Origin of the sequence: Streptomyces echinatus (assembly GCF_014203595.1) — a bacterium.
GTDB classification, from domain to species: domain Bacteria; phylum Actinomycetota; class Actinomycetes; order Streptomycetales; family Streptomycetaceae; genus Streptomyces; species Streptomyces echinatus.
Window position 1 is genome coordinate 621,947 of record NZ_JACHJK010000002.1, and the last position, 56,276, is coordinate 678,222.

General features: G+C 72.4%; 50 protein-coding genes and 5 pseudogenes (1 of these 55 cut by a window edge). 27 read left to right on the top strand and 28 right to left on the bottom strand.

Annotation, left to right across the window (positions count from 1 at the left end; genetic code table 11):
- Positions 1-148 precede the first annotated feature (148 nt).
- Positions 149-322, bottom strand: a complete 174-nt coding sequence (locus FHS34_RS07320) for a hypothetical protein (protein WP_184962968.1) — start codon at positions 320-322, stop codon at positions 149-151.
- On the opposite strand from FHS34_RS07320, the pseudogene FHS34_RS44085 reads away from it, so the two are divergent.
- Together FHS34_RS44085 and FHS34_RS07325 are read left to right on the top strand one after the other, a co-directional pair.
- Positions 308-397 (top strand): annotated as a pseudogene (locus FHS34_RS44085) (hypothetical protein); the annotation flags it as partial. The gene FHS34_RS07320 and the pseudogene FHS34_RS44085 overlap by 15 nt on opposite strands.
- Before the next feature lie 149 nt (positions 398-546).
- Positions 547-3,627 carry an ATP-binding protein gene (locus FHS34_RS07325; protein WP_184962340.1) on the top strand — a complete coding sequence of 1,027 codons (3,081 nt, stop codon included), beginning with the start codon at positions 547-549 and terminating at the stop codon, positions 3,625-3,627.
- Positions 3,628-3,670: 43 nt separating this feature from the next.
- On the opposite strand, the gene FHS34_RS07330 is transcribed toward FHS34_RS07325, so the two are convergent.
- From FHS34_RS07330 to FHS34_RS07345, 4 genes are all read right to left on the bottom strand, one after another.
- A complete protein-coding gene (locus FHS34_RS07330; RefSeq protein WP_184962342.1) occupies positions 3,671-3,868 on the bottom strand; it encodes a hypothetical protein in 198 nt (65 codons plus the stop codon).
- Entirely contained in the window at positions 3,865-4,311 is a 447-nt protein-coding gene (locus FHS34_RS07335) for an LLM class flavin-dependent oxidoreductase (RefSeq protein ID WP_184962344.1), read from the bottom strand. The genes FHS34_RS07330 and FHS34_RS07335 overlap by 4 nt, the downstream gene beginning before the upstream one ends.
- A complete protein-coding gene (locus tag FHS34_RS07340; RefSeq protein WP_184962346.1) occupies positions 4,278-4,577 on the bottom strand; it encodes an LLM class flavin-dependent oxidoreductase in 300 nt (99 codons plus the stop codon). Before FHS34_RS07340 ends, FHS34_RS07335 begins: the two co-directional genes overlap by 34 nt.
- An 82-nt stretch (positions 4,578-4,659) precedes the next feature.
- Positions 4,660-5,343, bottom strand: a complete 684-nt coding sequence (locus tag FHS34_RS07345) for a hemerythrin domain-containing protein (RefSeq protein WP_184962348.1) — start codon at positions 5,341-5,343, stop codon at positions 4,660-4,662.
- Positions 5,344-5,674: 331 nt separating this feature from the next.
- Between FHS34_RS07345 and FHS34_RS07350 the strand changes: the two are divergent.
- Positions 5,675-5,833: pseudogene (locus FHS34_RS07350) on the top strand (IS1380 family transposase); the annotation flags it as partial.
- A gap of 437 nt (positions 5,834-6,270) precedes the next feature.
- Entirely contained in the window at positions 6,271-7,113 is an 843-nt protein-coding gene (locus FHS34_RS07355) for an alpha/beta fold hydrolase (protein WP_184962350.1), read from the top strand.
- 126 nt (positions 7,114-7,239) lie between these two features.
- Here FHS34_RS07355 and FHS34_RS07360 read toward each other — a convergent pair whose 3' ends face one another.
- From FHS34_RS07360 to FHS34_RS07370, 3 genes and pseudogenes are all read right to left on the bottom strand, one after another.
- Positions 7,240-8,019, bottom strand: a complete 780-nt coding sequence (locus tag FHS34_RS07360) for an SDR family oxidoreductase (RefSeq protein WP_184962352.1) — start codon at positions 8,017-8,019, stop codon at positions 7,240-7,242.
- A gap of 114 nt (positions 8,020-8,133) precedes the next feature.
- Positions 8,134-8,683: pseudogene (locus tag FHS34_RS07365) on the bottom strand (type 1 glutamine amidotransferase domain-containing protein).
- 418 nt (positions 8,684-9,101) lie between these two features.
- Positions 9,102-9,779 (bottom strand): uracil-DNA glycosylase, encoded by a 678-nt coding sequence (locus FHS34_RS07370; protein ID WP_184962354.1) that lies wholly within the window; start codon positions 9,777-9,779, stop codon positions 9,102-9,104.
- A 232-nt stretch (positions 9,780-10,011) separates the two neighbouring features.
- On the opposite strand from FHS34_RS07370, the pseudogene FHS34_RS07375 reads away from it, so the two are divergent.
- From FHS34_RS07375 to FHS34_RS07385, 3 genes and pseudogenes are all read left to right on the top strand, one after another.
- Positions 10,012-10,356: pseudogene (locus FHS34_RS07375) on the top strand (uracil-DNA glycosylase); the annotation flags it as partial.
- Positions 10,353-11,327, top strand: coding sequence for an N-acetylglucosamine kinase (locus FHS34_RS07380; protein WP_184962356.1), 975 nt, complete (start codon positions 10,353-10,355; stop codon positions 11,325-11,327). The pseudogene FHS34_RS07375 and the gene FHS34_RS07380, both read left to right, overlap by 4 nt.
- Positions 11,328-11,492: 165 nt before the next feature.
- Entirely contained in the window at positions 11,493-12,419 is a 927-nt protein-coding gene (locus FHS34_RS07385; RefSeq protein WP_184962357.1) for a sirohydrochlorin chelatase, read from the top strand.
- Positions 12,420-12,510: 91 nt separating this feature from the next.
- On the opposite strand, the gene FHS34_RS07390 is transcribed toward FHS34_RS07385, so the two are convergent.
- Complete coding sequence (locus tag FHS34_RS07390; protein ID WP_184962359.1) at positions 12,511-13,548, bottom strand: lactonase family protein; 1,038 nt, start codon at positions 13,546-13,548, stop codon at positions 12,511-12,513.
- A 150-nt stretch (positions 13,549-13,698) separates the two neighbouring features.
- Positions 13,699-15,189 carry an FUSC family protein gene (locus FHS34_RS07395; protein ID WP_184962361.1) on the bottom strand — a complete coding sequence of 497 codons (1,491 nt, stop codon included), beginning with the start codon at positions 15,187-15,189 and terminating at the stop codon, positions 13,699-13,701.
- Between the two features lie 233 nt (positions 15,190-15,422).
- On the opposite strand from FHS34_RS07395, the gene FHS34_RS07400 reads away from it, so the two are divergent.
- The 3 genes from FHS34_RS07400 to FHS34_RS07410 all read left to right on the top strand — a co-directional run bounded on the left by FHS34_RS07400 (position 15,423) and on the right by FHS34_RS07410 (position 18,304).
- Positions 15,423-15,899, top strand: coding sequence for an Lrp/AsnC family transcriptional regulator (locus FHS34_RS07400; RefSeq protein ID WP_184962363.1), 477 nt, complete (start codon positions 15,423-15,425; stop codon positions 15,897-15,899).
- Between the two features lie 20 nt (positions 15,900-15,919).
- Positions 15,920-16,609 (top strand): HAD family hydrolase, encoded by a 690-nt coding sequence (locus FHS34_RS07405; protein ID WP_184962365.1) that lies wholly within the window; start codon positions 15,920-15,922, stop codon positions 16,607-16,609.
- 195 nt (positions 16,610-16,804) lie between these two features.
- Entirely contained in the window at positions 16,805-18,304 is a 1,500-nt protein-coding gene (locus FHS34_RS07410; protein ID WP_184962367.1) for an MFS transporter, read from the top strand.
- A 101-nt stretch (positions 18,305-18,405) separates the two neighbouring features.
- Here FHS34_RS07410 and FHS34_RS07415 read toward each other — a convergent pair whose 3' ends face one another.
- Positions 18,406-19,206: a LysR family substrate-binding domain-containing protein gene (locus tag FHS34_RS07415; protein WP_184962369.1), complete on the bottom strand. Its 801-nt coding sequence runs from the start codon at positions 19,204-19,206 to the stop codon at positions 18,406-18,408.
- A gap of 82 nt (positions 19,207-19,288) precedes the next feature.
- Here FHS34_RS07415 and FHS34_RS07420 point away from each other — a divergent pair, with 82 nt between their 5' ends.
- Positions 19,289-19,690 (top strand): DUF5997 family protein, encoded by a 402-nt coding sequence (locus FHS34_RS07420; RefSeq protein WP_184962371.1) that lies wholly within the window; start codon positions 19,289-19,291, stop codon positions 19,688-19,690.
- A gap of 206 nt (positions 19,691-19,896) precedes the next feature.
- Here the strand turns inward: FHS34_RS07420 and FHS34_RS07425 are convergent, their stop codons facing one another.
- Positions 19,897-20,319 (bottom strand): secondary thiamine-phosphate synthase enzyme YjbQ, encoded by a 423-nt coding sequence (locus FHS34_RS07425; protein WP_184962373.1) that lies wholly within the window; start codon positions 20,317-20,319, stop codon positions 19,897-19,899.
- A 274-nt stretch (positions 20,320-20,593) separates the two neighbouring features.
- On the opposite strand from FHS34_RS07425, the gene FHS34_RS07430 reads away from it, so the two are divergent.
- A complete protein-coding gene (locus FHS34_RS07430) occupies positions 20,594-21,670 on the top strand; it encodes an NAD(P)-binding domain-containing protein (RefSeq protein ID WP_184962375.1) in 1,077 nt (358 codons plus the stop codon).
- A gap of 13 nt (positions 21,671-21,683) precedes the next feature.
- Here the strand turns inward: FHS34_RS07430 and mltG are convergent, their stop codons facing one another.
- Both mltG and FHS34_RS07440 read right to left on the bottom strand, forming a co-directional pair.
- Positions 21,684-22,577, bottom strand: coding sequence for an endolytic transglycosylase MltG (mltG, locus tag FHS34_RS07435; RefSeq protein WP_184962377.1), 894 nt, complete (start codon positions 22,575-22,577; stop codon positions 21,684-21,686).
- A 43-nt stretch (positions 22,578-22,620) separates the two neighbouring features.
- On the bottom strand, positions 22,621-24,423 hold the full coding sequence (locus FHS34_RS07440; protein WP_184962379.1) for an ABC transporter ATP-binding protein: 1,803 nt from the start codon (positions 24,421-24,423) through the stop codon (positions 22,621-22,623).
- Between the two features lie 113 nt (positions 24,424-24,536).
- On the opposite strand from FHS34_RS07440, the gene FHS34_RS07445 reads away from it, so the two are divergent.
- Positions 24,537-24,986, top strand: coding sequence for a MarR family winged helix-turn-helix transcriptional regulator (locus tag FHS34_RS07445; RefSeq protein ID WP_184962381.1), 450 nt, complete (start codon positions 24,537-24,539; stop codon positions 24,984-24,986).
- A 151-nt stretch (positions 24,987-25,137) separates the two neighbouring features.
- On the opposite strand, the gene FHS34_RS07450 is transcribed toward FHS34_RS07445, so the two are convergent.
- The gene (locus FHS34_RS07450; protein WP_225817706.1) at positions 25,138-26,754 is read right to left on the bottom strand and encodes a peptide-N4-asparagine amidase; all 1,617 of its coding nucleotides are present in this window, start codon (positions 26,752-26,754) and stop codon (positions 25,138-25,140) included.
- Positions 26,755-27,048: 294 nt separating this feature from the next.
- Between FHS34_RS07450 and FHS34_RS07455 the strand changes: the two genes are divergently transcribed.
- A complete protein-coding gene (locus tag FHS34_RS07455) occupies positions 27,049-28,587 on the top strand; it encodes a M1 family metallopeptidase (RefSeq protein ID WP_225817705.1) in 1,539 nt (512 codons plus the stop codon).
- Between the two features lie 197 nt (positions 28,588-28,784).
- The gene (locus FHS34_RS07460; RefSeq protein WP_184962383.1) at positions 28,785-30,848 is read left to right on the top strand and encodes an N-acetylmuramoyl-L-alanine amidase; all 2,064 of its coding nucleotides are present in this window, start codon (positions 28,785-28,787) and stop codon (positions 30,846-30,848) included.
- Positions 30,849-30,997: 149 nt separating this feature from the next.
- Here the strand turns inward: FHS34_RS07460 and FHS34_RS07465 are convergent, their stop codons facing one another.
- A complete protein-coding gene (locus FHS34_RS07465) occupies positions 30,998-31,759 on the bottom strand; it encodes a L,D-transpeptidase family protein (protein ID WP_184962385.1) in 762 nt (253 codons plus the stop codon).
- 251 nt (positions 31,760-32,010) lie between these two features.
- On the opposite strand from FHS34_RS07465, the gene FHS34_RS07470 reads away from it, so the two are divergent.
- The 4 genes from FHS34_RS07470 (at position 32,011) to FHS34_RS07485 (ending at position 36,925) form a co-directional block, all read left to right on the top strand.
- On the top strand, positions 32,011-33,816 hold the full coding sequence (locus FHS34_RS07470) for an ABC transporter transmembrane domain-containing protein (protein WP_184962387.1): 1,806 nt from the start codon (positions 32,011-32,013) through the stop codon (positions 33,814-33,816).
- Entirely contained in the window at positions 33,813-35,624 is a 1,812-nt protein-coding gene (locus FHS34_RS07475) for an ABC transporter ATP-binding protein (protein ID WP_184962389.1), read from the top strand. The genes FHS34_RS07470 and FHS34_RS07475 overlap by 4 nt, the downstream gene beginning before the upstream one ends.
- Before the next feature lie 479 nt (positions 35,625-36,103).
- Positions 36,104-36,574, top strand: a complete 471-nt coding sequence (locus FHS34_RS07480) for a DUF5709 domain-containing protein (RefSeq protein WP_184962391.1) — start codon at positions 36,104-36,106, stop codon at positions 36,572-36,574.
- Between the two features lie 87 nt (positions 36,575-36,661).
- Positions 36,662-36,925 (top strand): type B 50S ribosomal protein L31, encoded by a 264-nt coding sequence (locus FHS34_RS07485; protein WP_184962393.1) that lies wholly within the window; start codon positions 36,662-36,664, stop codon positions 36,923-36,925.
- Positions 36,926-36,939: 14 nt separating this feature from the next.
- Here the strand turns inward: FHS34_RS07485 and FHS34_RS07490 are convergent, their stop codons facing one another.
- The gene (locus FHS34_RS07490; RefSeq protein WP_184962395.1) at positions 36,940-37,734 is read right to left on the bottom strand and encodes a metal-dependent hydrolase; all 795 of its coding nucleotides are present in this window, start codon (positions 37,732-37,734) and stop codon (positions 36,940-36,942) included.
- Positions 37,735-37,879: 145 nt separating this feature from the next.
- Between FHS34_RS07490 and FHS34_RS07495 the strand changes: the two genes are divergently transcribed.
- Both FHS34_RS07495 and FHS34_RS07500 read left to right on the top strand, forming a co-directional pair.
- Positions 37,880-40,393: a DEAD/DEAH box helicase gene (locus tag FHS34_RS07495; RefSeq protein ID WP_184962397.1), complete on the top strand. Its 2,514-nt coding sequence runs from the start codon at positions 37,880-37,882 to the stop codon at positions 40,391-40,393.
- A gap of 40 nt (positions 40,394-40,433) precedes the next feature.
- Positions 40,434-41,300 (top strand): acyl-CoA thioesterase, encoded by an 867-nt coding sequence (locus FHS34_RS07500; RefSeq protein WP_184962399.1) that lies wholly within the window; start codon positions 40,434-40,436, stop codon positions 41,298-41,300.
- Positions 41,301-41,366: 66 nt separating this feature from the next.
- Here the strand turns inward: FHS34_RS07500 and FHS34_RS07505 are convergent, their stop codons facing one another.
- Together FHS34_RS07505 and FHS34_RS07510 are read right to left on the bottom strand one after the other, a co-directional pair.
- On the bottom strand, positions 41,367-42,446 hold the full coding sequence (locus FHS34_RS07505; RefSeq protein ID WP_221508612.1) for a DUF6397 family protein: 1,080 nt from the start codon (positions 42,444-42,446) through the stop codon (positions 41,367-41,369).
- Positions 42,447-42,569: 123 nt separating this feature from the next.
- Positions 42,570-42,983, bottom strand: coding sequence for a roadblock/LC7 domain-containing protein (locus tag FHS34_RS07510; protein WP_184962401.1), 414 nt, complete (start codon positions 42,981-42,983; stop codon positions 42,570-42,572).
- 91 nt (positions 42,984-43,074) lie between these two features.
- Between FHS34_RS07510 and FHS34_RS07515 the strand changes: the two genes are divergently transcribed.
- Positions 43,075-43,503 carry a PPOX class F420-dependent oxidoreductase gene (locus tag FHS34_RS07515; protein WP_184962403.1) on the top strand — a complete coding sequence of 143 codons (429 nt, stop codon included), beginning with the start codon at positions 43,075-43,077 and terminating at the stop codon, positions 43,501-43,503.
- 9 nt (positions 43,504-43,512) lie between these two features.
- Here the strand turns inward: FHS34_RS07515 and FHS34_RS07520 are convergent, their stop codons facing one another.
- The 5 genes from FHS34_RS07520 to FHS34_RS07540 all read right to left on the bottom strand — a co-directional run bounded on the left by FHS34_RS07520 (position 43,513) and on the right by FHS34_RS07540 (position 48,757).
- Positions 43,513-44,115 (bottom strand): GTP-binding protein, encoded by a 603-nt coding sequence (locus FHS34_RS07520; protein WP_184962405.1) that lies wholly within the window; start codon positions 44,113-44,115, stop codon positions 43,513-43,515.
- Positions 44,116-44,417: 302 nt separating this feature from the next.
- Positions 44,418-44,831, bottom strand: a complete 414-nt coding sequence (locus FHS34_RS07525) for a DUF742 domain-containing protein (protein ID WP_184962407.1) — start codon at positions 44,829-44,831, stop codon at positions 44,418-44,420.
- 19 nt (positions 44,832-44,850) lie between these two features.
- A complete protein-coding gene (locus tag FHS34_RS07530) occupies positions 44,851-45,288 on the bottom strand; it encodes a roadblock/LC7 domain-containing protein (RefSeq protein ID WP_184962409.1) in 438 nt (145 codons plus the stop codon).
- A complete protein-coding gene (locus FHS34_RS07535; protein ID WP_184962411.1) occupies positions 45,285-47,936 on the bottom strand; it encodes a sensor histidine kinase in 2,652 nt (883 codons plus the stop codon). The genes FHS34_RS07530 and FHS34_RS07535 overlap by 4 nt, the downstream gene beginning before the upstream one ends.
- A gap of 47 nt (positions 47,937-47,983) precedes the next feature.
- Entirely contained in the window at positions 47,984-48,757 is a 774-nt protein-coding gene (locus FHS34_RS07540) for an MHYT domain-containing protein (RefSeq protein ID WP_184962413.1), read from the bottom strand.
- A gap of 151 nt (positions 48,758-48,908) precedes the next feature.
- Between FHS34_RS07540 and FHS34_RS07545 the strand changes: the two genes are divergently transcribed.
- Complete coding sequence (locus FHS34_RS07545) at positions 48,909-49,508, top strand: class I SAM-dependent methyltransferase (protein WP_184962415.1); 600 nt, start codon at positions 48,909-48,911, stop codon at positions 49,506-49,508.
- Between the two features lie 12 nt (positions 49,509-49,520).
- Here the strand turns inward: FHS34_RS07545 and FHS34_RS07550 are convergent, their stop codons facing one another.
- Positions 49,521-50,276, bottom strand: a complete 756-nt coding sequence (locus FHS34_RS07550) for an alpha/beta fold hydrolase (RefSeq protein WP_184962417.1) — start codon at positions 50,274-50,276, stop codon at positions 49,521-49,523.
- A 104-nt stretch (positions 50,277-50,380) separates the two neighbouring features.
- On the opposite strand from FHS34_RS07550, the gene FHS34_RS07555 reads away from it, so the two are divergent.
- A complete protein-coding gene (locus tag FHS34_RS07555; protein ID WP_184962419.1) occupies positions 50,381-50,914 on the top strand; it encodes a PadR family transcriptional regulator in 534 nt (177 codons plus the stop codon).
- Here the strand turns inward: FHS34_RS07555 and FHS34_RS07560 are convergent.
- A complete protein-coding gene (locus tag FHS34_RS07560; protein ID WP_184962934.1) occupies positions 50,891-51,796 on the bottom strand; it encodes an oxygenase MpaB family protein in 906 nt (301 codons plus the stop codon). The genes FHS34_RS07555 and FHS34_RS07560 overlap by 24 nt on opposite strands.
- 98 nt (positions 51,797-51,894) lie before the next feature.
- Here FHS34_RS07560 and FHS34_RS07565 point away from each other — a divergent pair, with 98 nt between their 5' ends.
- Positions 51,895-52,194, top strand: a complete 300-nt coding sequence (locus FHS34_RS07565; RefSeq protein WP_184962421.1) for a hypothetical protein — start codon at positions 51,895-51,897, stop codon at positions 52,192-52,194.
- 143 nt (positions 52,195-52,337) lie between these two features.
- Positions 52,338-53,180: a hypothetical protein gene (locus tag FHS34_RS07570; protein ID WP_184962423.1), complete on the top strand. Its 843-nt coding sequence runs from the start codon at positions 52,338-52,340 to the stop codon at positions 53,178-53,180.
- A gap of 169 nt (positions 53,181-53,349) precedes the next feature.
- On the opposite strand, the gene FHS34_RS07575 is transcribed toward FHS34_RS07570, so the two are convergent.
- Positions 53,350-53,532 carry a tail-anchor membrane protein gene (locus FHS34_RS07575; protein WP_184962425.1) on the bottom strand — a complete coding sequence of 61 codons (183 nt, stop codon included), beginning with the start codon at positions 53,530-53,532 and terminating at the stop codon, positions 53,350-53,352.
- A 573-nt stretch (positions 53,533-54,105) separates the two neighbouring features.
- On the opposite strand from FHS34_RS07575, the pseudogene FHS34_RS07580 reads away from it, so the two are divergent.
- Positions 54,106-55,447 (top strand): annotated as a pseudogene (locus FHS34_RS07580) (esterase-like activity of phytase family protein).
- A 166-nt stretch (positions 55,448-55,613) separates the two neighbouring features.
- On the opposite strand, the gene xylA reads toward FHS34_RS07580, so the two are convergent.
- A protein-coding gene (gene xylA / locus FHS34_RS07585; protein WP_184962427.1) for a xylose isomerase crosses the window boundary here: on the bottom strand, positions 55,614-56,276 show its 3' portion. It continues 504 nt past the right edge of the window; the window shows 663 of its 1,167 coding nt (coding positions 505-1,167); its start codon lies off the right edge, out of view; its stop codon occupies positions 55,614-55,616.

Genomic DNA, 56,276 nt, shown 5'->3' on the forward strand with positions numbered 1-56,276 from the left:
CCCGTCTCGGGCGTCGCTCTGCCCGCCCAGCGTTCCCCGCACCGCCGGACGGGGACCGCCTGGCGGCCGTCATGAAGTCCCCGCACCATTGATCACCACTCCGGCTCGTTCGGGGCACGCGGACTGACGGCGCGGCGGGGGGAAGGGATCAGGTGAGGTTCTCTGGGTTCTCGGCACGGTCGCCGGAGATCGTCCACGGTGCCGCGCCGTTTACGATGTGGCTGTCATGGTCGCAGTGAAGGTGCTCGGCGCGTTCCAGGTCGAGGTCGACGGCCGCCCGGTCGCCACACCGGGTCGGCTCGCGCGGATGGTTCTGGTCCAACTCCTGCTCGCTCGTGGAGAGGTCGTCTCCACGGAGCGGATCATCGAGAGGTTGTGGCCCACGCGTGTCCCGTCGAGTGCGCAGGCGTCGCTGCACGCCTACATCGCGCGTCTGCGGCGCCTTCTCGAACCGGAACGCGAGCACCGAGGACCGCCGCTCGGCTCCTGCTCAGTGCGCCGTACGGCTACGCCCTCGCCCTGGAACGGGACGCGCTGGACGCCTGGGTGTTCGAGGACCGGGTCGCGGCCTGCTCGGTCGCGGGTCTGCCCGCCCACACCGCGGCCGAGGGCTTGGCCGAAGCGCTCGCCTCGTGGGGCGGGCAGCCGTACGCAGAGTTCGCGGACGAGCCCTGGACGGCCGGTGAACGCACCCGCCTGGAGGAACTGCACCGCGCTGCCCGCGAACGGCTCGCCGCCACGCGGCTGAGCCACGGGCAGGCTGCGCAGGCCCTCACCGACGCGGGCGCGCTGACCCGGGAGCAGCCGTTGCACGAGGAGGGATGGCGGCTGCTGGCGCTGGCGCTGTGGGCCCGCGACCGACAGGGGGACGCCCTGGCGGCACTGAGGCAGGCCCGGCACGTCCTCGGAGAAGAACTCGGCGTCGAACCCGGTCCGGCCCTGCTGGAGCTGGAGCAGGCCCTGCTGCACCAGCGTCTGGACGTCCTTCACCGAGAGACCGGGGCGCCCACCGCGACCTCCGCGCGAACCGGGATGGCCGCCGCCGTGACGCTCCGCAGCTCCGTCACGGCTGCCGGACCGGGGACGCCGACTGCGCCGACGGTCCTCATGGCAGGCCGGCTCCTGGGCCGTGACGAAGAGCTGGCGGCAATCGCCGACGCGGCGGAGCGGGCACGTGGCGGCCGCGCGCAGGTGGTACTGGTCTCCGGCGAGGCCGGAATCGGCAAGTCGAGCCTTCTGCAGGCCGCACTGCGCCAACTGCCGCCACAGGGCTGGCTGGTCGGATCCGGGCAGTGCCCGGAGACCGACGGCGCCCCGCCCGGCCGGGCCTGGTTCGATCTCCTCCCCGGTCTCGCCGAAGGCGCGCCACCAGGAGCGTACGCCGACGAGCTGGCCCCCTTGCTGGCCCCGGGCACCTCGAGCGGCTCCGAGCAGCCGGACGGCAGCCCGGCCCGGCGCTTTCGGCTGCACCGGGCGCTGCTCGGCTGGCTCCGCGACGCAGCCGCGCGGCAGCCGCTGGCGATCGTGCTGGACGACCTGCACCGGGGCGACCAGGAGAGCATCGAGCTGTTCCTGCTCTGCGCCGAGCAGTTGCGCGACGCACCACTGGTCCTGGTCGGCTCGTCTCGCACCGGCGAGGGCGACCTGACCGGCGCACTGGCACGCCTGGCTGCCTGCTCGCCCGTACGAATCAAGCTCTCGGGCCTGTCGGACACCCAGGCGAAGGAACTGCTGCGGCGGTCGACGGCCGACATCAGCGAGCAGGCCGCGGCGGCCCTGGCCGAACGGGCCGGGGGCAACCCCTTCTACCTCCGTGAGAGTTCCCTCCTGGTGGCCGGCGAGGGCGAGCAGCAAGCCCTGGCCCGGATCCCGCAAGGGGTCCAGGACGTACTGCGGCGCAGGCTCGCCCTGCTCGCACCGACCGTCACGGCCGGACTGCGGCTCGCAGCCGTCGCCGGACGCGAGGCCCCGATCGCCCTCCTGGTGCAGGCCGCGGACGGCGATCCCGAGCAACTCCTCGACGCCCTGGACGCCGGCGTGACCGCCGGGCTTCTCACCGAGCCGCGGGCGGGTACGGTCCGCTTCAGCCACGCCCTCGTGCGAGACGCCCTGGAGGCGGACCTCACGCGCCTGCGGCTGGCCCGGATGCATTCCCGACTGGGCAGGAGCCTGATCGCCCTCGGCTCGGACGACGTCGCCGCCACCGCCCACCACCTCCTGCGGGCGGCCGCGGTCGTGACCGCCGACGCCGGCCCCGCGGTCCACCATGCCCGGCTGGCGTGCGAGCAGGCCGTGCGCCGCTATGCCCCGCAGAACGCCGAAGCCCTGCTGAACACGGCCCTCGGCCTTCTGGCCGACCATCCGGCAGCCTTCGCAGACCAGGACGCCGCCCTGCTGCGTGTGATGCTGCTGGGCCAGCTCGTCGACTGCAGGATCCGGATGGGGGCCGTCGTACCGGCCCGCGACGCACAGCAGCAGGCCGTCCGGGTGGCCCGTGCCGAGGGCCGGGCAGACCTGCTGACCGCCGCCTACACGACATGGACCGAACCGACGCCCTGGCGCGTCCGCCCGTACGCGGCCTGTGATCCCGAGGGCGTCGAGGAGCTCACGAACCTGCTGGAGAATCACCACCCGGACGACCGGCAGCGGTGCCTGCTCCTCGACCAGCTCGCCGACGCACTGGACGACACCAACCCCCGCGCCGTGACCGTGGCACGCCAGGCCGTGGAGCTCGCCAGGACCGTGGGCGATCCCCGGCTCCGGGGCATGACCCTCACCTCCTTGCTGCGCCGCATCGACTGCGAACTGGAACCCGCCGCCTATCTCGAACTCCACGAAGAACTTGCCGAGGTCGCCGCCTCCCAGGACAGCCCCGAGTACGCCTGGATGAGTTCCTACATCGCCGCCCGGATCGCCGCCGCCGGCAACGACCCGGCGCAGATGGAGCGGTGCCTCGTACGCGCCGACGAGATCGCCCGCACCTACGAGCTGGGCGGTGCCTTCGCCATCGCCAGGCTGCGCCGCCCCATGGTCGCCATGGCCCAGGGCCGATTCGGCGAGGCGGAGCAGGACCTGGCGTCTGCGGTGGCGGACCTGCGAGCGCGTGGGGCGGTGGACCTCAGCGGACTGGCGGGCCTGGCGGCCGGATGCATCCGCCTGCAGCAGGACCGGCTCGCCGAGGTCCTGCCGGTGCTGCTCGCGGTGTGGGAGCAGTACCAGCCGCACAACGAAGCCCTCACCGCCCTCGCCCTGCTGGCCGCGGACCGCGGCGAAGAGGCCCGTGAGGTCTTCGCCCGCAGGGCGCCGATCCGCCGCGACTTCGCCTACTCCATCCTGGCCGGCCTGCGCGGCATCGCCGCCATCGCCTTCGGCGACCGGCAAGCGGCCGCCGAGGTCTACCGCGATCTCCTTCCCCTTCGGCGGCTGGCAGGCGGAGCGAGCAGCCTCAGCCTCGTCTTCCGGCCCGTCGCGCAGACCCTGGGCGAACTTGCCGAATTCCTGGGCCATGCGCAGGAGGCGCGGCGCCACTACCGGGAGGCCGAGCGGGTGGCAGCCGCATGGGACTCCCCGCACTGGTCGCATGCCGCCCAAGCGGCCCTGGCCCGGCTTCCGCAGTCGGGCGAGTAGAACAGGATGCGGTCACGGGGGAGCCGGTCCGGATCGCGCGACGCTAGGCCGGCTCGGCCATGAACTCCGCCGCCAGCTCGAGGAACCGACCGGGCGAGTCCGTCGTCAACTGGAGGTCCACGAGCACCTCGTCGGTCTCCGCCGCGCACATCGTGCGCAGGTGGTCACAGATCTGGCGCACGGTCCCACGGTGGTGGCCCTCCGCCAGGCCGGCCGCGAACTTGGTGACGTCAGGGTTCACACGCAGCACCCGCCGCAGTCCTGCCGGGTCCCGCCCCGCCCCCGTTCGGCCGCCTCGGAGGCCACGGCCCACAGACCGCGGAAGTGCTCAAGCGGCATCGAGGCCGCGAGCCAGCCGTCGGCACGCCGGCCCACCCGCTCCAGGGCAACGGGGGTGAATCCGCCCAGCAGCACCGGTGGCCTCGGCTTCTGGAGGGGCTTGGGCAGGATGGTCGACTCGCGGATCGTCCACAGCGAGCCGGTGTGGACCACCGAACCGGGCCGCCATACGGCGTCGAGGACGTCAAGAGTCTCCTCAAGCCGGGCGCCCCGGCCTTCCCAGGACACTCCCACGGCCTCGTACTCCTCCCGCATCCAGCCCAGCCCGATGCCCACATCCAGGCGCCCGCGGCTGAGCAGGTCGAGTGTCGTCAGCGCCCGGGCGAGCACGAGGGGCGGCTGCACAGGGCGTTGAGCGTACTGCTGCCCAGACGTACCCGTTCGGTCGCCATGGCTGCCACGCCCAGCGCGAGGAGGGGGTCGAGGTGGGTGCCGTACCGGACGGGCATCTTCCCGCCCAGGTATCCGTCGGGCGGGCTGATCGGGGCCAAGAGGCGGTCGGCCACCCAGAGGCTGTGGCAGCCCAGCGCTTCCAACGCCGTGCACATGCCGGCGGAGAGGCGGGGGTCGGCGAACGTACCGAACTGGGGTACGGAGAATCCGATGCGCATCGGTGAGGTTCCTCGATCGTTGGGGGGGAGAACGGGTCCGGACGCACTGGCGCGCATCCAGCCCAGCCGGCGGGGACGACGGTCACCCGGTTGTACGCCGCCCCCGGATCCGGTCGGTCTCGCGGCGGTACTGCCGCTGCCCGAGCAGCTTCCACAGCACTCGCGCCGGAACGGGCAGCCGGGCGAGGAACTCCCTGCGCTCCCCGGGAGAGGCGTCTTCCAGGATGGCGCCGAGCGCGATCATCAGCCGGTTGCGGGGCGTCTCGGCGAGGCCCCGCTCCCCGACCGCATGCCATTCCTTCTCGTTCACATGGAGGGCGACAAGAGGCATGACCTGCCGTTCCTCCTCGTCAAGATGGGCGCACAGCTGCCGGTGATGCCGACGCAGCGCCTCGGCCAGCTCGTCACGGTCCTCGGACAGGGCCTTCGCCTGCCACCGGTCCATGAGCACCTGGACCTCGCTGATCCCTTCGGAGAGCTCCCGGTGCTGGGCCTCCATGGCCAGCACCTGCTCGGCATCGAGGTCCAGATGGGGCAGCAGGACCGGCCAGAGCATCTCGTCCTCCCCGGTGTGGTGGGCGTGCAGGCCGATCGAGTAGAGCCGCCAGTGCTCGGCCAGGATCCGGGCGCGGGCGGTGTCTGCGGGCCGAACGTCCTGGACGAGGTCGGCCAGCAGGCGCGACTCGCGACGGAGCACCTGGTGGATCATCGCCATCTCGCGGGTGTAGGCGTGAACGGCGGAGTCTGAAGTATTGCTCGTGGTCATGATCCCCAGTCTTCGGAGCCCGATTGCCGGGCACTTGCACTCGACTTGCCGTACCTGGCTCACGTGAACGCCGGCTCGAGGTTCGGCTGCCTCATAAGCCGGTCTCGTCCGCCGGCGCCGCTCGTGTTCGCGCCGATGGATACGGGCTGTAAGCCTCTCTCCGGGCGGAGGGAAAGACATTGGGCGCCTGGGCAAGGGCGTGGTCCACTGCGCGGATGAGCTTGTTGGTCGGTGTGTTCACCGCACCTGACCACGAAGGGACGTGTCCAGGGTCCTGTTGGCTGCACGAGGGCGGCGGCGTCTGGCGGTTAGCCGACCGGAAAGCGCCTGGCACCACCCGCTGATGGGGTTCGTCGACCACGGACCAGGCGGCACCGGTGAGCCGGTCGTGGCCCTGCTCAGACCGGGGAACGCGAGCTCGAACACGGCCGCCGACCACATCAGCGCCACCCAACTGGCCCTGGACCAGCCACCTCACCGCCGCTCTCGAACGCCTTAGCCTCGATCCTTCTTGACGGTCCGCCGATGGAGTCGGCGGACCATCTTGTTGCGGGGTGGCGGAGGCCGGGCGCTACCGATGGATGGCCGGCGCGCCGTGTCGTAAGGTCCGGTGAAGGTGTACGGCGGCGCATCGAGCTATGTCGCACCGTTCGCCGTGCGGGTCGCCGGGGGGCTGCGGCGACCCCACCCGCTGCCGATCATCCAGCATGGCAGCGGATGCGCGACAAGCGGGGACACGCGAAAATGATGATGATTGGCATGCGCCAAAACGCGGACCATCTGGATTTCCGCGTCGGAGGGCCCGTCCCGGTTCGCGTCGCCGCACACGGCAATCGCGGCTACGACCGACGCCTTCCGCACGATCCTCACTGTTCTCAGACGCCGAACAGGCCAACCTCACCTTGTACGCCGAGGAAGTGAAAGCACATGACCGTCTCCGGAATCCTGACATCGGGCAAGGCCCGACTGGCCCTTGGCGTGTCGGTCCTCTCCGCCCTGACCGTGACGCCGACTCACGCCGCAGATGGTCTCGGCGGGGCGCCGGCGGGCCAGAAGCCAACAGTGGTGCTCGTACACGGAGCATTCGCCGACGGGTCAAGCTGGAACGCAGTGGTGCAGCGCCTGCAGCGGGACGGCTACCAGGTCATCGCCCCACCCAACACGCTGCGCGGCATACCTCAGGACTCGACATACCTGAACAGCCTGTTGAAGACCATCAAGGGGCCGATCGTCCTCGTCGGACACTCCTACGCCGGCGAGGTGATCTCACAGGCGGCCGCCGGCGTCGACGACGTCAAAGCTCTGGTCTACATCAACGCGATGATGCCGGACAAAGGGGAGTCGTTCGCCAGTCTCTCGGGCAAGTTCCCGAAAGCTCCGCTCACCAAGGCGTTGCGGCAGGTGCCGTTCCGTAACGGCGACGGCACGTCGGGGACCGACATGTACATCCAGCCCGACAAGCTCCACGCGACCTTCGCCCAGGACCTCTCCCAGGAGCAGGCTTCCGTCATGGCATCGACGCAGCGCCCGATCGCACAGTCGGCCTTCACCGACAAGCTCACCCAAGCGGCCTGGCGGGACAAGCCCGTCTACGTGCTCGTCGGCAAACAGGACCGGGCCATCAACCCCAGCCTCGAACGGTACGAAGCCGCGCGGGCACACGCACGCAAGACGGTCGAGATCAACTCCTCACACGTCTCCCTGGTCTCACACCCCCAAGCCGTCACGGATCTCATCCTCAGCGCAGCCCACGACTCCGGCCGGCAGTAGACGAACGGGCAGCATTCCGAGCGCGCAGCGAGGGGCCATTTGATGCCCGGCCATGCAGCGATGAGGGCGGCAGCGTCCGCAGGGCAGGACGCTGCCGAACGGCGACGGACCCGGCCCGTGCCGCTCTCAGTACGGCTGGCCCGTCGGCATGATGGTGACTTGCTGGAGGTTCACCCGGCGCGGGAGCGAGGCGAGGAAGCCGATCGTGTCGGCTATGTCCTGGGGCGTCAGCCACTCGATGGCCTCCTTGGAGCCCTCCAGCCAGTCGATCGCCCCCTGGTCGGTGACGTGCCCCTGTAGCTCGGTACCGACGATGCCTGGCTCGATGGCCGAGACGCGGACGTTCTTCGGGCCCAGTTCCACGCGCAGGTGGCGGGAGAGATGGGTGACGTACGCCTTGGTGCCGGAGTAGACCGCGAAGTTCGGGAAGATGTTCTGGGCCGCGATCGACGAGGTGTTGATCAGGTCGGCCACGCCGCCGCCTTCGCCGGCGGCCTTCACGAGCTGCGGGACGAACGCGCCGATGACGTTCATCAGACCGGTGATGTTCAGGTCGATCTGGCGCTGCCACTGGTCGGTGGCCAGTTCCTCGATCGGGGCGGGGAGCATGACGCCGGCGTTGTTGAGCAGCAGGTCGGCGCCGCCGCGTTCAGCCGCGACCTGGTCGGCGGCCGCTTGGATCGCCGCCCTGTCGGTCACGTCGGCGGTGATCGCGGTGGCGCTGCCGCCGTTCTTCTTGATCCTGGCGACCAGGTCGGTCAGCCGGTCGGCGCGCCTGGCCAGGACGACGGCGTGTGCGCCGAGCGCGGCCAGCTTCTCGGCGGACGCCTCTCCGATGCCGCTGGAGGCTCCGGTGATGACCGCGACGCGGCCCTGGAGGGGCTGGGCGATGCTCTGTGTGGACATGGGTGCACCTTCCGGAGGAGGAGCGAGGTTGATGTGTCGCCGGGCCGCGTCTGCGGGGGGCCGGAAGATTCCAAGGCTGTAGCCGACCCAGTTCTGCTGTAGCCGACCCAGTTCTCAGGAAAGTGCCTTGACCACTTCCTGCGCCAGCGGCCCCGACGAAGCCGGATTCTGCCCCGTGTGGAGGTTGCCGTCCGACACGGTGTACGGCTCCCAGGCGGGACCACGTGTGTACTTGGTGGGGAGCTTCTTCAACTCGTCCTCCAGGAGCCACTTCGCGTCCTTGGCGAAACCGACGCCCTCTTCTACCTCGTTGCAGAATCCGGTCATGTTGAGGTCCGCGAAGGGCGTTTTGCCGTGCTCGTCGCGGGTCGCGAGGATCGCGGCGGGGGCGTGGCAGACAATGGCGAGGGGCTTGCCCGACGCGAGCGCCTTGCGCAGCAGTACCGCAGAGTCCGCGTCGGAGGCGAGATCTTCCACAGGCTCATGGTGTCGACGACGGGGATAACGGCGCCCGGTGTTGCCACGGTGACCTCGTAGCCGGCGTCCGTAAAGACGCTGTAGGGTGCTACGAATTCTTCGGCCCAATATCCGGTCGGATGACGATGTCCATTCTTGAATGTGTCCAGTAGCTTGCGCCGGTAAGTACAATAAGAATTCGACTCATGACTGCCCCCCCTTGATGTCGGGAAGGGGATATGTGCCTTTGTAGGCTACCCGCGCCGGGCGGCCGCGGCAACCGGAGATGCGTTCACGGCGACGCGGAAATTAAATGGATGGCGCCCATATTCAATTTCCTGTCCGCGCCGGTTTCAATACTGTCTCATTTTCGGGTCGTGAATTACCGGCGGGCCACGTTCATTACCCTCCGATGCCTCTAAAGTGGGGCAACTCGTTCAGGCGGGCCCGCCCACGGGTTCGACGCGTCGGGCGGCGAGTCGTTCTTCATGGCCGGCCTGCTGAACAACGGTCAGACCTGTTGGCTGCGCTCAGCGTCGCCCATCCTCGGCGTCCCCAGTCCAGCGAGAGTCCGGCACCCCCGGCAGGAGGCCGCCGCCCTCCGAGCCATCACCGCGCAACACGCACTACGGCAGTCGCCAGTCCACCGGCTGCGCCCCCTGCCGCAGCAGCAGATCGTTGGCCCGGCTGAACGGGCGCGAGCCGAAAAAGCCCCGGTCCGCCGACATCGGCGACGGGTGCGCGGACTCGATCGCCGGGAGATCCCCCAGCAGCGGCCGCAGATTACGCGCGTCACGCCCCCACAAGATGGACACCAGCGGCTTGCCGCGCCCGGCAAGGGCCCGGATCGCCTGCTCGGTGACCTCCTCCCAGCCCTTGCCCCGGTGCGCCGCGGGCTTGCGCGGGGCCGTCGTCAACGCCCTGTTGAGCAACAGCACACCCTGCTGCGTCCACGGCGTCAGATCGCCGTTCGACGGCCTGGGCAACCCGAGGTCGGAGTGCATCTCCCGAAAGATGTTCTCCAGACTCCCCGGCAGCGAACGCACTTCAGGCGAGACCGCGAAACTCAGTCCGATGGCCATCCCGGGTGTGGGGTAGGGATCCTGTCCCACGATCAGGACACGGACGTCATCGAAAGGCTGCTGGAAGGCCCGCAGGACATTCGCCCCGGACGGAAGATAAGTCCGGCCGGCCGCTATCTCGGCCCGGAGGAAGTCCCCCATGGCCGCGACGCGTTCAGCCACAGGTTCGAGAGCCTTCGCCCAGCCTGCTTCAACAAGTTCATGCAAGGGTCGTGGTGCCACGGCGCCTCACTCTACTGGTGGGCGCCGTGCCCCGGCACAACACATAAGCCCTCACGCACGGCCGCCGCTCCTGGCGCTACTCTTCGTCTTCGTCGGGATCTTCGAACCGGTCGAGCAGATCACGCAGCCGGTCACCGGGAAGGAGGGGAGCCCGTTGCACCCAGTGATCAAGCCACTCCGCAATGGTCGTCACACCTGGTCAGCCCCTCACACTCGGTACGCAGATCGCGGAACTCCCGCACACACGGTGGGCCTGTCGTTCTCGGTCGCGCCCGAGGTGCGCCCCCTGCCGCCCAGCCTGATCAGCCCGGGCGCGCATCGCGGCAAGGGCTGGGAGGAGGTCACCGAGCAGGCGATACGGGCCCTCGCGGCGCGCGGCAAGCCGCTGGTGTCCATCCTGTGGGGCCGAGACGCCCGCAACCTCCGTCCGCTGCCCGGCCGTCTTCCGGCGGTGGAGTCCGCGCACCCCTCGCCCATGCCGGCCGACCGCGGCTTCTTCGGCTCGCGCCCCTTCAGCCAGGCCAACGACCTGCCGATGCGGCAGGGCGGACAGCCGGTGGACCGGCGTCTGCCGTGACCGCCGCGGGGTATCTCGCCGTGGACTCGGGCGGTTCCGGCCTGCGGGTCGCCGTCGGTGTCCCGGGGCGGGAACCCGCGGCGCGGCACGAGTCCCGGGAACCGGTCCGCACGGGTGCGCGGGGCATCGACCCGGCCCATCTGCTGGAGCAACTCGTCCCGGTGGCCCGCGCCCTGGCCGCCCGGGCGGAGCTGGACGGGCTGGGTACGGCCGTCGTCGGGGCGGCCGGGTTCGCCACCCTGGGCGACGCCCTGCGCGCCGAACTGCCCGGCGCCCTCGCCCGGGAGCTGGGCGTACGCACCGTGGCGCTCGCTGCCGACGCCGTCACCGCCTACGCCGGCGCCCTCGGGTCGCGGCCGGGCGCGGTCCTCGCCGCGGGCACCGGGCTGATCGCGATCGGCACGGACCTGACGGGCTGGCGGCGGGCCGACGGCTGGGGGCACCTGCTGGGCGACTGCGGCAGCGGCGCCTGGATCGGGCGGGCCGGCCTGGAGGCCGCGCTGCGTGCCCACGACGGCCGCGACGGCGCTTCCGCCTCGCTGCTGGCCTGCGCCGAGGAGCAGTTCGGCCCGGTGCGCGGCCTGCCCGGCCTGCTGTACCCGCGGGCCGACCGGGCCGCCGTTCTGGCCTCCTTCGCGCCCCGGGTTGCCTCCTGCGCCGCACACGATCCGGTCGCCGCGGAGATCCTGGGTGCGGCGGCCCGGCACATGGCCGACTCCGCCGCGGCCGTCTGCCCGGCCCGGGGCGAACCCGAAGTGGCGCTCACCGGCGGCCTGTTCCAGATGGGCGACCCCCTCCTCATGCCCCTGCGGGAGGAACTGGCTCGCCGGCTGCCGCACGCCCGGCAGGTACCGGCCGCGGGGGATCCGCTGCACGGCTCGGTACGGATCGCGACGGATCTGGAGGCGGGGCGGCTCGACCTGCCGGGGGATCCTGCGATGCTCTGCGTGAGCCACACCCAGCGTGACTGACCGTCGGCGAGAAGGGGGTTGTGTCGCGGTGTCGGCCCATGCGTCCGGCATGTGCCGGAAACGCGTGTCATGCGTACGTAACTCATCAGACAAAACCGGACGGATACCGCTCACCTGCACCCTCCCCGAACGGAGGAACCCAGGAAACCAGTAACATGCGGCGCCATGAGCTCCCCCACTGGACCCGCGTCCGGCCTGCCCGTACGAATGCCGCGACCCCGCCAGCCCGGACGGCACCGCCGTCCGGAGCCGCTGGTGGCTCCCGAGGGCGCGCCCGCGCTCGTCCTCGCGGTGCCCGGCGCGCCCAGCGCCGCCACGCGCAGCCTCGCCGAGGAGGTCGTGAGCATCGCCCGCTCCGAGCTGCCCGGCCTGGACGCCCGGATCGGGTACCTGGACGGGGACGACTCCGAGTTCCTCACGCTCCGCTCCGTGCTGGCCATCGCCGCCGAGGAGCGCACCGCCCGTTACGAGCAGGCCGTCGCCGCCGGGATCGAGGGCGTCAAGGAGCCCGACGGCCCGGTCGCCGTCGTCGTCCCGCTGCTGGCCGGACCGGACAACGCGCTGCTGCGCCGGATCCGTCAGTCCGTGATGGACAGCCGGGTCGCCGCCGACCTGACCGATGCCCTGGGCCCGCACCCGCTGCTCGCCGAGGCGCTGCACGTGCGGCTGTCCGAGGCGGGCCTGGCCCGCGCCGACCGCGCCCGGCTGTTCACCGTGGCCACCGCCGCCGACGGCATCATCCTGGCCTCCGTGGGCGGCGACGAGGCCGTGCAGGCGGCCGGCATCACCGGCATGCTGCTCGCCGCGCGCCTGGCCGTGCCGGTGATGTCGGCGGCCCTGGACCAGGAGGGTTCCATCTCCTCCGTGGCCGAGCAGCTGCGGTCGTCCGGCTCGCAGCAGCTGGCCCTGGCGCCGTACCTGATCGGCCCGGAGATCGACGCGGGTCTGCTGGCCGCCGCGGCCGAGGAGGCGGGCTGCGCCACGGCCGAGGCGCTCGGCGCGTACCCGGCGATCGGCAAGCTCGCGCTCGCCAAGTACACGACGGCGCTGGGCATCGCCCCGCAGCAGCCGCAGGGCGCGCCGGTCCGCTGACGCGGGCGGCCACCGGTGGCCGGCGTCCGTACGACACAGGGCCCGCTCCCGTCCGGGGGCGGGCCCTTCGCCGTGTCCGGGCCCGAAGGGTTCAGCCGAAGACCACGCAGGAGGCCGCGGTGACCCGCACGGAGCCGTCGTAGCGGGGGATGCCCGTCGCCTCGTCCACGGCGAACCAGGTCACGTCACCGGAGCGCTCGTTGGCCGCGTAGAGGAAGCCGCCGTGCTGGGCGAGCGCGCGGGGCCAGCGCCCGCCGCAGGGCACCGTGGTGGTCAGCCGGAGCCCGTCGTCTTCGACGGCGAGGACCGACAGGACGTCCTCGCCGCGGGTCGCCGTCCACACGAAGCGGCCGTCGGGCGAGACCACGATCCCCGAGGGGTAGGCGTCCCCGGCCGGTGCGTCCCGCAGCACGGGGACCTCGGTCAGCGGCTTGAGCGAGCCGCCCTCGGCGTCCCAGCGGCACACCGTCACCGTGGGGGTCAGCTCGTTGACCACGTAGGCGTGCTCGCCGTCCGGGTGGAAGGCGAGGTGGCGCGGGCCGGAGCCCGGGCGCAGGGCGATCTCGCGGTGCACGGCCGGGGCGCCGTCGGCGAGGGTGCAGACGCGGACCGAGTCCGTCCCGAGGTCGACGCTGACGGCCCAGCGGCCGCTGGGGTCGGGCTGCACCTGGTGGGCGTGCGGGCCGCGCTGGCGCCGGTCGTGCGGCCCGGAGCCGGTGTGCTGGAGCCGCCCGGAGGGCGCGTCGGCGAGCGTGCCGTCCGGGCGCAGGGGTACGGCGGTGACGCTGCCGCAGCCGTAGTTGGCGGTGAGCAGATGCCCGTCGTGCAGGCTGAGATGGGTGGGGCCGCTGCCGTCCACCGGTACCGGTGCGCCGGTGGGTTCCGGCCGGTCGCCGGTGACGCGGTAGGCGGCGACGGCGCCCTCGGCGGTCTCGCTGACCGCGTACAGCGTGTGCCCGTCCGGTGAGAGGGCCAGGTAGGAGGGGTCGGGTACGTCCTTGACGGCGGACACGACGTCGAGGGCCCCGCTGCGCGGCGCGACCTCCGCGATCACCAGTCCGGGGCCGCCCGCCGCCGTGAACGATCCGATGAACGCCCGGCGCCTGCCCGCCCTGCCGTCCTGTGCCACCGCTGTCCCCTCTCGGTCGAGCCCGTCGAGTCCCGGTCGAGCCAGTCGAGCCGGCCGAGCCGGTCCGGGGCCGACGGTAGCAGTCGATCAGTCCCGGTCTAGACCAAGAGGGCGGGGCGGCAGGGCGGTTCGCGCGAAGCGGCGGGCCGTTCAGGCCCCGACCAGCCGGGACCCGGACGGCGTGCGCAGGGGTTCCGCGAGGTCGGCGAGGGCGCGCTCCAGGCCGTGCAGATGGGCCAGGGCCGGTTCGGCGGGCGATTCGGCGGGGCGCCGCACGGGTTCGGCGCGGCCGGCGGTGAGGGCCTCGACGGCGGCCTCCACACGCCAGCAGGCGGCGGCGAGCCGGGCGTCGTGGGACGCCTCGGGGTCGGCGGCGATCGCCACCAGGCCCCGGATCTCGCGGGCGCAGTCGTCGAGCAGCGCCAGCACCCGGCGGGCCCGCGCCTTCCGTGCCGGCCTGGGGTTCAGCGGGTGCACCAGCGGGGCCACCGACAGCCGTACCCGGCCGAGCAGCTGTTCCAGTTCGGCGACGCGGGGCGCGGGGTCGGCCGTGGCGGACCCGGCGAGGCGGGCCGCGGCCTCGGCGGTGCACGCGTGCACGCAGCGCAGGGCCCGCTGGATCCAGGCGTCGGTGGTGGCGTGCGTGGTGACCGGCAGCACGATCGCGACGGCGAGCGCGGCGCCGAGCGCGCCGACGCCGGTCTCCGCGAGGCGCAGGGCGAGCAGTCCGGGGCTGAGGACGCCGAGGAGGCCGTAGAGGGACTCGGCGAGCACGGTCACCCAGAGCATCATCCAGGTGTAGGAGACGGCGGCCGTGTAGAAGATGCCGAAGACGGCGACCGCGACGAGGACGGCCGTCGGGACCGGGGCACCGTCGACGGGTACGGCGACGAGGAAGCCCAGGCAGATGCCGATCACCGTGCCGAGGACCCGCCGGAAGCCGCGGACCAGGGTCTCGCCGCGCGAGGCGGTGTTGACGAAGATCCACCAGGTGGCGCCGACGGCCCAGTACCAGCGCTGCCCCGACACCAGCTGGCCCACGACGAGCGCGAAGGCGGCGCCCGAGGTCGCCTGGACGGCCTGTCGCGTGGTCACCCGGGCCAGCCCGGTCCCGGCGGGCGGGGCGGGTACGGCGACCGGGGGCAGCCGGCGCTCGTAGCACCACACACCGAACCGCACGGCGGCCGCGCTGAGCACGGACAGCAGGACGGCGGCGTACAGCTCGGGCAGCTGCGCCGGGGTGGCGTGCAGGAACTGGGCCACGAAGAAGGTCATGAAGGCGAACACGCCGAGGCTGTGACCGCGCGGACCCCACCGGCGGGCGTAGACGCCGGCGCCGACCACGGCCAGGAAGGCGAAGTCACGGGCGACGGGGACGTCGTGCAGCTCCGCCGCGACGGCGAGCACCGGCACACCCACGGCGGGCAGCAGGGCGGTGGTGACCGCCTGCCCGCGCACGGTCGGGTCGGCGACGGTGAACAGGGCGAGCAGCGCGGCGAGCCCGCCGGTGACCGCACCGGCGAGGGAGTGTCCGGCGAGTCCGCAGACCACGACCGCCAGGCCGATGCCGAGGACGGCCCGCGCCGCGAAGCGCAGGCGCGCCCCGCCCGGGTCCGGAGCCACGAACATCCTCTTCAGCACTGCTGTCCTCCCCGGGGAACGAAACACGGCACAGAAAAGGCGCCGCGGGATCCGCAGCGCCATCGACAGGTCCATGAGAGCACCACCAGGGTCACTGGCTCAAGTCAACGCCGATCCGCTGGGCCATTGGCCCTTCCGCGGCGGAGCAAGCCGACCCATGGCAACGCCAACGGCCCAGGTCGAGCGGCACATGGGGCGGCGAGGGCAGTGGGCCATTGGTACAGTCGGACATCATGGCCGTGGACGAACTCGACACCCGCATCCTGCGGCTGCTCCTGGAGCAGCCGCGCACCAGCGTGCGCGAGTACGCCCGCATCCTCGGCGTGGCCCGCGGCACGCTCCAGGCGCGGCTGGACCGGATGGAACGGGACGGCGTGATCACCGGCACGGGCCCCTCCCTCTCCCCCGCCGCGCTGGGGCATCCGGTGCTGGCCTTCGTGCACATCGAGGTCACCCAGGGCCATCTGGACGACGTGGGGGACGCGCTGGCCGCCGTCCCGGAGATCGTGGAGGCCTTCTCGATCACCGGTGGCGGGGATCTGCTCGCCCGGGTGGTGGGCCGGGACAACGCGCATCTGGAGGACGTGATCCAGAAGCTGATCAGCCTGCCGGGCGTGGTGCGCACCCGTACCGAGGTGGCGCTGCGCGAGCGCGTCCCGCACCGGCTGCTGCCCCTGGTGGAGTCCGTCGGCCGGGCGGCCCGCGTCTGATCCTTGGCATGCTGGACGCCATGAGCGATCTCGGCACCCTCGCGGTCATCTTCGATCTCGACGGAACGCTGGTGGACAGCGAGCCGAACTACTACGAGGCGAGCCGGCGGACGCTGGCCGAGCACGGTGTCCCCGGCTTCACCTGGACGGACCACGAGGGCTACGTCGGTGTCAGCACCCTGGAGACGGTGACGATCTGGCGGGAACGCTACGGCCTGCGTGTCCCGGTGGCTGAGCTGCTGGCCGCGATGAACCGCCGCTATCTGGACCTGGCCCGCGCCCACACGCGCGCGTACCCGGAGATGCGGAAGTTCGTGGAGCTGCTGGCCGCCGAGAACGTGCCGATGGCGGTGGCCTCCGGCTCCTCCCCGCAGGCCATCGACGCGATCCTGGCGGGCACCGGCCTGGCCGCGTTCCTGCGCACGGTGGTCTCGTCCGACGCGGTGCCCCACGGCAAGCCCGCCCCGGACGTCTTCCTGGAGGCGGCCCGCCGGCTCGGCGCGGCCCCGGCCGACTGCGTGGTCCTGGAGGACGCGGCCCCCGGTGCGGCCGCCGCCCACGCGGCCGGGATGCGCTGCGTCGCGATCCCGTACGTCCCCGCCCAGGCCGGTGCTCCCGAGTTCGCCACGGCCGACCTGCTGCTGCGAGGCGGACAGGCAGAGTTCACGGCGCAGTCGGCGTACACCTGGCTGCGGGACACGGCCCGCTGAGCCCCTTTCCGGGCCGTCCGGGGTGACCGTCCCCGGTGTCGCGCGGGACGGTGGCCAGCCCTCGTCCGGCGGGGGCGGACGGCACGTGCGGCGCCGTACGTGCGTGACGGTCCCGCGGCGGCCGGGGCGCCGGGGCCGGGGTGACGCGCAGTTGTTCGGCGTGCGCGACGGGCGACGACTGCATAGCGTGACCCCATGAGCACAGTCCAGGCCCGGCCTGCCCCCGATGAGCGGCGGTGGAAGGCGCTCGGGGTCTGTCTGGCGGCGGGTTTCATCTCGCTTCTCGACACCTCGATCGTGAATGTGGCGCTGCCCTCGCTGGAGCGCGGGCTGGGGGCCTCTGAGGCGGTCCAGTCATGGGTGGTCTCCGGTTACGCCCTGACCTTCGGGCTCGCCCTGGTCCCGGCGGGCCGGCTGGGCGACATGCGGGGCCGGCGGCAGGCCTTCCTGATCGGGCTCGCCCTGTTCACCGTGGCCTCGCTGGCTTGCGGGCTGGCGGCGAGCCCCACCTGGCTGGTGGTGTTCCGGCTGATCCAGGGAACGGCGGCGGGCATGGTCGCGCCGCAGACCTCGGGGCTGATCCAGCAGATGTTCCCGGGCGATGAACGGGCCAAGGCCTTCGGCGTCCTCGGCACGGTCATCGGCGTGTCGACCGCGGCCGGTCCCCTGGTCGGCGGCCTGCTGATCGACGCGGTCGGCACCGACGACGGCTGGCGCTGGGTGTTCTTCGTCAATCTGCCGATCGGGGTGGCCGCCTTCGTCGCGGGGCTCCGGCTGCTGCCCCGTCTGCCGGTGGCGGGGAAGCACGAGGAGTTCGACCTGTTCGGGGTGCTGCTCCTGGGCGCGGGCGTGTTCGCGCTCATGCTCCCCCTGGTGCAGGAGCAGCAGTGGACCGGACGGGAGAAGTGGGCGCTGGTGCCGGTGGCCCTGGCGCTGCTGGGCGCGTTCTGGGCCTGGGAGAGACGGCAGGGGGTGCTGGGACGCGCCCCGCTGGTGGACCTGGCGCTGTTCTCCCTGCGCTCGTTCACGCTCGGCGCTCTGATCAGCCTCACCTACTTCGCGGGCTTCACCACAGTCTTCTTCCTCTACGCCCTGTACCTGCAGAACGGCTTGGGGTACAGCGCGCTGGCGTCGGGGCTCACGGTCCTGCCCTTCGCGGTGGCCTCCGCGATCGGGGCGGCCATCGGCGGCCGCCTGGTGGTGCGTCACGGCCGCAAGCTCGTCGTCATCGGGCTGGGCGGGGTGGCGCTGGGTCTGCTCGGAGTGGTCGCGGCGATGGAGCTGGCGCCCGGGCGGAACCTGGGCTGGGCGTCGGCGCTGCCGCTGCTCGTCGGCGGCATCGGATCGGGCATGACGGTCTCCCCGAACACCACCCTCACCCTCACCCGGGTCCCCGTGAACCGGGCGGGCGCGGCCGGGGGCGTCCTGCAGACGGGCCAGCGCGTCGGCTCGGCCGCCGGGATCGCGGTGGTGGGCTCGGTGTACTTCGCGCACCTCGCCAACCACGGCCGCACCGATACGGCGATGCAGCTCGGGCTGCTCTCCTCGGTGGCGATCATCCTGGTCGCGCTCGTGCTGGCGGTCGCCGATCTGCGGGACCGCAAGTCCGGTCCCGAGCCGGACCTGGCCGGGGAACCGGCCGGCTGGGGCCGGGAAGAGGACGGCACGGCGGAGCCGGTGCGGCCCGGGTCGTGAGCGTTGCCGGTGCGGACGGGTCGTGAGCGTTGCCGGTGCGGGACGGGTCGTGAGCGGGGCCGGTGCGGCCCGGGTCGTGAGCGGCCGGTCGGCCGCTCGCCTCACGACCTCCGGCGCGGCTTCCCCCGCTTGGCCGGCTTGCCGCCGCCCGTGCGGGCGCGGGCCGTACGGCTCCCCGGCTTGGCGGAGGACGTCGCAGACGACTTGCCCTGACCCTTCCCCGCCGGAGTCTGCCGGGCGCCGCCCCGGTCGGAGCGCTTGCGCTGGTCGTCGGCCTCGGGCTGCGCCGCCGTACGGCCCCGGGTGCTGTTGACGGTGCGTCCGCGGACGATGCCGATGAAGTCCTCCACCAGATCGGTGGTGGCCTCCTCCGGCCAGGACAGGGCGACGCTCGACTGGGGTGCGTCGACGACCGGGCGGTAGGTGAGGTCACGGCGGTGGTACAGGCGGGCCAGCGACTGCGGCACGACCAGCAGGCCGACGTTCGCCGCCACCAGTTCGAGGGCGTCGGGTGTCGTCGCGGGGCGCTCGAAGGCCGGTTCGCCGGGCGGGGCGTCCCAGTCGAAGACGTCGTCCAAGGGGTGGAAGAGCACCTCGTCGGCGAGGTCGGCCAGGGTCACCTCGTCCGCGGCCGTGATCACATGGTCCTTCGGGACCACGACCACCGAGGCCTCGGTGTACAGCGGGATCGCGCTGAAGAACGAACGGTCGACCGGCAGCCGGACCAGGCCCGCGTCGGCGTCCCCGGCGCGCAGCACCTCGGACGCCTCGGCGGCCGGGACCTGGACGAGGGTGAGTGGGACGCCGGGCAGACGCTCCCGCCAGACCTTCGCCCACTTGGCGGGCGTCACGCCGGGAACGTACGCGAGCCGGAACGACGGTGATTCCTCCGAGCCTGTCACCAGGCCAGATTACCGGCAGCGGGCAGGCCGCCGGCACCGGCCGTGGTCGGCGGTCCCGCACACGGCCGATACCCTTGACCTCATGAAGTCGCAGCAGAGCACCCAGACGATGAAGCCCGCGACCGCGGCGAAGAAGCTGGGTGTGTACCTCCCCGCCACCCCCGCCTCCTTCCAGGAGGGTGTGGTCACGCGCGCCGAGCTCAGCGAGCTGCAGGCCAACCCGCCGGAGTGGCTGCGCGAGCTGCGGAACACGGGCCCCCACCCGCGTCCGGTGGTGGCCGCCAAGCTGGGCGTGTCCATCGCGGGGCTCGCCCGGGGCGGGGTCACCGAAGCACTGACCACCGAGCAGATCGAGGCGCTCAAGCAGGAGCGGCCCGAGTGGCTGGAGAAGGAGCGCGCCACCCAGGCCGAGGTCCGCAAGGAGACCGTGCGGCTGAAGAACCTGAAGAAGGAGAAGGCGGAGGGCGGCCCCGAGCACGGCTGACCTCTCCGCCCGGCACCGAGCGAGGCTGACCGTCCCGCCCGGCACTCAGCACGACCGGCCTCTGCGCCTGGCACCGAGCGCAGCCGACCATCCCGCCCGGCCTCTGCGCCCGGCGCCGAGCGCGACCGGCCCTTCCGCCCGGCCCGGATGCCCGCCCGGGCCTCCAGGTACGTTCGGCCGGGAGGGTTCCGCCAGGTGGGGGCGGTTCAGCCGTAGAAGCTCAGCCGTACCCGGCGGTCGGGGTTGTCCTTGTTGGTGTCCACCAGACACACCGACTGCCAGGTGCCCAGCTCCAGGCGTCCGCCGATCACCGGCAGGGTCGCGTGCGGCGGGACGAAGGCGGGCATGACGTGGTCGCGGCCGTGGCCGGGGCTGCCGTGCCGGTGCTGCCATCGGTCGTCCGCGGGCAGCAGGGTGTGCAGAGCCGCGAGCAGGTCGTCGTCACTGCCTGAGCCCGTCTCGATGACCGCGATTCCGGCGGTGGCGTGCGGGACGAAGATGTTGAGCAGGCCGTCCCGGCCTGCCGCCGCCTCCCGCAGGAACTCCTCGCAGTCCGCGGTCAGGTCGACGACACGCTCCCGGGAACCGGTGGAGACGTGCAGCATGCGCGTGGTGAAGGCATCGGACATGCCCCCATCCTGACCCATACGCCGGTTCTCACACTCGACGGCGCCGCCCTTTCCGGTCCGGGTGGTTCGTCCGGCGGGACGCCGTCGGCCCGCGCGCACACCCGGCCGGGCGCGGCGGGTTGTCGGCCCTCCCTGTGTCTCCATGTCTCTACATCTCTATGTCTCCGTGTCTCCGTGTCTCCGGGTCGCTCGCGTCGCGGACTCCGCCGTCGGAGGGGACGGGCGCCGGGCCGCAGCCGGGAAGATCCGCGGGCGGCTCCCTGTTGGGAGTGGCGTGAACGGAGCACGCGAGGTCGAGGTCGTCGTCATCGGCGCGGGTCAGGCCGGTCTGGCCGCCGCCTATCACCTGCGGCGGACCGGTTTCGAGCCGGACCGCGACTTCGTGGTCCTGGACCACTCCCCCGGGCCGGGCGGGGCCTGGCAGTTCCGGTGGCCCTCTTTGACGTTCGGCAAGGTGCACGGGATGCACGCGCTGCCCGGCATGGAGCTGACGGACGCCGACCCGGCGCGGCCCTCGGCCGAGGTCGTCCGGGAGTACTTCGACCGGTACGAGCGCACCTTCGGCCTGCGGGTACGGCGTCCCGTGGAGGTGCGCGCGGTGCGCGAGGGCGGCGGGGAGCGGCTGCTGGTGGAGACATCGGACGGCGACTGGTCGACGCGGGCGCTGATCAACGCGACCGGGACCTGGGACCGGCCGTTCTGGCCGCGCTATCCCGGTCAGGAGACCTTCCGCGGGCGGCAGTTGCACACCGCGCAGTACGCCGGCCCCGAGGAGTTCGCGGGGCAGCGGGTCCTCGTCGTGGGCGGCGGTGCCTCGGGCACTCAGCACCTGCTGGAGCTGGCCCCGTACGCGGCCGCGACCGTCTGGGTCACCCGGCGGCCTCCGGTCTTCCGCGAGGGCCCGTTCGACCAGGAGGCGGGCCGCGCGGCCGTCGCGCTGGTGGAGGAGCGGGTGCGGGAGGGGCTTCCGCCGCGCAGTGTGGTCTCGGTCACCGGGCTGCCCCTCAACGACGCCGTCCGCCAGGGTTTCGCCGACGGAATCCTGGACCGGCAGCCGATGTTCGACCGGATCACCCCGGAGGGCGTGGAGTGGCGGGACGGCCGGAGGGTGGCGGTCGACGTGATCCTGTGGGCGACCGGCTTCCGGGCCGCGCTCGACCATCTCGCTCCGCTGCGGCTGCGTGAACCGGGCGGCGGCATCCGGGTGGAGGGCACCCGTGCGGTCGCCGATCCGCGGATCCACCTCGTCGGGTACGGCCCCTCGGCCAGCACCGTCGGGGCCAACCGGGCCGGGCGCGCCGCCGTACGGGACATCAGGCGGCTGCTGACGGACGAGCCTGTCGCCGCGTGAGGTCCCGTACGGTTCAGCTGCCGGCGCCTCCCGGTGAGGCCGGGAGCGCCGGTGCGCCGCTGTCCGAGGGCTGTGTCGCCGCGTCCTGGTGAGCGGCGTTGAAGTCGGCCACGTTCTTCAGGTGCTCGTTGTAGTCCGCGGTGAAGCGCGTGTCCCCGGGCCGCACCGTGACGTAGTACAGCCAGTCGCCCGGCGTCGGGTTGAGGGCGGCGCGCATCGCCTGCTCGCCGGGGTTGTCGATCGGTGTCGGCGGCAGACCCGTGCGCTGGTAGGAGTTGTACGGGCTCGCCAGCTGTGCGTCGTCCTGACTGGTGCGGACCGTGCTGCGGTTCAGCGCGTAGTTGATGGTCGAGTCCATCTGCAGCGGCATTCCGCTCTGGAGCCGGTTGTAGACGACCCGGGCGACCTTGCCCATGTCCACCTTCGTGCCGGCCTCCGCCTGGACGATGCTGGCGATGGTGACGGTCTGGTAGACGTTCATCGCCTCCCGCTGTGCCCCGGCCGCGACCGGTGCGGCGTCGTACTTCCGTTTGGCGTTGTCGACCATGGCCCGCAGCAGCGACTCGGGGGTCGCGCCCTTCCGCACCGGATATGTCGCGGGCAGGAGATAGCCTTCCGGGTTGCCCCCGGCCTCGCCCGGCAGATGCAGGGCGGCCTTGTCGAGGGACTTGCGGGTACTGCCGGGAGGCAGCGCGAGCGCCTTGTCGATCGCGTCGTAGACCTGGCCCGAGCGCCAGCCCTCCGGGATGACCAGCATGGCGGACTGCGCCTGTTCGTGGTCGGTGGCCAGCGTCAGCAGCGGCACCGCCACGGCGGCGCCGGCCACGACAGCACCGGCCACGACGACGGCGAGTCTGCCCCGGCGTGTCAGTCGGATCCTGCTCCGTGACGGAGTGTTCGTCTGCATGCGGGCACGGTAATACGCATAGGCTCATAAACCCGGCATATGTTCAGTTTGTCGGCTGCAGTCGCGCGTCCCGGCGCACCAGGGCCGCGTACCGCCCGTCCCGCTCCAGGAGTTCGTCGTGTGTGCCCCGTTCGGCGACGCGTCCGGAGTCCAGCACCACGATCTGGTCGGCGCCGCGGATCGTGGACAGACGGTGGGCGATGGTGATCGTCGTACGGTCGGCCGACAGCGCGTCGATGGCCTGCTGGACGGCCGCTTCCGTGCGGGTGTCGAGCGCACTGGTCGCCTCGTCCAGGATGAGGACCGGCGGGTCGCGCAGGATCGTGCGGGCTATCGCCAAACGCTGTTTCTCGCCTCCGGAGAAGCGGTGGCCGCGTTCGCCGACGACCGTGTCGTAGCCGTCGGGGAGCGCGGCGATGTGGTCGTGGATCTGCGCCGCCTTGGCGGCCGCGTGCAGTTCGCCGTCGGTGGCGTCCGGTTTGGCGAAGCGCAGGTTCTCGGCGACCGAGGCGTGGAAGAGGTACGTCTCCTGGGAGACGACACCGACCGCGCGGGCGAGGGTGTCGAAGTCGAGGTCGCGGACGTCCACGCCGTCCAGCGTGACGCGGCCGCCGGTGACGTCGTACAGGCGGGGCACCAGATAGCCGAGCGTGGACTTGCCGGCGCCGGTCGGACCGACGACGGCGAGGCTGCCGCCGGGCGGCACGGTGACGTCGACGCCGTCGAGGACCGGGCCTCCCTTGTCGTCGTACCGGAACTCGACGTCCTCGAAGCGGACTTCGCCCTTGACCTGGTCGATCCGGACCGGTCGCTCGCGCTCGGTGATGTCGACCGGCAGGTCCAGGTACTCGAAGATGCGCTGGAAGAGCGCCAGCGAGGTCTGGATCTGGACGCCGGTCGCGAGCAGGCTCACGGCCGGGCGGAACAGGCCCTGCTGGAGCGAGACGAAGGCGACGATGGTGCCGAGGGAGACCTCGGTACCGCCGAACCGGAGGGCGAGGCCGGCCGTCCAGTAGATGACCGCGGGCATCGCGGCCATGACGATCGTGATCACGGCCATGCGCCAGCGCCCGGCCATGTTCGACCTGACCTCCAGGTCGACCAGGCGCTCGGACTCCCCGGCGAAGGACGCGGTCAGCGAGTCGGAACGGCCCATGGTGCGGCCGAGCAGGATGCCGCTGACCGAGAGTGACTCGGTGACCGTGGCCGCCATCGCGGCCATCTGCTTCTGCCGCTGGGTGGTGATCTTCTTGCGTTCGTTGCCCACTCTGCGGCTGATCCACACGAACACCGGCAGCAGGACCAGCGAGACGATCGTCAGCCGCCAGTCCAGGGCGATCATCGCGACGATCGTGGCGACCACGCTGGTGGCGTTGGAGACCAGGGAGGTGGCGGTGGAGGTGACGGTGGCCTGCATGCCGCCGATGTCGTTGGCGATGCGGGACTGCACCTCGCCGGTGCGGGTGCGGGTGAAGAAGGCGAGCGACATGCGCTGCAGCCGGCCGTAGACCGCCGTGCGCAGGTCGTGCATGACCCGCTGGCCGACGGTGGTCGAGATCAGCGTCTGGAGCACACCGAAGACGCCGGCCAGGACGGCGCTGAGGATCATGCCGAGCGCGAGCAGGCTCAGCAGGCCGGTGCGACCCTGGGGGATCGCTACGTCGAGCGTCTCCTTCAACAGGAACGGCGTGGCCACGGAGACCAGCGACGAGGCGCCGACGAGCAGGCCGACGACGGCCAGCCGCCCGCGGTAGGGACGGAAGAGCCGCAGGATGCGGCGCACCTGCCGGGGCTGTTCGCCGGCGTCGGCAGGTGGGGTCCAGGAGGGTTCACGGTCGGGATGCATGGGCTCCTACGGAGGGGAACGGGTGCCGGCCCGGGGAGGCCGACGCTGCCTGACGGATCGTAGCTCATTGTTACCTATACTCACAATGAACGGCATCCTGATATTGTTCCCGCATGACCACCGCCGATCCCGACGGACCGCTCGCCGAGCAGTTGCTACGGCTCACCCGCCGGGTGCACCGCATCCAGAAACGCCATCTGGAGGAGCGGCGACTGGGCGTGACCCCGGCCCAGTCCCGGTTGCTGCGCACCCTCGCGCACTACGCCTCACCGCCACGCATGGCCGACCTCGCCGAGCGCCTCGAGGTCGTCCCCCGCGCGGTGACGACGCTGGTCGACGGGCTGGAGGCGAGCGGCAAGGTACGGCGGGCACCGGACCCGGCGAACCGGCGCGTGACCCGGATCGAGCTGACGGACGAGGGGCGCGCGACCCTGCGCGAACTGCGCGGGGCGAGGCGCTCGGCGGCAGAGGAGATACTGGCGCCGCTGACCGAGAAGGAACGCCAGGTGCTCGGCGTGCTGCTGGACACGCTGATCGACGGGGACGCCGCCCAGCGCTGCTGAACGCCCACGGCCCCGCTCCCGGGAAGGAGCGGGGCCGTCGCCAGCGGGGCCGTCGCGCGACCGGAGCCGCCGGGCCACGCCTTCCGTACCGCGTGCGACCGGCCGGGCCGGCCGGTTGCCTCACGCGGCGCACCCCGTGCCGCCGCCCACGTCAGCAGCGGTGGCGGTCGTCCGTCAGCATCCCTTGGACCGTGGTGAGCGAGCGGTCGTAGCAGCGGTCCGGGCCGAGGAGGCGGTAGCGCTCGGTCGACGTGCCGACCGCGTGCCGCTGGTCACGCGGGACGTCGACCGTGTAGGCGGCGTCGCCGCTGTAGGTGTCGTCCAGCCGCGACCACGTGGTGCGCCGGCCGCCCCCGCGCGTCTCCACCGACGCCCGGTCGCCGAGGGTCAGTACGGTGCGCAGCCGGCTGTCCGGGCCGAGCGTGGTGGCGCCGTTCACGGTGTACACGCGACGGGTGTGCGTCGCCCGCGCGGGGCCGTGTCCGGGGCCGCCGACGGTGACGGTCTCGTCGTCGGTCCAGGTCGCGTCGAGTCCGTCCGTGGTCTCGCCGGCGGTCCAGCGGTGGACGGAGGTGTTGGCGAGCGTCCGGGTGACGGTGGTGGTCACGCGGCCGTGCGAGGTGTCCAGATAGCCGGAGACGGTGAGCCGGTGCCCCGCCTCGGTGCGCACCCGGTCCTCGGAACCGGGGGTGTAGACCGAGGAGTTGGCGAGATCGGTGGCCTTGATCCCGGCGAGCGCTCCGGTGACGTGGGCGCGATGCGCGTCCTGCCAGACCAGTACGTTCACCGGGGTGCTCCAGCCCGACTGCCCGGCGGGCACGCCCACGACGGAGACCTCGACGCGGTGCGGGCGGCCGTCGTTGAGGAGGCCGGCGAACGGCGTGAGGTCGTACTCGACGGGCCGCACGTCGAAGGCGCCCGGGGCCGGGAGGACGTACCAGAGGAAGGGGTTGGACCAGCCGCCCGTCCAGACGTTGGGGAACGGTGCCGCGATGCCCGCGAGCTTGCCGTCGACGCTGATCTGCACCTCGCGGTAGGGTCCGCGGTCGGCCTTGCACGAGTACGACGCCGGGTCGGCCACGGTCAGGTACCAGAACTCCTCGCAGCCGCCGCCCGAACCGGTCGCGTACACCTCCGCGACGATCCGCTCACTGTTGCGCGGGGTGGTGAGGGTCGTGCCGGCGGACGTGTCGGCGAGGGTGAGGACGCGGTCGGGGGCGGGTGATCCGGGACGTCCCGCGTAGAAGGTCAGGGTGACGTGGACGTCGATGACACCGGTGTAGGTGTCGTCGACCACGTTGCCGATCAGCATCTCGACGTCCCTGGCGGCACGGAAGGTGTCGCTGTAGCGGGTGACGTCCTTCTCCACGTGCCACTCGATGCCGTCGGGTGAGGGTTCCGGGGTGGAGGTGCGCAGGACCTCGACGCCGCCGACATGCAGATAGCCGAGCCGGTCGTACTGACGGCCCTTCACCTTGCCGTCGAGGCGCAGCACGACCTTGCTCCACTGGTCGCCACAGCCCTCGGGGGGCGTGTAGCCGCCGCGATAGGGCGTGAAGTCGCGGAACTGGGCGTCAGCGAGGGTGACCTGGCACGAACGCGTGTGCGGCCGGTCGACGGACGGGCCCGCGGTCACCGGGTCGTGCCAGTCGGTGCCGAACTCGGCGGGCACGTCGACCGCCTGGGCGGTCGCGGCACCGGTCCCGAACAGCGCGCTCACCACGAGGGTCGCTCCGGCGAGCATGGACATGACTAACCGTCTTCTCATGGCCCGTGTTCTACGGGGAGACGACCCGCCCCCGCAATGACGCCTCGACAGATCGGCGCGATGAGGACGACGGCCGCACGGCCCCGCGCACCCGTCCAGCGAAGGAACATTTAGTGCTATAAGCACACCTAACTGACATAGTACCGTCATGGAGATCATGACCGCCGGCAGTCCAGCGGGGCGCACGGCCGCACGTCCGGCACCCCGAGCCCTCGACGCCCACCGGCCCCTCCGATGAAGGCGCCGGCCCCGCGCCACGACCCCCGGCAGCGGCCCCACCGCCCCGTCCTCCGCGTGCGTCGCACGACGCTCTTCCGCACGGTCACCGGAGCCGTCGCGGTCACGGGCGCCGTCGCCGTGACGGGCGCCGCCATACTCGCCGGTGACGCCTTGTTCCCCGGCCCGGGCCCGCGCCCGGACCACGGCACCCCCGCCCCCGGCGCCTCCGCCGCCCCGGCCGGCCCGGCCCCGTCCCCCGGCGCGCCGGGCATCGGCGACCCGCTCATGCCGCTCGCCGGCAACGGCGGCTACACGGTCCGCCGGTACACGCTCGACTTCGACTGGCGGGCCCCGCGAACGCCCTTCGAGGCCGGCGCCACCATCAGCGCCACCGCGACGCAGGCCCTGTCCCGCTTCGACCTCGACTTCGCGGGCAACGCCCTGCACCGCGTCACCGTCGACGGCGCACCGGCCACCGCGGAACGCGCCGGCGACGAACTCGTCGTCACCCCCGCGAAGCCGGTCCCGCGCGGCCGCAGGTTCACCGTCCACGTCGCCTACACCGCCGACCCGGCCCAGACACGGCACCGCGACGACGCGATCCAGGACTACGGCTGGGTGCCGACCCCGGACGGCACCGTCGTCTGCGCACAGCCCGACGGCGCCAGAATGATCTTCCCCGCGAACGACCACCCGAGCCTTCGGGCGCCCATCACGTTCCGGATCACCACCCCCGCCGGCCTGAGGGCGGTGGCCAACGGCCGGCTCGTCGGCACCGTGCGGCGGCCCGACGGCCGCGTCCGGTGGACGTACGACTCCGAGCAGCCGATCGCGGCACAACTGGTCCAGCTGGCGATCGGCAGGTTCACGGTCGTCGACAGCCGAGGCCCGCGCGGACTGCCCGTCCGGGACGTCGTGCCGGACGGACTGGTCGCCGACACCGAGGCGTACCGCTCGCTCACCCCGGAGCACCTGCAGTGGCTGGAGCAGCGCCTCGGCCCGTACCCGTTCCGCCGCTACGGGGTGCTGGTCGGGGACACCGACCTGCCCGTGGCGCTGGAGACCCAGTCGCTCTCCGTCGTGCCCCGGGAGGACCTGCTGGGCGACCGGGTCGACGCCGAGCGCAATCTCGTCCACGAGCTGACGCACCATTGGACGGGCGACAGCGTCGCCGTCCGGCGCTGGTCCGACCTGTGGCTGAGCGAGGGTCACGCCCGTTTCTACGAACGCCTGTACTCCGACGAGCACGGCGGCGTGAGCATGGAGTCCGCGATGCGGGCGGCGTACGAGCAGCACGACCAGTTGCGGCACGACGAGGGAGCGCCCGCCGAGCCCACCGAGGCGACGCTGTTCAAGGTGATGCGGTACGACGGCTCGGCGCTGGTGCTGTTCGCGCTGCGGGAGAAGGTCGGCAAGGAGACCTTCGGCAGGATCGAACGGGCCTGGGTGACCACCTACCGGGGCCGTGCGGCCGGCACCCGCGACTTCGTCGCGCTCGCGTCCGAAGTCGCGGGCGAGGACCTGGGACCGTTCCTGACACCGTGGTTGTACGGCGCGCACACCCCGCCCATGCCGGGTCACCCCGACTGGCAGGTGGACCCGGTCGAGGACTGAGCGGCCCGCGGCCGCGTTTGGTTGCCCCGGGCAGCGGAGTCGCTGCGGCCGACCGGGTGGCCTCTGCGGGACGGCTGGTCCACCCCGGTGACTCTCGCCACGACACGGCGCCCGGGGCACGGAAACGTACGAGGGGTGGCACGGCGGGCAACTCCTTTGCCCTGGTTGTGAGCGAGCGTGGTTGGGAGAGCTCTGCGATGAGAAGAAATGTTTCTGCATATGTCCCCGCGGCCATCCGGAGATGCCGTCGTACGGCTTGTGTGATCGCGGGGGCGGCTCTGCTGCCACCGTTGCTGATCCTCCCGATGTCGGGCGCCGACGATCCGTCCGACCGGCGTCTGCAGAACGCCTTCACGGACGCCGCGCGCGAGTTCCAGGTCCCGCGCAGCGTGCTGATGAGCGTGGCGTACATGCAGTCGCGCTGGGACGCCCACCCGGGCGCGCCGAGCGTCTCGGGCGGCTTCGGGCCGATGCACCTGCTGGACACCGACCTCGTCAAGGCCCCGGCACTGTCGCCGGAACCGAAGGCGGCGGACGGCGTCCACGCCCGGCCGAGCGCGGGGGCCGCGGGGCCCTCCACCAAGGAATCGGCCGGGCCGTCCACCCAGGAAACGGCCGGGCCGGCCGCCGAGGAAGCCGTGGGCGTCACGGCCCGTCACGCCGTGCAGCCGGCGGATCTGCAGCACGCGGCACGGCTGATCCAGGCCACGGCCGGACGGCTGCGGACGGACGCCGTCGCCAACGTACGCGGCGGCGCGGCCCTCCTGGCGGCCACCCAGACCCAGCTCGGCAAGCCCCTCAGCACCGACCCCGCGGACTGGTGGGACGCGGTGGCGCGCTTCCCCGGCACCCGTGACGTCGCGTCAGCCGCGGCGTACGCGGCCGACGTCTTCACCGTGATCCGGCAGGGCGCGCACCGCACCACCGCCGAGGGCCAGGACGTCACCCTCCCCGCCTTGCCCGGCGTGCGGCCCCACCACCGCACCCCCGTCCCGGGGGGTCCCCAGCGGCCGGAGGAGGTCGAGTGCCCCGCCGAACTCGCCTGTGACTGGCTCGGCGCGCCGTACGAGGAGATCGACGACAGCGCCTACGGCAACCACGACCTGGCCGACCGGCCCAGGGACCAGCCGATCGAGTACATCGTCATCCACGACACCGAGGCGTCGCTGGCGAGCATGTTCCAGACGGTGCAGGACCCGTCGGAGGCCTCCTGGCACTACTCGGTCCGCTCCACCGACGGCCATGTCACCCAGCACGTCAGGACCAGGGACGAGGCCTGGCACTCCGGCAACCAGTTCGTCAACGCCCGCTCGATCGGCATCGAGCACGAGGCCTTCCTCACGCAGCCCGGGACCTGGTACACGGAGCAGATGTACCAGGCGTCGGCACGCCTGGTGCGGTACCTGGCGAAGAAGTACGAGATCCCGCTCGACCGGCAGCACATCTTCGGCCACGACAACGTGCCGGCCCCGACCGCCGACTCCATCCCCGACATGCACGACGACCCCGGCCCCTTCTGGGACTGGCGGCACTATTTCGACCTCCTCGGCGCACCGCTGCGGGCCACCGCGGGACCGGACAGCGACATGGTGACCATCCTGCCGGACTACAACACGAACCAGCCGCGGTTCACGGGCTGCACCCGCAGCGGTTCACCGTGTCGGCCGCACGGCTCCAGCGCCGTCCGTCTGTACACCGAACCGCGTGAGAACGCCCCGCTGATCCAGGACCCGGGGCGGAAGCCGGACGGCGAGGACTCCACCGAGGACGTCAACGACCTGGGATCGCGCGTCTCCGCGGGCCAGACCTTCGCCGTCGCGGACCGCAGCGGCGACTGGACGGCGATCTGGTTCCAGGGACACAAGGCGTGGTTCAAGAACCCCAAGTCGCACCCGACCGCCGTCGGAGCGGCCGGGCACATGGTCACGCCGAAGGAGGGTCTGGACGAGGTCCCGGTGTACGGGCGTGCGCTGCCGGAGGAGGAGGCCTACCCGGACGACATGGACGAGCCGGACGAGTCGCCGCTGCCCTACAGCCTCCTGGCCGGCCAGCGGTACGTGACGCAGTCCGGCGTCGGCAGTTCCTACACCGCCAAGTCGTTCGGCGACACGCCCAACCCGGTGGTGTGGGGCCGGGAGAAGTACTACGAGATCCAGATCGGCCATCGGCTCGGGTACGTCCGGGCGAGCGACGTCGACGTGATGCAGTCGTCCGCCACCACGGCGGGTCCGGAGGGAGAAGAGGCTCCGCCGGCCCAGTGACGCGGCCGCCGCAGCCGGAGCCGGTTCCCGGCGCCGCCCGGGGCCGGCTCGTTCCGGAAGGCCCCCGGGCCGGGGCGCGCCGGAGCGGCCGTCCCGGAGCCGCCGCGCGGCCCCCGGGCACCGGCGGCGGTGCGCTCCGGCCCGCAGCGCTATGCCCTCAAGGTCGCCCTGTCCCCCATCACCACGACAGGGTCGTGAGCGGGGTCGAGCGTGCGCAGCAGGAGCCGCATGGCGTCCTTGGAGACGCTGACGCAGGCCGAGGTGCCGCTGCCGTGGTCCATGTGCAGCCAGATGCCGCCGCCCCTGGCCGCGCCCCAGGGGCGTGTGGCATCGCTCGGCGGGGCGCCCCTGAGACGGTTGTAGTCGATGGCGATGACGTAGTCGAAGTCGTGCCGGTGGGCCTCGTCCCACCCGGCCGGCGGCGCGTAGGCCCGCTCGTCCCGGTCGTAGGGCAGCCGCGTGCCCGGGTCGGCGAGCACCCCGCCCGCGTCGGTGAGGGTGAACACGCCGACCGGGCTGCGTCCGTCGCCCTCGTGGTGGTGCGTGGTCCAGCCGTGGCGCCCGTTGTGGGCGGGCCAACTGCCCTCCGGGTGCCAGCGCCCGCCCCGCCGCGTGTACAGCACGACCCTGGAGGTGGCCGAGTCCCGGCCCTCCCCGTAGACGGCCACGACCTGGCGGGAGCCCGCGGGGACGCGTCGGTTCAGGCGGTCGCCGACCCCCGGGACGCGGGTCGGATCGGCCGTGGGGGCCGACGACACGGCGGGAGTCGGCGCGGCCCGGCCGCGGGCATCCTGCGCGCCACGCGTCCGAGCGGCGTCGGGGGCGGTGGTGACACAGGCGGAGAGCAGGAGGAGAAGGACGCCGCAGGCCGCCGCCGCGACCGTCGTGCGCCGCACGCTGTCTTGCTGCACCCGACCAGGCTGGCATCGCCAACGGGCCGGCCGTGGCGTCTTCCGCACCATCACCGCTCCGGGTGACAGGGCTGCCCGGTGCTTGACGGACGGGGTGACGGGGGCCGTGGCCGGAAGTCGGCGGATTTCGTGGGACAGCGAGAAAAACTGTTTGAAATTCACCACTCCGCGACGCGAACCTTTCACGGCTTGCCGCCGCTCCCGCGGCCTCCCGCTCCTTCCCCTCCCCTGACACGAGCCACTGGGACGTCATGCAGATCCAAGACCTTCCGTATCCCGATCCGGGCGCGCCCGACGCACGCTCGGGTCCCCGATTCCTGTGGTGGCTCTGGCGCAATCAGCTGGGCGGGCAGCTGAAGTCACTCGCCTGGGGCCTGCTCCACTTCGTCTCCGTGTCCGCCCTGCCCTTCTGCGTCGGCCTCGCCGTCCAGGCGGCCGTCGACCGTTCCGGCACCCGGCTCGCCCTGACGGGGGGTCTGATGCTGTTCTGCGGAACCGGTATCGCCGTCGGCGACACCTTCCTGCACCGGACCGCCGTCACCAACTGGATCACCGCCGCCGCCCGCGTCCAGCAGCTGCTGGCCCGCAAGGCCGCCCAGCTGGGCTCGGCCCTGACCCGGCGGGTGGCCGCCGGTGAGGTGGTGTCCGTCTCCACCGGCGACGTGGAGAAGATCGGGTGGTTCGTCGAGGCCGCCTCCCGTTTCACCGCCGCCGCGCTGACGGTGGTCGTCGTCTGCGTCGGTCTGCTCGTGTACCAGCCGGCGCTCGGCGTGGTCGTCGCCGTCGGCCTGCCGGTCGTGGCACTCGCGGTGCTGCCGCTGCTGCCCCGGGCGACGCGCCGAGCAGACGAGCAGCGCACCAAGGCGGGCCGGGCCACCGAGCTGGCCTCGGACACGGTCGCCGGGCTGCGGGTGCTGCGTGGCATCGGCGGCGAGGAGCTGTTCCTCGACCGCTACCGCCGGGCCTCCCAGGAGGTGCGGCACGCCGCCGTGCGCAGCGCCCGGATGTGGTCGCTGATCTCCGCCGTCCAGGTGCTGCTGCCCGGCCTGCTGCTGATCGCGGTCGTCTGGCACGGCATCGGCCTGGCCCGCCAGGGCCGCATCACGGTCGGCGAACTCGTCACCGTCTACAGCGCGGTCATGGTCCTCAACTACCCGCTGCGGCACTTCGAGGAGATCGCCATGGCGTACTCCTTCTCCCGCCCCTCGGCCAGACGCGCCGCGCGCGTGCTGTCGCTGGAGCGGTCCACGGCCGCCGACGGCACCCGCGGGGCCACGGTGCCCGGCGGCGACCTGTACGACCCGGTGACCGGTCTGCTCGCTCCCGCCGGCCTCCTCACCGCCGTGGTGTGCGGCGACCCGGACGCGGCGGGCAGGCTCGCCGAGCGGCTGGGCGGCCACCCCGCGGAGCCGGACCGGTCGGTGCTGCTCGGCGGAGTGCCCCTGGACGAACTCCCCCTCGACAGCGCCAGGACCGCCGTCCTCGTCCAGGACAAGGATCCGGTGCTGCTGTCCGGCACCCTGCGCGAGCTGCTCGACGTGCCCTCCTCCGGCGCCGTACGGGCCGCGGACGCGCTGGCCGCGGCCCGGTGCGAGGACGTGCTGGACGCGCTCACGCAGGGGTCACTGGACGCCGCCGATCCGATGGAGGCCCGCATCACCGAGCGCGGACGCTCCCTGTCCGGCGGCCAGCGCCAGCGGCTCGCCCTCGCCAGGTCACTGATCACCGATCCGGAGGTACTGGTGCTGGACGAGCCCACGTCCGCGGTCGACTCGCACACCGAGGCCAGGATCGCGGACGGACTGCGCACGCTGCGGTCGGGGCGGACGACGGTGGTGTTCACCTCCTCGCCGCTGCTGCTGGACCGCGCGGACCGGGTCGCCCTGGTGCACGAGGGCGAAGTCGTGGCGGTGGGTGTGCACCGCGAACTGGTCGACGGCGAACCGCGGTACCGGGCCGTGGTGACCCGGGAGACCGACGAGGAACTGGCCGCGGCCGACGAAGGCATGCTGCTGGACACGCTCCAGGAGCTGGAAGAGATCGAGGAGAGCGCATGATCGGCGTTGCGCCGCCGGCGTACGACCCGGCGGCCCCGACGACCGCCACCACCCTTCCCGTCGGCGCCACCGCGACCGTGCGCGCCTACGTCACCGAGCTGTTCCGCCGGCACCGCCGGGCCTTCCTGCTGCTCATCACCGTCAACACGGTGGCCGTCGTCGCCTCCATGGCGGGCCCCTACCTGCTCGGCGGCCTGATCGAGCGGGTGTCCGACGGGGCCGAGGAGCTGCATCTGGGCCTGGTCACCGGGCTGTTCGTGCTCGCCCTCGGCGTGCAGGCCGTGTTCGTGCGGCAGGTACGGCTGCGGGGCGCGATGCTCGGCGAGCGGATGCTGGCGGATCTGCGCGAGGACTTCCTCGTCCGGTCCGTCGGGCTGCCGCCGGGCGTGCTGGAACGGGCGGGCACCGGTGACCTTCTGTCCCGCATCACCACCGACATCGACCGGCTGGCCAACGCCATGCGCGAGGCCGTGCCGCAGCTGGCCATCGGCGTGGTGTGGGCCTTGCTGCTGCTCGGCGGGCTGGTCGTGACGGCTCCGCCACTGGCCGCCGCGGTGCTGCTCGCCGTGCCGGTCCTGGTGATCGGCTGCCGCTGGTACTTCAGGCGGGCGCCTGCCGGGTACCGCTCGGAATCCGCCGGGTACGCCGCCGTCGCCGCCGCGCTCGCCGAGACCGTGGACGCCGGCCACACCATCGAGGCCCACCGCCTCGGTGCCCGCCGCGTGGCCCTGTCGGAGCGGCGGATCAAGGAATGGACAGCGTGGGAGCGCTACACGCTCTGGCTCCGCTCCGTGCTGTTCCCGGTCATCAACGCCGTCCACCTCCTCGTGCTCGGTTCCGTCCTGATGGTCGGCGGTGTGTTCGTCCTGCGGGGCTGGATCGGTGTGGGCCAGCTGACCACGGGCGCGCTCATCGCCCAGATGCTCGTCGACCCGGTGAACCTGATCCTGCGCTGGTACGACGAGGTTCAGGTCGCCCAGGTGTCGCTGGCCCGCCTGGTCGGCGTGCGGGACATCGAGCCGGACGCCGGGGACGCCTCGCTGACGCCCGACGGCCGGTCCGTGCACGCCGACCGCGTGCACTTCGGCTACCGGGAGGGCGTCGACGTGCTGCGCTGGGTCTCCCTGGAGGTCGCGCCGGGCACCCGGCTCGCCCTGGTCGGGCCGTCCGGCGCGGGCAAGTCCACCCTGGGCCGGCTCCTCGCCGGGATCTACGCGCCCCGGGACGGCCGGATCACCCTGGGCGGGGCCGAGCTGTCCCGGATGCCCGCCGAACGCGTCCGCTCGCACGTCGCCCTCGTCAACCAGGAGCACCACGTCTTCGTGGGATCCCTGCGCGACAACCTCCTGCTGGCCCTCCCCCACCCCCGGCCGGCCGGGGGCGCCTCCCCGGACAGCCACGACGCCGAGCTGTGGGCGGCCCTGGGCGCGGTCGATGCGGACGGGTGGGCGCGGGCGCTGGACGACGGCCTGGACACCGAGGTCGGCTCCGGCGGCCTGGCGCTGACCCCGGCGCAGGCCCAGCAGATCGCGCTGGCCCGGCTGGTGCTGGCCGATCCGCACACCCTGGTCCTGGACGAGGCGACCTCGCTGCTCGATCCGCGTGCGGCCCGCCATCTGGAACGCTCGCTGGCACGTGTGCTCGACGGCCGCACCGTGGTGGCCATCGCCCATCGTCTGCACACCGCCCATGACGCCGACGTGATCGCCGTCGTGGAGAACGGCCGGATCAGCGAGCTGGGCAGCCACGACGAGCTGGTCGCGGCGGACGGGCCCTACGCCGCGCTGTGGCGGTCCTGGCACGGGTGAGCGACTGCCGGGGCGCCGGTGACCACGGGTACCGGTGACCATGAATGCCGGTGATGGCGGGTGTGGGTGATCACTGGGCCCGTTTCCCGGTGGGCGCGGGCGGTCCTGCCGGCGGGGGTGCGGGTGCCCCTGCCGGAGGCGGAGGGTTCCCTCGCGGGGCCGGGGGTGCGGCCGGCACCGTGCTTCCCGGAACCGGGGCACGCGGTGGCCGGCCCGGGCCGCCGGGGCGGTCGTCGACCCGTCACGCGCGGGGGTCCGCCGGGTCCGGTCCGGCTCCGGTGCCGGGGCGGGCACCCCTTCCGGTAGTCGTGCCGTTGCGCAGTGCGGAGCAAGGGTGGAAGGCTGGAAAGCGGCGGCACAGGCTCGGGGCGCGCCCGGGAACCACACGGTTCACGGCGTGTGAGCCCCGTGCCGTGTGTGCAGACGGCCCGCCATCCACTGGGGCGGCATCCGGCCGTCCTCACCACCTGGAGGTACTCGTGGACAGCGCCGACGGCTGGGGGGACGACGTCTACCAGCCCGATCCCTCGGAGATCCGGGAGGACTCGGGGGTGCTCGACGTCGAGGACACACTGGACTTCGACGGCGTCGCCGACCCCCTCGACCGCGGCTGGTCCCCTCCCGAGCGACCGTGGGCGGTCGAACACCGTGGCGTGACCGCAGCCGAACGCCAGGCGGGCGAGACGCTCGACCAGCGGCTCGCGGAGGAGCTGCCCGACCCCACTGCGCCGGACGACGACGGTATCGGCGACTGCGACGGCACGGACGGGGAGCTTCTGGACAACGAGGTCGGCAACTTCCGTTCCGGCCGGCTGGTGGCCCCCGACGAGGGTGCCCACGAGGACGAGGAGGCCGCCCTCGTCGCCACCGACGTCGGCATCGACGGGGCCGCCGCCTCCGCCGAGGAGGCCGCGATGCACATCGTCGACGAGGACTCCCTCTCCGGCTGAGAGGACTCCGACACTGGCTGAGCGGGACCGTCCGGACACCACCCCCGTCCGGACACCCGTCCGGACCGCCCGGCACGAGGAGCCGCCATGCAACAGGACCAGCACCCCGACTACCACCCTGTGGTCTTCCGCGACCGCGCCGCCGGATACGCGTTCCTGACCCGTTCCACCGCGCGGAGCGAGCAGACGATCGAGTGGGACGACGGCCGGACCTACCCGGTGATCGACGTGGAGATCTCCTCCGAGAGCCACCCCTTCTACACGGGAAGGGCCCGCTCCGTCGACACCGAGGGCCGGATCGCCCGCTTCGAGCGCCGGTACGGCGCGGCGGACACCGACGAGGCCATCTGACCCCGGGGGCGCCCTCAGATGACGTTGAGGGCCGCGGCGCAGCCCACTCCCCCGAGCAGCATGAACACCGGCATCAGCACCTTGAGCTCGACCCAGCTGCCCGCCCGGAACCGCATCGCCTTCGGCGGGCCGATCGGGTACCAGCGCTTGCGCCCCACCGGGATCGGCCACAGGATCGGGCAGCCGGACACGGTCAGCGCGTCCCCGATGTCGTGCACCAGCGCGCCCAGCACGATCGGCAGCCCCAGCCACAGGTACTCCTGCCCGTGCGCGGTGAACAGCCAGTCGGAACCGTTGCCCGGCTTGTCCAGCACTCCCGCGAGGATCCACGCGCTGGTCGCCGCCAGCAGCCAGACCAGGACGTCGCTGCTGGACCCGCGCGCCGCCCGCCACAGCAGCCCCTCGATGGCGAGCACCATGTGCACGAAGAGGATCGCCAGCACCGCCCAGCGGCCCCCCGTGATTGCCGCCGCGGAGGATCCGGCACCGATCAGGACCGCCCAGACCCAGGTGTGCGTCAGCGTCCGGTGCCCGCCGGAGCGCCGCGGGTCGCCCTGCTTCCTGGTCGCCTTGTAGACGGCGTACGACAGCTTGTCCACGATCTCGCAGATCCAGCGGGAGATCGGCCCGAAGGCCCGGGAGATGGTGGCCGCCTTGTGGTCGAGATCCGGGGCGAGAGCGGCGCCGGCGGAGATCAGGGCGCCGCAGAGGAGGACCGGCCAGGGCATCGGGTGCCCGGCGGCCGCCGCGGCGGCTCCGACGCCCAGCCAGGCCGCGGCTCCCGACAGTGAGTGTGCTGGTCCCATCATGGCCGCTTCCCGCCCCATTCCTCGTGTGCCGCTGTCCAGTTGACCTGGTGCGCCGACGCTGCGCCGGCGACACAGCGTAGCGGCCGTGATCTTGGAGCCCGCAGCCGATTCCCCGCTCGGGCGGTGGGCCAGGCAAGATGGGGGCGTGACCCTCATCGATCAGCTGCCGCCGACCGCCGACCCCGACGCCCTCTACGAAGCCTTCGAGTCGTGGGCGCAGGAGCGTGGCCTCACCCTCTATCCCCACCAGGAGGAGGCGCTGATCGAGGTGGTCTCCGGGGCGAACGTGATCGTCTCGACGCCCACCGGCTCCGGCAAGAGCATGATCGCCGCGGGGGCGCACTTCGCCGCGCTGGCCCGGGACGAGGTCACCTTCTACACTGCGCCGATCAAGGCGCTGGTGTCGGAGAAGTTCTTCGAGCTGTGCAAGCTCTTCGGCACCGAGAACGTCGGCATGCTCACCGGCGACGCCTCCGTGAACGCCGACGCGCCCGTCATCTGCTGCACTGCCGAGGTGCTGGCGTCGATCGCGCTGCGCGACGGCAAGCACGCGGACGTCGGCCAGGTCGTCATGGACGAGTTCCACTTCTACGCGGAGGGCGACCGCGGCTGGGCCTGGCAGATTCCGCTGCTGGAGCTCCCTCAGGCGCAGTTCATCCTGATGTCGGCAACTTTGGGTGATGTGTCCTTCTTCGAGAAGGACCTCACGCGCCGCACCGGCCGTCCCACATCGGTGGTCCGCTCGGCGACCCGCCCGGTGCCCCTCTCCTACGAGTACCAGCTGACCCCGCTCACCGAGACGCTCACCGACCTGCTGGCGACCAAGCAGGCCCCCGTCTACATCGTGCACTTCACCCAGGCGCAGGCCGTGGAGCGGGCGCAGGCGCTGATGAGCATCAACATGTGCTCGCGCGAGGAGAAGGACCAGATCGCCGAGCTGATCGGCAACTTCCGCTTCACCACCAAGTTCGGCCGCAACCTCTCCCGTTACGTGCGGCACGGCATCGGCGTGCACCACGCCGGCATGCTGCCCAAGTACCGGCGCCTGGTGGAGAAGCTCGCCCAGGCCGGTCTGCTGAAGGTCATCTGCGGCACCGACACGCTCGGCGTGGGCGTCAACGTGCCCATCCGCACGGTGCTGTTCACGGCGCTGACCAAGTACGACGGCAGCCGGGTGCGCACCCTGCGGGCCCGCGAGTTCCACCAGATCGCGGGCCGGGCCGGCCGGGCCGGTTTCGACACCGCGGGGCTCGTGGTCGCGCAGGCGCCGGAGCACGTCATCGAGAACGAGAAGGCCCTGGCGAAGGCGGGTGACGACCCGAAGAAGCGGCGCAAGGTCGTGCGCAAGAAGGCGCCGGAGGGCTTTGTCGCCTGGACGGAGAACACCTTCCAGAAGCTGATCGAGTCGGATCCGGAGCCGCTGACCTCGCGCTTCCGGGTGACGCACACGATGCTGCTGTCGGTGATCGCCCGCCCGGGCAACGCGTTCGAGGCGATGCGCCACCTCCTGGAGGACAACCACGAGCCGCGCAGGCAGCAGTTGCGGCACATCCGCCGGGCCATCGCGATCTACCGCTCGCTGCTGGACGGCGGGATCGTGGAGAAGCTCGACAAGCCGGACGCCGAGGGCCGCATCGTCCGGCTCACGGTCGACCTCCAGCAGGACTTCGCGCTGAACCAGCCGCTGTCCACGTTCGCTCTGGCCTCGTTCGAACTCCTCGACCCCGAGTCGCCGTCCTACGCCCTCGACATGGTCTCCGTCGTCGAGTCCACCCTGGACGACCCGAGGCAGATCCTCGTCGCCCAGCAGAACAAGGCGCGCGGCGAGGCCGTGGCCGCGATGAAGGCGGACGGGGTCGAGTACGAGGAGCGCATGGAGCGCCTGCAGGACATCACGTACCCGAAGCCGCTGGAAGAGCTGCTCTTCCACGCGTACAACACCTACCGCAAGAGTCACCCGTGGGTCGGTGACCACCCGCTGTCGCCGAAGTCGGTGATCCGGGACATGTACGAGCGGGCGCTGTCCTTCACGGAGCTGGTGTCGTTCTACGAGCTGGCCCGCACCGAGGGCATCGTGCTGCGCTACCTCGCCAGCGCCTACAAGACCCTGGACCACACCATCCCGGACGACCTGAAGTCCGAGGACCTGCAGGACCTGATCGAGTGGCTGGGCGAGATGGTGCGCCAGGTGGACTCCAGCCTGCTGGACGAGTGGGAGCAGCTCGCCAACCCGGAGGAGATGACCGCCGAGGAGGCCCGGGAGAAGGCCGACGAGGTCAAGCCGGTCACCGCCAACGCCCGCGCCTTCCGCGTGCTGGTCCGCAACGCCATGTTCCGCCGCGTGGAACTGGCCGCACTGGACCAGGTCGAGGAACTGGGCGAGATGGACGCCGACTCCGGCTGGGACGCCGACGCCTGGGGCGAGGCGATGGACAAGTACTGGGACGAGTACGACGACCTCGGCACCGGCCCCGACGCCCGCGGCCCGAAGCTTCTCGTCATCAAGGAGGAGCCGGAGAACGGCATCTGGCGCGTCCGCCAGATCTTCGAGGACCCGAGCGGCGACCACGACTGGGGTATCAGCGCGGAGATCGACCTCGCGGCCTCCGACGCCGAGGGCCGTGCGGTCGTCCGCGTCACCGACGTCGGCCAGCTGTGAGACCTGCGCGGCCACTGGTAAGCCAAGGAGAATCCCACCGATGACGAATCCGGCCGAGAGGCTGGTCGACCTGCTCGACCTGGAACAGATCGAGGTCAACATCTTCCGTGGCCGCAGCCCGCAGGAGTCCCTGCAGCGGGTCTTCGGCGGCCAGGTGGCGGGCCAGGCGCTGGTCGCCGCCGGCCGCACCACGGACGGTGAGCGCCCCGTGCACTCGCTGCACGCGTACTTCCTGCGCCCGGGCCGGCCGGGCGTGCCGATCGTGTACCAGGTGGAACGGGTCCGCGACGGGCGCTCCTTCACGACGCGCCGGGTCACGGCCGTGCAGCAGGGCCGCACGATCTTCAATCTGACCGCCTCCTTTCACAAGCCTGAGGAAGGACCGTTCGAGCACCAGTTGCCGCCGGCCCGGGAGGTGCCCGACCCCGAGTCGCTGCCGACGGTCGCCGACGAGATCCGCAAGCAGCTGGGCACGCTGCCGGAGCAGTTGGAGCGGATGGCGCGCCGCCAGCCCTTCGACATCCGTTACGTCGACCGGCTGCGCTGGAACACCGAGGAGATCGAGGGGGCCGAGCCGCGCAGCGCCGTGTGGATGCGCGCGGTGGGACCGCTGGGCGACGACCCCTTGGTCCACACGTGCGCGCTGACCTACGCCAGTGACATGACCCTTCTGGACGCGGTCCGCATTCCGGTGGAACCCCTGTGGGGTGCGCGGAACTTCGACATGGCCTCGCTGGACCACGCCATGTGGTTCCACCGGCCTTTCCGCGCCGACGAGTGGTTCCTGTACGACCAGGAGTCCCCGATCATCACCGGCGGGCGTGGGCTGGCCCGTGGGCGCATCTACGACCTGCGGGGACGGTTGCTCGTCTCGGTCGTTCAGGAGGGCCTGTTCAGGGCCCTGTAGCACCCCGTCCCGAGGACCACGGCCGGGCCTTCACACCTGGCGTGGCGTTCGCCGCCGACCCGTTGTTCAGACCCGCGCGGGCCGCGTGGGCCGCGGGCTTCTCCGCCGCAGCCAGGCCCGCAGACCGCGGGACGGCCGCGGCGTGGCGGGCTGCGCCGGCCCGTGCTCCCGGGGATCGGTGAGCGCGGCCGGTCGTGCCGCCGGCTGGGGCGAGGGCACACACAACTCCGCGGGCCGCGTGGGCGGTTCGGGGGGCTGCTGGGCCGCATCAGGGGACCTCGTCGTCTCCGCCTCGGGTGCGGTGACCGTCCGGGTCATCGGCGGAATGGGCCGTGCGGCGGTTCGGATCGCCGACGGGAGACGGTGTGTGGCGGGAGGCGAGGCGGTGCGGGCCTCCTCGAGGGACCGCGCCAGGTCGCTGCGCAGCCAGCCGATCTCGTCCGGGTCCTGCGCCGTCATGATCCGCTCGGCGACCTGCGCGGAGGGAGAACCGGGAACCGCGTGTCCCGGCGGGGCGGGCCGGAACCGGTTCAGGCAGGCACGCTCGTGCGGGTCCTCGACTACGCCGGCGACCTCGGCGGGCGCGAGGAAGGCGGCCACGGCGCCGGCACGGGCCCAGGGATCCTCGGCCTGCCGCAGCAGGAAGCCCAGCCGGCGTCCGCGCCAGTTGCGTGCCCGCAGGTCCACCCCCGCCGTCAGCTGGCCGCGCAGGGTCTCGGGCGTACGCCCCTTGAGCAGGCGCGCGTTCTCCGGGCTCGACGCGAACTCCCGCAGTTCTTCCGCCAGATAGAGCCAGACCACGGTCCGGTAGCGGTTGAGATAGAGCATGACGGGCACGAGCAGGCCCAGGCGGGCGAGCCGGACGAACCGGCCGGCCGGGATGTCCATGAGGGCGGCGCCCTCCGCCGTGCCCACGACCCGCACCCGGTCGCGGAGGGACTCGGGGAAGCCGTCCTGTGCGCGGAGGCGGTCGATCTCCGCATGCTCCACCCGGCGGCCCCCTCCCCCGCCCTCGTCGGGCACGGTCCGGATGCTGCCGAGCTGCACGGCGAGGTCGAACTCGGCGCGCTTGAGTCCCAGTTCGCGTGCGGCCCGGCTCGGCGCGCAGGTGCCGGGGCGGGGTGGGCCGAAAGTGGTTGCCGACATGGTCGTACTCCCCCGTCGTTCTCGGCTCACGCCCTGTGCGTTTGCCGTGCACCCACCGTAACCGGTCCCGGGCAGCTCGCGGCGAGCCTGTGGATAACTCCCCGAAGGGGAGAGAATCCCAGGTCAGGCGTCTGCGATGCGAGTTCGCTCGGGTTGCCTCGCGTCCACGCCGAGGTGTTCGCCGACCCGGTTGACGAGCAGGGTCATCTCGTAGCCGATCTGACCGATGTCGGCCTCCGCGCCGCTCAGCACGCACAGACAGCTGCCGGTACCCGCCGCGGTCACGAACAGGACGGCGTCGTCGTACTCGATCATCGTCTGGCGCACCCTGCCCGCCCCGAAGTGGCGCCCCGAGCCCTTGGCCAGACTGTGCAGCCCGGAGGCCACGGCGGCCAGATGCTCGGAGTCCTCGCGACGCAGGCCCGTGCTCGCCGCGGTGACCAGCCCGTCGTTCGACAGGACGAGCGCGTGGTGGACGTGGTCCACCCGCTCGGTCAGATCGTCCAGGAGCCAGCCGAGGCCCTGGTTCTGCACCATGTCCATCTCCCCGTGTGATGTCTCCCCCTGGCTGGAGGAACTCCCCGCCAGCCTTCCCCACGACCGGCGCGCGGGCAAGCAGGATGGGGCCATGGCAGAGAAGATGACCGATGAGGAATGGCGGGCGTTCGTCTCGGACGGCACCCGCACCGGCAAGCTGTCCACCGTCCGCGCCGACGGCAGCCCGCATGTGGCTCCGATCTGGTTCCTCCTGGACGGGGACGAAGTGGTGTTCAACACCGGCAAGGACACGGTGAAGGGGCGCAACCTGGCGCGTGACGGCCGGGTCGCGCTGTGCGTGGACGACGACCGGCCGCCGTTCCACTTCGTGGTGCTGGGCGGTCGCGCCCAGTTGTCGGAGGACCTGGACGAGGTGCGCCTTTGGGCCACCCGGATCGCCGCGCGGTACATGGGCAAGGACCGTGCCGAGGAGTACGGCGCCCGCAACGGCGTACCGGGTGAACTCCTCGTCCGTGTCAGGATCGACAACGTGGTGGCCGTGCGGGACCTCGCCGCCTGAGCGGCCGGCTCAGCCGACCGAGTCCAGGAGCCGGGCGGTGTGCATCCGCCCGGCGTACTCGACGAGTCGGATCAGTACTTCCTTGCCGGAGGCGCGGTCGCGCGCGTCGCACAGGACCACGGGTGTGCCCTGGTCCAGGTCGAGCGCCCGGCAGACGTCGGGGGCGCTGTAGGGGCGGGCTCCGGTGAAGCAGTTGACGGCGACCACGAACGGGATGCGCCGGTGCTCGAAGTAGTCGACGGCGGGGAAGCAGTCCTCCAGCCGCCTGGTGTCGGCGAGGACCACGGCCCCGAGGGCCCCCTGGGCCAGTTCGTCCCACAGGAACCAGAAGCGGTCCTGCCCGGGGGTGCCGAAGAGATAGAGCGACAGGCCGGAGCGGATCGTGATGCGGCCGAAGTCCATGGCCACGGTCGTGGTGACCTTCTGGTCCACACCGTCGGTGTCGTCCACCAGTTGACCGGCTTCGCTCAGCAGTTCCTCGGTGCGCAGCGGCCGGATCTCGCTGACGGCCCCGACCAGGGTCGTCTTGCCGACGCCGAAGCCACCGGCGACCAGTATCTTCAGCGCCAGGGCGGACGTGTCCTCGGCGGCGTCGGAGTGCTCGGTGACCATGATCACTTCTCTCGGGAGGGCCGGCCGCGGCCGGCGTCCACATGCTCCGGTGGTGAAGCCAGCATCATGACAACGGGGATGCGCTTCGGAGTGGTTGGACCGAAGTGGACCCGATATGACCGACTTACATGCGGTCGCTGACGCAACGCGCCCGGATCGGACGGGTCGGGACCCCGCCAGGCGTACGGGTGCAACGGCGGCCGACCGGACAGCCGGAGACGCAGACGCAGTGGCGGACGCCAGTGCAGCCACGGGCGCAGGAGCGGTCGCAGCGAGGCGTACGGCGGTCTTCGGACGTTCATCTACAGCGCTCGCAATCCCTCGATGACCTCGCGCAGGATCCGTTCGTCGGGCAGGCGTGCCGGGGGCACGGGGCGGCTGACGGTCACGCAGCCCAGTTCCAGGAGGTCCCCGAGGAGCACCCTGATCACGCCGACCGGAAGATCCGCGTCCGCCGCGAGTTCGGCAACGGACTGCGTCTCCACGCGGCACAGGTCGATCAGGGTCCGGTGCTCGGGTCCGAGCGCTGAGTCGTCGTCGAGCGCCGGTGCGGCGGGGTCGAGGGTGACGAGCGCGATCAGGTCGAAGCGCACACCGGTGGGACCGGGCTGAGTGCGGCCACCGGTCATGGCGTACGGGCGGACCAGCGGGCCTGCCTCGCCGTCGTACCACTGGCTGCCCGGCTCCCGGGACTCGCCGTCCGGGATCTCGGTCATGCGATGCCGCCTTTCCGGCTCATCCGGCGGCGGGTGGCTGGGCCGTGACGCGCGGTGCCGTGTGGAGATGCTCTCCGACGCGCTTGACCAGGCGGGCCATCTCGTAGGCGACCAGCCCGATGTCGGCCGTGACCGCGGTGAGCAGGGCGAGGCAGGAGCCGTCACCGGCAGCGGCCACGAAGAGGAACGCGTCGTCCATCTCCACCATGGTCTGGCGCACCCCACCCGCTCCGAAGTGCCGTCCCGCACCCTTGGCGAGGCTGTTGAAGCCGGAGGCGACGGCGGCGAGATGCTCGGCGTCCTCGCGCGCGAGGCCGGTGGAGGCGCCGACCGCGAGGCCGTCGTTGGACAGCACGACGGCGTGCCGTACCTCGCTGACACGCATCACCAGGTCGTCGAGCAGCCAGTCGAGTTCGCCGGATCGCCGGCCGGTCCTCGTGTTCGGGTCCTGGATCATGCCGGGTCTCCTTCGCTGCTGTGACTGCCCGTTCCGGGTTCCGGCGCGGTACCGCGGCCGGGCTGTCTGCCACCGCCGCGCGTCCAGCCGTCGCGGTATGCCGTCATGCGGTCCCGTACGAGTTCGGGGGTGCGCCGGTCGTCTTCGTGCCGGACGGACCGCGCGGCCTGCTCTTCGTGGTGCTGCTGGCGCAGTTGGGGGGCGAGGTTCGCCTGGCGCACCCGACGCGGGAGGTCGTCGGAGGGCTCGGAGTCGTCCTGCGGGCGGTGCGGTCTCAACGCGGTGACTCCGGGGGGTGGTGGATCGTGGGCCGTGCCGTGGGAGTCGGATGCCGCCCCGGTGAGGTGGGGGCTGGAGGCCGGCCCGCTGCCGTCGGAGCCCGGCGCCGGCACGGTGGCGGCCGGGCCGGGTGCCGGCCGGGACGCGCCGGGTACGGGGGCCCGCGCGGTGCCGTGCGCATCGGGCCCGGTCGCCGCGAGGGCGGGCCGGTCCGGTCGTGCGGCGACGGCGGGCTCCTGGGGCGCGGCTGTGCCGGGCACGCGCGCGTAGCCGCCTTCCCGGTCCGGGTCGGCCTGTCCGTCCTGCTGGGAGAAACGCTCCGCCGGGCCGCCGTACAGCAGGGCGGTCGGCAGCAGGACCACGGCGGTGGTGCCTCCGTACGGGGAGGTCCGCAGATGCACCTTGATCTCGTGCCGGGAGGCGAGCCTGCTGACCACGAAGAGCCCGAGACGGTCGCTGTCGAAGAGGTCGAGCGCCTCGGACTGCTCGATGCGCCGGTTGGCCTCCACGAGGGTGTCGGCGCCCATGCCGAGTCCCCGGTCCTCGATCTCCAGGGCGTAGCCGTTGCCGACGGGTTCGCCGGTGACCCGCACGCGCGTGTGGGGCGGTGAGAACTGGGCGGCGTTCTCGACGAGTTCCGCGAGAAGGTGGGTGAGGTCGGCGACCGCCGCGCCGACGACATGGGCCTCGGGGAACTGGCGCACCTCCACGCGCGCGTAGTCCTCGACTTCGGACACGGCGGCGCGCACGACGTCGGTCAGGGACACCGGTATGCGCCAGGCCCGGCCGGGGGCGGCTCCGGAGAGGATGATCAGGCTCTCGGCGTGGCGGCGCATGCGGGTGGTGAGGTGGTCCAGACGGAACAGGTCGCTGAGCTCGTCGGGGTCGTCGGAGCGCCGCTCCATGCTGTCCAGGAGGCTGAGCTGGCGGTGGACGAGGACCTGGCTGCGGCGGGCCAGGTTGACGAAGACTCCGGAGATGCCGCTGGCGAGTTCGGCCCGCTCGACGGCCGCGCTGAGCGCGGCGCGGTGGACGGTGGTGAGGGCCTCGGCGACCTGCCCCGTCTCGTCCTCCGCGGGTGGTCCGGCAGGCGCCTCGGCCTGGACGTCGATCTCTTCGCCGGCGCGCAGTCTCCGCATCGCCTCGGGGAGTTTGCGGCGGGCGATCTCCAGTGCGTCGTTGCGCAGGCTCACGAGTTCGATCACGAGGGCCCGCCCGATGCGGACGGAGATGACGAGGGAGGCGGCGACGGCGGCGAGCCCGAGGAGCACGACGGCGCCGGCGGGGCCGAGCAGCCCGCGGGCGACGGGGTCGGCACGGCCGGCGACAGTGCGCCCCGTGGCCGCCGCGACGGTCCGCATGCCGTCCCGCACGCGCGCGTGGGCGGCACTCCAGGTGGCTTGCGTTACCAAGTCGGCCGGCCTGGCACCCGGTCCGGCGGCGAGCAGCCTGTCCTCCGCGGCGCCCAGAGCGGTGTACGAACCGCTCCCCGCCACCTCCCGCCAGGCGGCCTGCTGGGCGGCGGGCAGGTCGGTCACGGCGGTCTCGGTGAGGGCGCGGCGCGTGGCCACGGCGGCGCCGAAGAGCCTCAGGCGCTTCCCCCGCAGGCTCCCCGCGGTCCGTGCGCCGCCCAGCAGGGCGTCCTCCTGGCTCAGCGCCTCGGCGGCACGGGAGAACTCGAGCAGCACGCGCGCGTCGGAGGCGACGTCGGCCTGTTGGACGCCGGTGAGGGCACCGTCCACGGCGAAGGCCGCGTCGATCGTCTTCGTGTACCGCGCGTAGGCGTCGTCCCAGGCCCTCCTGTGGCCCAGTACGGCTGCCCGCAGCGTGCGGAGGTTCTCGGCGCCGGTGACGAAGGCGTCGAGGCGCCTGGAGATGGCGGCGGGCAGTTCCTGGCTGTCGGCGACCGTGCTGCCGCGGCCCAGCCGCAGCCTGGCCACGGCCCGGTCGGTGCGGGCCGCCAGGTCTTCGAGGTCGCCGCCGTTCCCGGCGCTCGGGGCCGTGGCGTAACGCACGGCGGCGGTGCGCTCGGCCTGCAGTGCGGTGACGGCCACGGCCACCGGGGTCCGCAGTTCCGCGTCGACCCGCTGGGACTGGCGCAGCCGGGCGACGTCCTGTGCGGTGGTGACGGCGGCGTACGCCCAGAGGGCGAGCAGGGAGACGACGGGCACCATCAGGAGGCTGACCACCTTGGCCCGTACGGTCCGGGGCCGCGGGTACAGGCGGCTCGCACGCGCGCGTGCCGGGGCGGGCTGTGTGCCGAGCGGGCGGTCGGCGCCCTCGTCGGCGGGCGGTCCCGCGTGTGCGCGGCGTCCGCGCGGGCGGTGTGCCGGGGCGACGGCTTTCTCGGGTGTACGGGGTGGGCGCATGGCCTCCTCGCTCGGGACGTGGTCGGGGCGCTCGGGCCGAGGTCCCGCTAGCGGGCGGCGCTCTCGACGGGGCGCTGGGCGGAGGCGGACGCCTCGCGCTCGTCGGCCGTGGGCGAGAGGGCGACGAAGGCCGAGGTGATGAACAGGTAGGACCCGAGGCCGACGGCGAGGGGGAAGATGAACTGCATCGCCGTGGCCCCGGGAAGGGCGTCGCCGGAGGGGTCCACACGCACGTTCACCGCGAACATCCCGGTGTAGTGCATGCTGCTGACGGCCGCTCCCATGACGAGGGAGGCGACGGTGACCGCCCGGGGCGACGTGATGTTGAGTCCGGCCCACAGGGCGGCGGTGGCCGCGACCACGGCGATCAGTACGGACAGTCCGACGAGGGCGGGGTCGTACCCGACGCGGCCGTGCAGCCGGACCGCCGCCATGCCCAGGTAGTGCATGCTGGCGACGCCCAGTCCGGTGGTGAGTCCGCCGAGGAGGAGCGCGCGGCCGCGGTCGCGGCTGTAGCCGACGGCGAAGACTCCGGCGCAGACGACGACCATGGCGACGAGGAGGCTGAGAATGGTCAGCGGCACGTCGTAGCGGATGTCGGTGCCGCTGACGCGGAAGCCGAGCATGGCCACGAAGTGCATGGTCCAGATGCCCGTCCCGATCGCGGAGGCGGCGGTGACGAGCCAGTTGCGGCGTGCTCGGCCGGTGGTGCCGAGGGCGCGTACGGTGCAGCGCAGACCGAGTGCGGCGCCTATGCAGGCCATCACATACGACAGCGCGGGGGTCAGCCAGCCGAAGGCGGCGTGGTCCAGGTGTCCCATGGCCCCGGGACGCTAGCGGGGGCAGGGGCGCACAACGGGGGCGCATTTCGAAAGGTGCCGCAATATGCACACAGTTGCAGCGGAACGATCGCATCCCGCTCGAACATGCGCACAGCGACCTCCCTCGTGGCGGTGAGGAATCATGCGGTGCATGAGCGACGACCACACACATGTCCAGGAGTTCTTCACCGTCCGGGCCGCCGACTGGGACAGCCGGTTCCCGGACGACGGCCCGGCCTACGCGGCCGCCGTGGCCGGCCTCGGACTGCGCCAGGGGGACCGCGTGCTGGACGCGGGCTGCGGTACGGGGCGGGCCCTTCCGCCCCTGCGGGCCGCCGTGGGCCCCTCCGGCGTCGTCCTGGGAGCCGATCTGACGCCGGCGATGCTCCAGGCCGCCGTACGGGCCGGCCGGGACCGCGACGGACGGCTGCTGCTCGCGGACGTCGCCGCGCTGCCCCTGCGCTCGGGCAGTCTCGACGCCGTGTTCGCGGCCGGCCTGATCGCCCACCTGCCGCATCCGGTGGACAATCTGCGGGAACTGGCCCGTGGCGTACGGCGGGGCGGAACGCTCGCGCTCTTCCACCCCGTCGGCCGTGCGGCCCTCGCGGCGCGCCAGGGGCGGCGGATCACTCCCGGCGATCTGCGGGCCGAGGCCAACCTCCGGCCACTGCTGAGCCGGTCGGGCTGGCGCATGACGTCGTACGTGGACGAGGACGCGCGCTTCCTCGCGCTGGCCGTGCGCGAGGACTGACGGCCGCGGCGGTCAGTCCGTTCCGGCGACGGCTGCCGCGAAGGCGTCGGGGTTGTCGAACATGACGTTGTGCCCGGCGCCCGGCACCGTCACGACGCGTACGCCGGCGGCTTCCAGGCTTTCCCTGCCCGGGAGTTCGCCGCTGAGCCCGCCCTGGAGGAAGACACGGCCGACGGGCAGGGTCTCCAGGAGCGTTCGCATCACCGGGTCCGAGCCCCGGCGCAGTCCGACGGCGCTGCGGTGCAGGGCGCGCGGGTCGGCCAGCCGCATGGTGGCCGCCCACAGCGGTCCGACGGCGGCGAGCACGCGCGCGTACTCCTTCTCCACGAACTCTTCCTCGTCGTAGGCCGCGATGTTGCTGCTGGCGGCGGTCGACGGCGGACAGGCGTCCAGGTTGGCCTCCGTCAGAACCAGCCGGGAGACGAGGTCGGGACGCCGGTGGGCGAGAACGATGGCCACGGCACCGCCCATGCTGTGCGCGATCAGTTCGGCGCCCGCGGTGCCGGCCGCGTCCAGCGCGACCGCGACGGCGTCGGCGTGGTCCCGCAGCGTGTAGCCGAAGTCCTCGGGACGGTCGCTGGTCCCGTGTCCTGGCAGGTCCACGAACAGGCTGCGCCGGCCCATGAGTTCGGGCCGGGCCGCGATGTGCGCGTGGTACACGGCGGACATCGATCCGAGTCCGTGCAGGAACACCCGGGCGGGCTCCGCGCCGGGCACCTCGGTCCACCGGATGTGGCTTCCCCTGCTGTCGAACGTGGCCTGGTACACGTACCTCTCCTTGCATGGTGTGATGCCGCACCATACATCGGTGCCGAGGTATAGCGTCAAGGTTGTATTGGCACAGCGATGTACTCCTGCGGAAGAATGCGGCCATGCTCGAACTCGCCATCCTCGGATTCCTCTACGACGCACCGCTGCACGGCTACGTACTGCGCCGCCACATCGCCGCACTCACCGGCCATGTGCGCCCCGTCGCCGAAAGCACGCTCTACCCGGCGATCAAGCGGCTGGAGAAGGCGGGTCTGCTGGTGCGGGCCACCGAGCCCGGCGCGGTCGCCGCGCCGCGCCATGTGCTGAGGCTGACCGAGGAGGGCGGACGTGAGCTGAGGCGCCGGCTCGCCGAGCCGGCGCAGCGGGAGATCACCGACGAGAACCACTGGTTCACCCTGCTCGCGTTCCTGCGGCACCTGGCGGACCCTGCCGCGCAGGCGGCCGTACTGCGGCGCCGGCTGGCCTTCCTGGAGGAGCCGGCGAGCTTCTTCTACGAGGGCGACCGGCCCCTGTCCGCGGAGGAACTGGAGGATCCGTTCCGGCGCGGGATCCTCACCATCGCGCGGGCCACGAGCCGGGCCGAACTGGCCTGGCTGCGTGACACCCTGGCGTCACTCGGCAGGGCCGGCCGCTGAGGTGCCCTCGTGCCGCACCGGGCAGCCGCGCAGACCGGGAACGGGGCGGGTGCCCAGATCGGCCACGCGGTAGCCGTTCGGGTAGCCCTTGACCTCCCGGTTCTGGCGCGCGAAGTGCGGGTCGCGGCGCGGCGGCAGCAGCCGGACCAGCCGTCCCCGCGTCCGTACGGCGCGGCGCACCAACGCGGTGGTGGCGGCACCGGGTTCCGGGTAGCGGAAGGCGCGCAGCAGCGGCTCGTCGAGCAGGGCGAGCGTCGCGGTCCGCAGCAACGGGGCCAGGGGGCCGGGATACCAGGACGCCATCAGACCGAGAGTGGCGTCCGAGACTCGTCGGGCGTCCTCGTCCCAGCCGAAGTGGGCCTCCTCATAGGAGTCGAGAAGGGCTTCGAACTCCTCGTAGGTCCCGGGAATGTCCGGAATGCCCATGTGCCGGCCGAGGGTGCGGTAGTACTCGGTGGTGGCGACGATCTCGTGCCGGGACAGCCGCCGCCAGCCATAGGCGTCGATCCAGCGCCGGGGCACCACCACAAAGGTGCTCAGCACGTACCGCATGTCGTCGTCGCTGATGTCGTAGCTGCGGTGCATCCGGTTGATGCGGCGGATCGCGGTGCGCCCCTCCTCCGTGGCGAAGCCGTGCTCCACGACGGTGTCGAGGAGCAGCACCGTGTCGTCGTACCGCTTCTGCGTGCGCTCGGTGAGCTCCGCCGTCCGCGCGAGCAGACGCCCGATGTCGGGCACGGCGTAGGTACGGTACAGAGCGAGCTCAAGGGCGCGCGCGTAGTCCCAGGGGAACTCCCGGGAGACGCTGATCCGGTAGATCTCCAGCGCGTCCGCCACCGGGTCCAGCCGACGGATCCGCCCGAGGTTCTCGAACCGCTTCACCGCGTCGTCCCCCTTCTGCCACCGAAACTCCAACTCTACGTTGTGGGACAGAAGATGGGCGATCGACAACGACCCCGTTCGAGGAGAGGGTGATCCGCGTGTTCGACATGATCCGCAAGTACACCGGCAGGCTCCGCACCACCGCCGTGCGCGAGCAGTCGGCGGGGACCCGGGAGAAGCGCGCACACAACTTGTTCGAAGCCGCGGCCGTCTATGTGGCGGCCCGGGCGGAGGACGACCAGGACGGGATCGAGGAGGCGGCGGCCTGGGTGTCGCCGGAGGCGCTGTCCTTCGGGGTGAGCGAGCTGGCCTGCCGGGCGGTCGTCGCGCTGGCCCGGGAGCGCGACGAGTCGCCGGGCGCGGTGGCCCGTGACCTCCTCGGGCTGCCTGCGGCCTGAGCGGAACTTCCTTCTCCAGATGTGGCCGTTTCGCCCCCGTCCAGGCGGAAAACTGCAGCTCCGCGTGGTGCGCACGGTCGTGACAAGCGGCTTGTGCTCGCACTAGGGTGCGCGCCGATGGACGAACCACTGGGGAGGCAGGGATGGCCGGGACGGACGAGGGAGCCGTCGCCGCCGCGGACGATGCGCTGTATGTGCTGACGGCGGTACTGCTGACGCCGGCACAGTTTCCGAGCGTGCTGGGCGACGACTACCCGGAGGCATGCGCGGCGCTGGATCTCCCGCCGCTCGCCGACGGGTACGGCCTGGTGCTGGGCCAGGACGGAGGCGGCGCTCGCTGGACGGTCGTCATCGACGACGTCTCGCTGGTCGCCGTGGCGATCGCGTCCTGGGACTGCGGCATGGAGTACGAGCTGTCGCCGGACGAGCGTGCGGTCGTGACGGCGCTGCCGGGATGGCCCCTGGCCGTCGCCGTCGCCGCGCCCGGCGTGCCCGCACCGCACGACCCTCCGCCCGAGACGGCGGGCCGGACGGCCCTGTGCCCGCCGGACACCGGCTCCTGGGGGCCCGCCCAGCGCCGCCTGGGGGCCGACGAGATAGCGCTGCAGTGGGCGGCCTGGCGGGAGCAGATCGACGACGACGCCTTCCTCCCGCCCCGCGAGCAGGCCACGGCCGCGGACTCCGTACCGCCGGGCGAGCCGGGCGCTTCCACCGGCGGCCACGCCGGTGTCCGCCGGGTGCTCGCGGAGGCGCACGGCTATGTGGAGTCGCCGCCGCCGCTCGGCCGGGTGCGGTCGTCGTTCGCTCCCGGCGAGGCTCGCACACTGCGCGCCGACGGTCCCGGCTGGTCGATGGTGGCCCGCACCGACGACATCGCGTTCGTCCTGCTCGACGACAAGCCCGGTGAGATCTTGCCGGTGGGCCGGGGCCCCGAGCTGCCCGGCCTGCTGGAGGCGCTCGACAAGATGGCCGTACGGCCCCTGTGAGGCTAGGCGCCCGGACGGCGCCTTCCGGCCCTGTCTTCCCCGGGGTCCGTGCCCCCGCACGGGGGCGCGGACCCCGGCGGCCCGGCCGGCCCGCGCGGTCGCCTCGCCGAGCGGTCCCTTGCCGTGCGCCGTCGGCTCGGTGAGTGCCCGCCCGCTGTTCGCCGGAGCCTCAGCGGCCGAGTTCCTTGCGGGTGACCCGGCGGAGCCTGCGCCGCTGCGAGGGGTCCAGGGCGAGGTACGCGGCCACCGGAACTCCCACGATGATCAGAAACGCCACCCACCAGGGCAGCCATATCAACAGGATCAGCCCGACCGCCACGCCCCCTGCGGCGATCTTCGCGTTCTTGGACATGAGCGTCGCCTCCTTCGCGGCCACTGCCGCTCTCTGATCTGAGAACGGCCTCCCGCCCTCCGCGGTTCCGCATTCCACCCCTGAGACATCCCCGAGCGCACCCCTACTGGCTCACTCCCGGGCTTCTGCCGGCTCGCTCCCGGCTCCGCGACGGCCCGCGTCGAACGGATCGTGAAGTGATCCAGACCATGACTTCGGCACGACGGAGCGCCGTCGCCGTGCTCTGCCTTCGGCGACTCCGACCCGCCTGGACCTCGCCGTGCCCTCGGCGGACGGCCGTGTCGAACGCGTCCCGATGCCCGTCCTCCTGCTGCTGGCCCGCGATGCCCTTCCGATGCGAGGGAGGCCGCTGGGTTCCGGCGAGCGGGGCCGGCCCCGATCCCGCGCCCGTGCCGGCCTCCGCACGACTCGATGCGAAGGCAAGCGGTACGGACGGGTTCTGACGCTCCGTCAGCACGCGGCCGGCCCGATCCGACGAGCGGCGGACGCCGGCCGTTCATTCCGTGGCCGTACGCCGTTCCTCGGGGGGCCTGATCGTGGCCGCAGTCAGTGACCTTGTTCCCAGGAGGCCCGATGTCCCCGCACGCCGCCGGCCGGCGCAGCGTCCACCGTTCCGTTGCCACGGGTCTGCCCCTGGCCCTGGCCGCCGTCCTCGTGGCCGCGGGGACAGCTGCGGCGGCGCCGTCCGGGAACGCCCGTGTCGTCCGCACGGCGACGCTCGGTGAGATCCCGCTGGGCACGTTCAGCAACGCACTGCTGCCCGGCAGTGTGTCCGACGACCGGGGGGGTGAAACTCGGCGGCATCGGCAGCGACATCTACCCGGCGGGCCGCAAGGGCGAGTACTGGACGGTGACCGACCGCGGCCCCAACGGCCAGATCAAGGTGGACGGCAAGAAGCGCCGCACCTTCCCGGTGCCGGGCTTCGACCCCGCCATCGTGAAGATCCGGGTCGCCGGGAAAGACGTCGAGGTCATCGACGCGATACCGCTGACCACCGCCTCCGGGAAGGCCGTCACCGGCCTGCCCGACCAGCGGAGCCGGGACGAGGCGCCGTACACCTTCGACGCGCGGACGCCGCTCTCCTACGACCCGAACGGCCTGGACACCGAGGGCATCGTCCGGGCCGGGGACGGCAGCTTCTGGCTGGTGGACGAGTACGGGCCGTCCCTCGTCCACGTCTCCGCACGCGGGAGGGTTCTCGCGCGCTACGTGCCCGAGGGCCTCGGCCTGACCGGCGCGGACTACCCGGTGGTGGAGGCCCTGCCGTCGGTGCTGCTGCACCGCAAGGTCAACCGGGGTTTCGAGGGTCTGGCGCAGCTGCCCGGCGGTGACCTGGTGATGGCTCTGCAGAGCCCGCTCTCGCTGCCGGACGGGGACGCCGGTGAGGCCTCGCGCACCACCCGGCTGCTGCGTTTCTCGCCGCGCGAGAAGACCGTCACGGCCGAGTACGCCTACCGGTTCGACCCGGTGAACGTGGTCGACCCGAGCGAGGACGACACCTCCGAGCTGAAGATCTCGTCGGTGGTGGCGGTCGGCCGTGACCGGCTGCTCGTCGAGGAGCGCACGGACAAGGCGGCCCGGCTGCAGCTGGTCCGGCTGGGACGCGGGGCGGACATCCTCGGCGGCCCGTGGGACGACGACACGACGTCTCCGTCGCTGGAGCAGCTGGACGATCCGGCGGCCGCCGGGGTGCCGGTGCTGTCCAAGCGGCTCGTGGTGGACCTGGGCAAGGTCGCCGGGGTGCCCGGGAAGATCGAAGGCATCGCGCGCGTGGACCACGACACGCTCGCGCTCGTCAACGACAACGACTTCGGGATGACCGACGGTGAGGGCGCGTTCGACGCCCGGGGCCGCCTGGTCGACAGCGGTGTCAGGACGACGGTGACCTACGTGCGTCTGCCCAAGGGGCTGTGACGGAACCCGGCGGGCCGGCTTCTCGGCCCGCCGGGATCAGCCGGGCCGGGCGGCACGAGGTGCGCTGCCCGGCCGCCGCGTTCCACGGGCCGGCCGCGAAGGCGCGGTCGGCCTGTGACGTGACGTCCTCCTGCGGGGGGACCGTCACGCCACGCGCGCGTGGAGGTCAGCCCCGCGCTCCCAGCAGGTGGTCCATCGCCAGCTGGTCGAGCCGTTCGAAGGCCATGCCACGCGCGGCGGCCGCCTCCGCGTCGAAGTCCTCGAAGGCCGTGCGGTCGGCGAGCAGGGCCCGCAGACCGTCGGCCGCGGTCGGCTGGGCCAGCTGGTCCAGGCGCGACGCCACGAGCGCCTCCCGTACCTCCGGGTCGGCGCGGAAGGCGGCGGCACGCTCCTTCAGGATGAGGTAGTTGCGCATGCAGCCGGCCGCCGACGCCCACACGCCGTCGAGATCCTCGGTCCGCGGCGGCTTGAAGTCGAAGTGGCGGGGGCCTTCGTAACCGGCGCTCTCCAGGAGGTCGACGAGCCAGAAGGCGGCCCGCAGGTCACCGGCGCCGAACCGCAGGTCCTGGTCGTACTTGATGCCGGACTGGCCGTTCAGGTCGATGTGGAAGAGCTTGCCCGCCCACAGGGCCTGCGCGATGCCGTGCGGGAAGTTCAGGCCGGCCATCTGCTCGTGGCCGACCTCCGGGTTGACTCCGTACAGCTCGGGCCGCTCCAGCCGCTCGATGAAGGCCAGCGCGTGGCCGACGGTGGGCAGCAGGATGTCGCCGCGCGGCTCGTTCGGCTTGGGCTCGATGGCGAAGCGCAGGTCGTAGCCCTGGGTGGTGAC

Excerpts from the sequence above, each read along its gene's own strand:
- FHS34_RS07340 (WP_184962346.1), bottom strand. The coding sequence starts at position 4,577 with ATGCGCATCGGATTCTCCGTACCCCAGTTCGGTACGTTCGCCGACCCC.
- FHS34_RS07345 (WP_184962348.1), bottom strand. The coding sequence starts at position 5,343 with ATGACCACGAGCAATACTTCAGACTCCGCCGTTCACGCCTACACCCGC.
- FHS34_RS07355 (WP_184962350.1), top strand. The coding sequence starts at position 6,271 with ATGACCGTCTCCGGAATCCTGACATCGGGCAAGGCCCGACTGGCCCTT.
- FHS34_RS07360 (WP_184962352.1), bottom strand. The coding sequence starts at position 8,019 with ATGTCCACACAGAGCATCGCCCAGCCCCTCCAGGGCCGCGTCGCGGTC.
- FHS34_RS07385 (WP_184962357.1), top strand. The coding sequence starts at position 11,493 with ATGAGCTCCCCCACTGGACCCGCGTCCGGCCTGCCCGTACGAATGCCG.
- FHS34_RS07400 (WP_184962363.1), top strand. The coding sequence starts at position 15,423 with ATGGCCGTGGACGAACTCGACACCCGCATCCTGCGGCTGCTCCTGGAG.
- FHS34_RS07405 (WP_184962365.1), top strand. The coding sequence starts at position 15,920 with ATGAGCGATCTCGGCACCCTCGCGGTCATCTTCGATCTCGACGGAACG.
- FHS34_RS07410 (WP_184962367.1), top strand. The coding sequence starts at position 16,805 with ATGAGCACAGTCCAGGCCCGGCCTGCCCCCGATGAGCGGCGGTGGAAG.
- FHS34_RS07420 (WP_184962371.1), top strand. The coding sequence starts at position 19,289 with ATGAAGTCGCAGCAGAGCACCCAGACGATGAAGCCCGCGACCGCGGCG.
- FHS34_RS07425 (WP_184962373.1), bottom strand. The coding sequence starts at position 20,319 with ATGTCCGATGCCTTCACCACGCGCATGCTGCACGTCTCCACCGGTTCC.
- mltG (WP_184962377.1), bottom strand. The coding sequence starts at position 22,577 with ATGCAGACGAACACTCCGTCACGGAGCAGGATCCGACTGACACGCCGG.
- FHS34_RS07440 (WP_184962379.1), bottom strand. The coding sequence starts at position 24,423 with ATGCATCCCGACCGTGAACCCTCCTGGACCCCACCTGCCGACGCCGGC.
- FHS34_RS07445 (WP_184962381.1), top strand. The coding sequence starts at position 24,537 with ATGACCACCGCCGATCCCGACGGACCGCTCGCCGAGCAGTTGCTACGG.
- FHS34_RS07450 (WP_225817706.1), bottom strand. The coding sequence starts at position 26,754 with ATGAGAAGACGGTTAGTCATGTCCATGCTCGCCGGAGCGACCCTCGTG.
- FHS34_RS07460 (WP_184962383.1), top strand. The coding sequence starts at position 28,785 with ATGAGAAGAAATGTTTCTGCATATGTCCCCGCGGCCATCCGGAGATGC.
- FHS34_RS07470 (WP_184962387.1), top strand. The coding sequence starts at position 32,011 with ATGCAGATCCAAGACCTTCCGTATCCCGATCCGGGCGCGCCCGACGCA.
- FHS34_RS07475 (WP_184962389.1), top strand. The coding sequence starts at position 33,813 with ATGATCGGCGTTGCGCCGCCGGCGTACGACCCGGCGGCCCCGACGACC.
- FHS34_RS07485 (WP_184962393.1), top strand. The coding sequence starts at position 36,662 with ATGCAACAGGACCAGCACCCCGACTACCACCCTGTGGTCTTCCGCGAC.
- FHS34_RS07490 (WP_184962395.1), bottom strand. The coding sequence starts at position 37,734 with ATGATGGGACCAGCACACTCACTGTCGGGAGCCGCGGCCTGGCTGGGC.
- FHS34_RS07500 (WP_184962399.1), top strand. The coding sequence starts at position 40,434 with ATGACGAATCCGGCCGAGAGGCTGGTCGACCTGCTCGACCTGGAACAG.
- FHS34_RS07505 (WP_221508612.1), bottom strand. The coding sequence starts at position 42,446 with ATGTCGGCAACCACTTTCGGCCCACCCCGCCCCGGCACCTGCGCGCCG.
- FHS34_RS07510 (WP_184962401.1), bottom strand. The coding sequence starts at position 42,983 with ATGGTGCAGAACCAGGGCCTCGGCTGGCTCCTGGACGATCTGACCGAG.
- FHS34_RS07515 (WP_184962403.1), top strand. The coding sequence starts at position 43,075 with ATGGCAGAGAAGATGACCGATGAGGAATGGCGGGCGTTCGTCTCGGAC.
- FHS34_RS07520 (WP_184962405.1), bottom strand. The coding sequence starts at position 44,115 with ATGGTCACCGAGCACTCCGACGCCGCCGAGGACACGTCCGCCCTGGCG.
- FHS34_RS07525 (WP_184962407.1), bottom strand. The coding sequence starts at position 44,831 with ATGACCGAGATCCCGGACGGCGAGTCCCGGGAGCCGGGCAGCCAGTGG.
- FHS34_RS07530 (WP_184962409.1), bottom strand. The coding sequence starts at position 45,288 with ATGATCCAGGACCCGAACACGAGGACCGGCCGGCGATCCGGCGAACTC.
- FHS34_RS07535 (WP_184962411.1), bottom strand. The coding sequence starts at position 47,936 with ATGCGCCCACCCCGTACACCCGAGAAAGCCGTCGCCCCGGCACACCGC.
- FHS34_RS07540 (WP_184962413.1), bottom strand. The coding sequence starts at position 48,757 with ATGGGACACCTGGACCACGCCGCCTTCGGCTGGCTGACCCCCGCGCTG.
- FHS34_RS07545 (WP_184962415.1), top strand. The coding sequence starts at position 48,909 with ATGAGCGACGACCACACACATGTCCAGGAGTTCTTCACCGTCCGGGCC.
- FHS34_RS07555 (WP_184962419.1), top strand. The coding sequence starts at position 50,381 with ATGCTCGAACTCGCCATCCTCGGATTCCTCTACGACGCACCGCTGCAC.
- FHS34_RS07570 (WP_184962423.1), top strand. The coding sequence starts at position 52,338 with ATGGCCGGGACGGACGAGGGAGCCGTCGCCGCCGCGGACGATGCGCTG.
- FHS34_RS07575 (WP_184962425.1), bottom strand. The coding sequence starts at position 53,532 with ATGTCCAAGAACGCGAAGATCGCCGCAGGGGGCGTGGCGGTCGGGCTG.